The following is a 55,724-nucleotide window of genomic DNA, read 5'->3' as shown; positions in this document are numbered from 1 at the left end:
TTGATTGTAGGAGCAGGGCCGGGAGGTATCTTCACTGCATATGAATTATTGGAAAAAAGACCGGATTTACGGATTGCTGTTTTTGAAATGGGAAATGAATTAAAAAAACGCCACTGTCCTATTGACGGCGATAAAATCAAATCCTGTATTCACTGCAAAAACTGTTCTATCATGAGTGGCTTTGGCGGCGCAGGGGCATTCTCAGACGGAAAATACAATATCACCAACGATTTTGGCGGTACTTTGTATGAGTATATCGGGAAAAAGTCCGCCCTGGAATTGATGGAATATGTAGACAAGATTAATCTGGCCTTCGGCGGCGAGGGAACAAAGCTGTATACCACTGCCGGCTCCAGTCTGAAAACCAGCTGTATGCAAAATGGCCTGCATCTTTTGGACGCTTCTGTCCGACACCTGGGAACGGATATTAACTATATTGTTCTGGAGCATTTATATGATCATCTGAAAAAGAACGTGGATTTTCATTTTAACTGCTTTATCAATAAGGTGGAAAAGCTGGAACAGGGATATCGGATCTATCACGGGGATTCCTGTTATGAGGGAAAAGAATGTGTAATTTCCGCAGGACGGAGCGGCAGCAAATGGATGGAGCAGGTATGTCGTGATCTGAATATCCATACCAATTCCAACCGCGTGGATATCGGCGTGCGTGTGGAGCTTCCCGCCGGAATTTTCTCCCATCTGACAGACGAATTATATGAAAGCAAGATTGTGTACCGTACCTCCAAATACGAGGATCTGGTGCGCACCTTCTGTATGAATCCCAAGGGGGAAGTCGTAAACGAGAACACCAACGGAATTGTCACCGTAAACGGACACAGCTATGAGGATCCGGCCAAGCAGACCAATAATACCAACTTCGCGTTACTGGTCGCAAAGCATTTCTCAGAGCCCTTCAAGGATTCCAACGGATACGGAGAAAGCATCGCGAGATTAAGCAATATGCTGGGCGGCGGGGTCATTGTCCAGCGCTTCGGCGATCTGATCCGGGGCCGCAGAAGTACTCCGGAAAGAATCAGCGAATCCTTTACCGTGCCCACCTTAAACGCCGCGGCGGGAGACTTAAGCCTGGTTCTTCCGAAGCGAATCCTGGACGGTATTATCGAAATGATTTACGCGCTGGATAAGATTGCGCCCGGAACCGCCAACGACGATACCCTGCTGTATGGCGTAGAAGTAAAATTCTACAATATGGAGGTCGAGCTGGATCACAATCTTATGACCTGTCACGAAGGCTTATATATCATCGGCGACGGAAGTGGTATTACCCATTCTCTGTCCCACGCTTCCGCAAGCGGAGTCTACGTGGCCAGACAGATTGCTGCCAGATTATAAAATTCCCAATCATTCTGAGGTAGTAAATGAAAAAAAATCACGACTTAAGCGCCGCGGCGCTGCATATCCTTGCCATGACGCTGATGCTGATGGATCATCTCTGGGCTACGCTTCTTCCGTCTCAGGACTGGCTGACCTGCGCCGGAAGACTGGCCTTTCCCATCTTTGCGTTTATGGCGGTGGAAGGATATTTTCACACCCACAATTTTAAAAAATACGCCCAGCGTCTGCTGTTATTCGCGGTTCTCTCTGAGATCCCCTTTGATCTGATGTACGGCGGAACCTGGTTTTATCCGGTTCACCAGAACGTAATCTGGACATTGCTTCTGGCTCTTCTCGGCGTTCATCTGATGGAAGCCGTACGCAAAAAGCAGAAAACCTGGCTGTACCTGCTTGTGGCGGCCCTGGTCACGGTAACCTGGACGATACTTGGAACCCTGGGCATGGTTGATTACTACGGCGCAGGCATACTGACCGTATTTATTTTCTATTTTTTCCGCGGACGGAAATGGTGGTGTCTGCTGGGACAGCTCCTTGCGCTTTACTGGGTCAATGTGGAGATGCTGGGTGGTCTGATGTATCCCATTCACCTGTTTGGAAACGAATTTGAGATCTGTCAGCAGGGACTGGCGCTGTTGGCACTGATTCCCATCTGGCTGTACCGCGGACGACAGGGCTATCACAGCAAGCCCTTCCAGTATCTGTGCTATGGATTTTATCCGGTGCATATGCTGGCGCTGGCAGTGATTCTAAATTATGTAAACCGTTAAGCAAAGGGGCTGCCGCACGAATTTAAGTTTTTTTCGTGCGGCAGCCCTTTTCTTATTTCTTATTCAACAATTCATACATTACTCCCATAATCACAAGAAAAAGCAGCAAGTATAGAGGAAGTATCCGGATCGATATATGATTTGCAAGCAGACCAAAGAAGGGCGGCATCAGACAGATGCCGACATAGGCGCTTGCCATCTGGACTCCTATCATGGCCTGCGAACGTTCTGCTCCAAAATATTCCGGTGTAGAGTGGATAATACAGGGATATATAGGCGCACACCCCAAACCAACCAGGGAAAATCCAATCAGGGACGCAAGATTTCCCAGGGGCAGCAGCATTACCAGAATTCCCATCAGTATAATCCCCTCGCCCATACGGACCATCTGTTCATCCTTCCATTTCATAGCTATAAAACCGTTGATTCCACGTCCGACGGTAATCCCGATACAAAACATTCCGGCAAAGGAGGCAGCTGTTTTGGCGTCGATTCCTTTTGCAAGATTCAGATAGCTGCTTGCCCAAAGCATCGTTGTCTGCTCGACAGCGCAATAGCAGAAAAAACAAAGTATGATTGCCTTTGCCCCCGGAATCGATATAATTTCCCTGAAGGTGAGCGGTTTCCCACCCTTTGCTTCCTCTCCTGCAGGATTCTCTTCCTTCCACTTGGGGAGACTGATGATCAAAACTGCTGTAAGTACCATCTGCAGCAGCGACATAACCCGATATCCCATATTCCACGCGGCTCCGCCGGTAAGCACCGCTCCCATGATGTAGGGGCCCAGCGTCGTTCCCACTCCCCACATACAATGCAGCCAGCTCATATGCTTGCTGGCATAATGCAGCGCCACATAATTATTCAGGGAAGCGTCGACGCTTCCTGCTCCCAGTCCATAGGGAATCGCCCATAAACACAGCTGGAGAAAGCTGTGGCTGACGGAAAAGCCCCACAGCGCCAGTGCGGTAATCCCCACACTCGCCGCCGTCACCTTACCCGTTCCAAAGCGTTTGGTGAGGCGATCACTTTGCAAGCTGGACAAAATCGTTCCAAACGCAATGGTCTGGGAATGGAAATCATACCTGCATAAGACACCGGAACCTGAAACTCCGGATACATATTCGGCCATGCCGAACCCAGCAGAGCGTCCGGCAGTCCCAGGCTGATAAAAGAAAGATAAATAATACCCAACAAAAAACTCATATTTTATTTTTTCCTCCCAGTGGGGAATGATAGTACATTGTATACAACATCACACCAGCATCCCCACCGTATGTACTGCGAATGCCGCTATCCAGGCAATTACGCACTGAAGAACCACAACTGCCACAGCCCATTTTCCACCCAGCTCCCGCTTAATGGAGGCAATGGCTGCCACGCAGGGCGTATAGAGCAGGCAGAAGGTCAGAAGGCTCACAACGGCCAGCGGCGTCAGAAGGCTCATCAGCGCCTCTGTTCCGCCGAACAGAATCGACAGGGTCGATACCACGCTCTCCTTTGCCAGAAAGCCTGTAATCAGGGCCGTGGAAATCCGCCAGTCGCCAAAGCCCATGGGCTTAAAGATCGGCGCGATAACTCCTGCCACATGTGCCAGGATACTGTTCTGGGAATCTGTCACCTGGGTCAGGTGCAGATCAAAGGTCTGCAGGAACCAGATCACCAGCGTCGCCATAAAGATTACCGTAAAGGCGCGCTGCAGAAAATCCTTTGCCTTGTCCCACAAAAGATGGCCCACATTCTTCGCTCCCGGCAGACGATAATTGGGCAGCTCCATAACGAAGGGCACCGCCTCGCCGCTGAACATGGTGTGACGCAGCAGCAGCGCCATCAGAATTCCCATCACGATTCCGCCAAAATACAGGGCTATCATCACCAGAGCCGCTTTCCCCGGGAAAAAGGCCGCCGCAAAGAAGCCATAGATGGGAAGCTTTGCGGAGCAGCTCATAAAGGGCGTCAGCAGAATGGTCATTTTCCGGTCGCGCTCAGAGGGCAGGGTGCGGCTGGCCATGACGCCCGGGACTGTACAGCCAAAACCCACCAGCATGGGGACAATGCTCCGTCCGGACAGGCCGATTTTCCGGAGCAGCTTGTCCATGACAAAGGCTACCCGGGCCATATAGCCGCTGTCCTCCAGCAGGGACAGGAAAAAGAACAGCGTTACGATGATCGGCAGGAAGCTTAAGACACTGCCCACGCCGTTAAAGATACCATCAATCACAAGGGAATGGATGACATCGCTGGCTCCGCCTGCCGTCAGCCAGTGATCCACGGCAGTTCCCAGCGCCGTAATGCCCTGATCCAGCAGCCCGGATAAAAACGCGCCGATGACGCCGAAGGTCAGGTAAAAGACCAGTCCCATGATTCCCACAAAGCAGGGAATGGCTGTATATTTGCCCGTCAGAATCCGGTCAATCTGTACGCTGCGCAGGTGCTCCTTACTCTCATGAGGCTTTACTACCGTCTCATCGCAGACGCTCTCGATAAAGTCAAACCGCATATGGGCAATGGCCGCCGCCCGATCCAGGCCACGCTCGGTCTCCATCTGGGTTACGATATGCTCCAGCATCTCTTTCTCATTCTGATCCAGGTGCAGCGCTTCCAGAATCAGCTTGTCGCCCTCTGCCAGCTTGGACGCCGCGAACCGCACAGGAATCTGCGCTTCTCTGGCGTGATCTTCGATCAGATGCATGATGGCGTGCAAGCAGCGGTGTACCGCGCCGCCGTCCTCATTGGCGTCGCAATAGTCGATTTCCTGGGGACGCTCCTGATATTTGGCCACATGCAGGGCATGAGACACCAGTTCGTCGATACCCTCGTTTTTCGCGGCTGAAATGGGAACCACCGGAATACCCAGCATCTCCTCCATACGGTTAATCAGGATGGAGCCGCCATTTTCCCGCACCTCGTCCATCATGTTCAAAGCCAGTACCATGGGAATATCCAGCTCCATAAGCTGCATGGTCAGATACAGGTTCCGCTCAATATTCGTGGCGTCCACGATATTGATGATTCCTTTCGGATGCTCATTCAATACAAAGTTTCGGGTCACAATCTCCTCGCTGGAATAGGGAGACATGGAATAGATACCCGGTAAATCGGTCACCAGGGTATTTTCTTTTCCACGGATAGCGCCATCCTTCCGGTCCACAGTCACGCCCGGGAAATTGCCCACATGCTGACTGGATCCGGTAAGCTGATTAAACAGGGTGGTCTTACCGCAATTCTGGTTGCCTGCCAGCGCAAAGGTCAGCAGCGTTCCCTCCGGAAGGGGATTTTCTGTCTCTTTAAAATGATACTTTCCACCTTCGCCGAGACCCGGATGATCGATAACTTCCCATTTTACTTTGGGCTTCTGTTCTTTCGCGTCCCGGATATTTTCAATCTCGATTTTCTCCGCGTCCGCCAACCGCAGGGTCAGCTCGTAACTGTGGATCCGAAGCTCCATGGGATCGCCCATGGGGGCCAGTTTCACCATGGTTACCTCGCCCTGGGGAATCAGTCCCATATCCAGAAAATGCTGTCTCAACTCGCCTTCTCCCCCTACGGAGACGATGGTGGCGGTCTTCCCGATCGGTAATTCTCTTAATGTCATACTCTGCCTCTTTTACTTTTGTTTTATTGAGAAATATTATCATTTGTCTTCCTCTGTAAAGGTATGACAGATGGGCGTATTTGTCAAGTTATTTACAAGAAAGAATGTGCCATTGGCACATTCTCGCGCCGAGGCGCGGTTGCTTCAGCAACCATCTACCACTGCGCCGAGTGCGCATCTTTGCAAGCTCTGCTTGCCTGCGGCGGGTCGCCTAAGCGACATACTACCTCGCCGCCGCAGTGCGATAATATTTGTTATGCAATAGGTGATTCCATAGGAATTTCCTATTGCATGACAAATAAGACGCCTCCGACATTCGGAAGCGCCTTACATTTTCTGTCATTTTCTGATTTATTTTACGACTGCCTGGTCTACTACATAATCCATGATCTTATCATACAGAATACTGTTTTCGACGTCCTCTTTGCCGTACTGCTCCTCGAAGGCCTCGCCGGACTCTGCGCCATACTGGTTTGCCAGTTCCTCCAGGCCGCTCTGGTACTCCTCGTCGGATACGGTCATGTTCTCAGCCTTACCGATGGCGTCGATGGCCAGGGTGCAGCTGATCTGGAATCTGGCGTTCTCCTCCAGCTTCTCGTCGGTCATGCCGTTGTTGCTCAGAAAATCATCCAGGCTCATACCAAAATAGGACGCGTACTGCTCATACTGCTGCTTCTGGGTATCCACCAGCGACTGCACATCGCTGTCCGCGCACTCGAACTCGGAATCGTCCACAATGGCCTGCATTACATAATAAGCCTTGTCGGAATCCTTCTGTTCCTGCAGGCTGGCTTTTGTGGCCTCCACATACTCGTCTACCGTCTGATAATCCGTATTCGCCTGCACAAACTCATCGTTCCACTCTGCGTCCACCTGCTCCTCGATGGCGTTGACCGTCACCTCAAAAACCACGTCCTGACCCGCCAGATCCGGGTTCGGCGTGTAAGTCTCCGGGAAAGTCAGCGGAAGCTCAAAGCTATCGCCTACCTGTTTGCCGATCAGACCGTCCTCGAAACCGTCGATGAAGGAACCGGAGCCGATCTGCAGATCGTAGCCGCCCTCGTCAGAAGAACCGCCATCAAAGGCCTCGCCGTCCTTCTTTCCCACGAAATCAATATTCACCCAGTCGCCGTCCTCTACCGTGGTCTTGTCCAATTTCTGATAAACCGGGTTGGAAGCCAGCAGGTTATCAATCTCGCTCTGAACTTCGTCGTCGCTTACCGTCACGTCCGCCTCCGCGATCTCCACGCCCTTGTAGTTACCGAGCTTCGTGATGCTGCTGTCCGGGTACTGTCCGGAGATGCCGGAGGCCGTGCTGCCGGTGCCACTGTCGCTCGCATCTGAGCTCTTACTCTTTCCACAGCCGCCTGTCAATGCCAGTGCGCACACCAGTGCCGCCGCAATCCATTTCTTTTTCATTGTATATTCTCCTCTTATTCTTTGTCCGAATCCGAAGTCAAACTCCCCTCTGTCTATCTGAACACGGATACCGCTTTTCCTACCATATCATATTTTCTGTCCACGGGCAAGAAAAGGCTTCTTAAACCTTTCTTAAATCCTTACAAAACCGGCGAAAACAGCCTGGAAAACTGTTCCTTTATCCGCACCAGATAAGAACGCCTTCCATAAAGGTATTCTGTTACCTGAGTGCAGACCTTCAGATCCTCCCGGAAGATTTCTTCCATCCGGCGCGCCACCCGCGCGCTGTAAATGACCGCATTGACCTCAAAATTAAGCCTGAAACTCCGAATATCCATATTGGCGGTGCCGTAGCAGCTCACCAGGCCGTCCACCACCATACCCTTGGCGTGCAGGAAGCCGTTATCGTAGGTATAGCATTTGGCCCCGGCGGCCAGCAGGTCGCCGATATAGGAATAGGTGGCCCAGTACACGAAGGGATGATCGGGTTTGCAGGGAATCATCACCTGTACGTCTACGCCGGACATAGCTGCGATCCGCAGAGCGTCCAGCACCGCGCTGTCCGGGATGAAATAGGGCGTCTGGATACGGATGCTTTTCCGGGCCTTGCTGATCATTTTCAGATAGACGTTGCGGATATTCTGCCACCGGGAGTCCGGGCCGCTGGAAATGATCTGGATGGCCTCATTTCCCGGCTTCTCTTCGGGACGATAGGTAAAATAGCTGTCTCTGGCAAATAAATTCTGCTTGGTTGCATAGTTCCAGTCCAGGATAAACCGGATGTGCAGGGCCAGCACCGCGCTTCCCCGGATCCGCAGATGGGTATCCCGCCAGTAGCCGAATTTCGGATCCAGGCCCAGATATTCCCGGCCAATGTTGAAGCCGCCCACGAAAGCGGTTCTTCCGTCTATCACTACGATTTTCCGATGATTTCGGTAGTTAATACGCAGCTGCAGACTTCCGAGAAGGGCCGGGAAGAACTCGCCCACCTGGATCCCCAGAGAACGGATACGCTTCCAGTCGGAGCGCCTCATCTTCCGGCAGCCCATGCTGTCATAGAGCAGGCGGACCTCCACGCCCTCCTTCACCTTCCGCGCCAGCAGCTCCTCAAAGGGCTGCCAGAGCTCATCGTTCCGGATGATATAGTACTGAATGTGAATGAACTTCTCCGCCTGTTCCATCTCCTGATAAAGCGCCCGGAACTTCTCTTTGCCGTCCGTATAGATTTCCACGTCGTTGTCCGCCGTGTAAACTGCGTCTGCTGCCTCCAGGTTCATCAGCACTGTGTCCGAAAACTTCCGAAGCCGGGGATCGCCGGGCGCGAATTCATCCCGGAAGATGCTCTCCTCCTGCCCTCTGACCGCCGAGTACATGGCGTCCTCGATCTCCTTGGTCCGGAACATCTGTCGCTTATGAAAATCGTAGCCGATGATAAAATATAGAAAAATGCCCAGAATCGGAATAAAATACAGCACCAGCAGCCAGGCCCACACGGTTTTCGGATCCCGGCGCTCAAAAAAGACGATCACAATCGACAGTATGATATTTATAAATAGCAGATGCTCCATCCAGAAATTTGCTGTCTGAATGAGAAAATGTCCCAACCCAATCATGATTTCCATACGCGCGTCTCCTGTTTCCCTTTATCAGTCTATTCTGTCAGTCATAGGTGTTCACTATATGTTACCATTTTTCCTTGCACTTTACCATAAAAACTGCTATAATAGCACTCATGTGAAATGCCTAGGAGGAACAAGGAATTATGTCTAAGCTTACGATTATATTACTTGTAATTTTAGTAGTGCTGGTTGTAGCGCTGGTGGTTCTCTATTTTGTAGGAAAAAAAGCACAGCGCCGTCAGATCGCCCAGAAGGAGCAGATGGACGCGGTAGCACAGACCGTCAGCATGCTGATCATCGACAAGAAAAAGCTGCGGCTGTCCCAGTCAGGCCTGCCGGAGCAGGTGATTCAGCAGACCCCGAAGCTTCTTCGCCGGAACAAGATGCCCATCGTCAAAGCCAAGGTTGGTCCCAGAATCATGACCCTTGCCTGTGACGCTCAGGTATTCGAACTGCTTCCGGTCAAGAAGGAAGTCAAGGTCGTAGTCAGCGGCATCTACATCACCGAGATCAAGAGCGCCCGCGGCGGACTGGAAGTACCGGAGAAGAAGAAAAAAGGCTTCTTCAAGCGTCTCTTCAACAAGTAAATCAGTGATTAGCAAAGCAGGAGTTCCGGTTCGGAACTCCTGCTTTTTTCGTGCTTTTCTTATAGACTAAGGTTACCCGCCTCCCGGGGCCGGATATTCATTTTGATGTTGCACTCGGCTAACTGCTCTTCGTTGACCTCCAGCACATAGTCCACAGCCACGTCGATGACCTCCTCGCTCTCCTCGATCTTCACCTCTCTGGCCAGGATCCCCAGATCCAGAACCCCGAAGGGCGTCTGATAGCGGGTCAGGGTTTTCTTTCCCTCTTCAAAGACCATCCTCGTGTTGGTCAGGCCTCTTTTCAAGACCTCCAGGGAATTCTCCCCGATTTTAATCGTATTGCTGATGTGACCGTTCATGCCCTCCACGACTTCATCGTAGATCACGTAATGCTTGCCGCCGCGGTTGTAATAATCGCCAGCCGTGACGACCTCCACATTGCCGCCCTCCTCGTCTACCATGTGAAGGCCCGCGATACTCAGCAGAATCTCTTTCTTCATATCAATACTCCTCGATGGGAACCTGCTTCGCCGTCGTAATATCGATGGGCAGAATGGAATCCGCGAAAGCCCGGAATTTCTCCGCCTGATCGCTGACAAAAAATTCGTAGGGGTTTTCCTCGATCTTACTGCCTCCCAGGTTCTCGATCTGATGTTCATGTAAGAGCCGCTTCAGCTCCATAGCCGTCTCGTAGGCCGGATTCACCAGCACCACATCCGGACCCATGATGTCCGCCACCATGGAACGCAGCAGCGGGTAATGGGTGCAGCCCAGGATCAGGGTGTCCACCTTCCGATCCTTCATTTCCTGCAGGTAGCGCTCCGCCACGGTGCGGGTCACCGGATCCTTCCGCCAGCCCTCCTCCACCAGGGGCACAAACAGGGGACAGGCCTTCTCAAAAACCTTCGCCTCCGGCCGCAGGCTCTGTATGTACTGCCGGTAAATATGACTTTCCGCCGTTGCCGCCGTGCTAATCACACCGATATTGCCACCGACACTCTCTCTGGCCGCCACACGGGCTCCCGGACGCACCACGCCGATGACCGGAATATCCACCTGCTGCTGCAATGCCTCCAGGGCGTAAGCGCTGGCCGTATTGCAGGCCACCACAATGACCTTCACGCCGCGGGTCTGCAGGAATCTGGCTATCTGGCAGGAATAGCGGATGATGGTCGTACCGCTCTTACTTCCGTAGGGAACCCGGGCCGTATCGCCGAAATATACGATGCGCTCTCCGGGAATCTGGCGCATAATCTCCCGCGCCACGGTCAGGCCGCCGATTCCGGAATCGAAGACGCCGACCGGGGCCTCTCTTAAATCATTCATCTGTTTCTCCTATATAAGCCTCTGGCTCTTTATTGAAAAATGTGAGATATCGAAACCGGATCCGCACTGCCTTATCCCCAACCCCAGGCATACAATACTCCGGGTACAGGCCGCCCCACCAGGCTGTCTGCTCCACACGGACAGGCTCCGGTTCCCGCGCGTAAATACCGTACAGGCAGGTACCCGCCGCGCCCATGAGCAGCGCCAGCAGGAGCAGTACAAGCTCCCCATGTCTTCTGACATAAGTTTCGATATCTTCTCTGAATTGTTTTCTGTTTTCTCTGGTCATGGCGTCTTCCGAAAATCCTTTCTGCATTCTGATTTTCCAGAGGATGCCCTGTTTCGCTGTATCTTATACGCGATTTTTACGCTTTTTCCGCTTTCTTCTTCTCATTTTCCCGGATGGCTGCCAGAATCGCTATCTTCTGATTGTCGATGTGCTGGCCTACCATGGCGCATACAGCCTCTTTGTCGCCATTCTTGATATTCTCGTAGATGGCCTGATGCTCGCCGTCCAGCTTCTCATGGCTGTCCGTATCCTTTAAGTACTCCAGCCGGTAGCGGTACATCTGCTCCCGCAGATTGTTCAGGATGCTGATGAGGCGCTGATTGTCCGTGGCCGCGTAAATGACATCGTGGAACTTCACGTCCGCCGCCGCCAGGCTGGTGTAATCTTCGGAATCCTTGAGCTTCCGGAATTCCTCTCCGGCCTCTGCCAGATCCTGCAGAAGCTCCGGCGTAATCCGGTCACAGGCGATCTCCGCCGCCATGATCTCCAGAGTCCGGCGCACCTCCAGCACATCCTTCAGATCCTTCTCGGTGATGCTGGCCACGATGGCTCCCCGTCTCGGGATCATGACCACCAACCCCTCCAGTTCAAGCTTTCTTATGGCCTCCCGGATCGGCGTCCGGCTTACGCCCAGCCGATCGGCCAGGTGAATCTCCATCAGACGCTCGCCCGGCTCCAGCTCGCCTCTTAAAATCGCCTGCCGCAGGGTCTGAAATACCACATCCCGCAGCGGAAGATATTCGTTCATAGTTGCGCTTATTTCCTGACTCATCAGCCATTCCTCCTGTTGTTATTATACGGTGTGGTCAGAAACAGCTGCTTCGCCAGACGGCTCTTCCTGATGGCCGCCATGGCTCTGCGGGCCTGCATCCGATCCTCATAAATGCCGAACACGGTAGGGCCGCTGCCGCTCATCAGGGCCACAGCCGCTCCGTTCTCCTCCATGGTCGCTTTTAACCTGCTGATGACCGGGTAGGCCTCCGCAGTCACGGTCTCCAGCACATTGCCGTCCCGCAGGCACTCTGCCATACTCCGGAGATCCTGCTTCTTCAGGGCGTCCAGAATCCCGTCGATATCCGGGTGCTGCTCCGGCTTCAAATCATTGGCGTGCAGATTCTCGTAGACGTATTTGGTCGATACGCTGATCCCGGGCTTGGCCACCAGAATATTGCAGGGCGGCATGGGTGGCAATGGAGTCAGCTTCTCTCCGATGCCCTCGGCCAGTGCTGTGCCGCGCATGATACAATAAGGCACATCGGCGCCGATTTTCACGGCCCGCTCCATGAGCTGCTCCTGGGAAAGTCCCAGCCCGTACATGCGGTTCAGCCCGTACAGAACGGCCGCCGCGTCGGAGCTTCCTCCTGCCATGCCCGCTGCCACCGGAATGTATTTTTTCAGGTCAATGGAAAGTCCGCCCCGGATATCAAATTCCTCAAACAGCAGATTCGCAGCCTTATATACCAAATTATTTTCATTGGCGGGCAGATAATAGAGATTCGTTCTGACCCGGATTCCTTCTTTGTCCTGCTTCACCAGCGCAAGACGATCAAAAATACGCACTGTCTGCATGATCATCCTTACGTCGTGGTAGCCGTCCTCCCGTCTTCGGAGCACGTCCAGACCCAGATTAATCTTTGCCAGTGCCTTTAACTGCATCTTATCCATAGTATTGTACTTCCTGTGTTTTTTGTATACACAAGTATAACAAAGATGGGGGAAAAATGCAAGAAATCTTTCCCCCTCATTGCTTCTCATTTTCCTTTTTTATTACACTTCTTTTATCAAAATCAGCTTCTGCCCGGGGTGCACATCCTCCAGAGCGCAGCCGTTGATCTCGCAGATGCGTTTTTCGGTGCTATGATACTCCCTGGCGATGTCCCAGAGGGTGTCCCCGGGCTGCGCCACATAGAGCACGAAGGCCGGTAACGCTTTCAGACTTTCCGTATCCAGCGGCGCCTCGGTCACAGACGCCACATGGGCAGCCCGCTCCCGGGCCAGCACCAGGACGCTTAAAATCACCACGGCCTTAACTTCCAGCTCTGTGCCGCTGACCATATCCACCGCCAGCTGATCGAGGGCACTGTCCAGATACCAGACGCTGTCCTTCGTCATGCCCGGCACCTCGATGAGCTGCTCAAAGGGAAGAGCCTCCTTCCGGCAGAGGAAAGGATGGCTGTCGTCGGAGGTGATGTAGAGCACCTCCACCTGCAGCGCGCCCTGCACCAGGAGTCCCTGTTCCGCGATGCTTACCTCATCCAGCTTCACCTCGCCGCTGCTGTGACAGATCTGGAGAATCTGCATTTCCGGATGCTCCGTGGCGATGCGGCCCGCCACCCGACACCGGGAGGTACTGCTGATAAGAAGCCGCTCGTAAGGCGTCTCTTCCTTTTCCGGAAACAGCTCTTTTTTCAGGCTGTACAGGTCGGCGATGAGATCCATGCCCTCTTCCTCGTACATGCGGATATCCAGGTTCAGCACTGCGTCTATATGGAGCACCCTCAGTTCTCCGTCGTAATCGGGCTTCACCTCCAGATCCGCATTTCCCAGGGCTACTGTCAGATTCGCGGCCGCGCCCTCATGGCTTCCGCTCACGTCGATCCGGCTGCTAACGGGGATGGTCTGCTCCAGCCATCCCGTCTTCTGCTCCCCGTCCTCGCTCTCGTAGAGGATAAACACCACCAGCTCGCCCTTCATGAGAATCTCGTCCTCGCCGGGTCGAAGCTCTGTGGAGCGTAAGGACACGTCCTGCCAGATAAGTTCTTTGATATTCGGCTTATTGGCCGGGAGAATGATTTCGTCCTTGACCCGGCAGGTGTCCTTTTTCTGGACAGTCAGGGCGGCAGCCGTCCGGTGAATGGTGCGGATTTCCGCCTCCTCGCCGCCCTCCAGACCGGTGGTCATCTCTTCCTGCGCCAGTTCCTCCACAATCAGCTCCAGGGTACCCACGGCCTTGATGCCCATTTTCCGGGAATTGATGAGAACCGCGGAAAGATCCTCCAGGGTGCTGTTCAGCCGCAGACTGTCGCCGTCCCGGGCTGTCTCCACGTTCATACTCTCCTTAAAGGGAATTTTACCCCGGATACTATGTAGGCCGCCCTCCTCCAGATCGTCCAGATAGAGCACCTGGAATTGCAGTTCGCCCCGAATCAGGGCACGGCCATTTTCCGCCCGGATTTCCCCGATTTCCAGCTTTCCTTTTTCCTGAATGATCAAATTCACGTCCGGCATGGTCTCCGAAATATTATAATCGTCATCCAGTGTGATCTGACTGACGGCTTTTCCCTTCTGTCTGGTCATACGGATAGTTCTGCGGACAAGTTCCATACTCTGCCTCCTCGTTCTTTCTATTCAGTCTATGCGCGGCCTCACTGAAATACCACCGGTTTATCCAGGTACTTTGTCTGCACGGTCAGATAGGGATAGCTAACCTCCCCCTTTGCCTCCTCCGGCCCCGGGCCGATAAGGCTGGTGTCGAAATAAATGGCATTTTCTGTCAAATACAGGTCGTTCACGGCAATACTGTAGCCGCCGCTCTCCTGCTGTCCGTACCCCACGCACAGATACAGCCTGTCGTCCTCCTCGTAGGTGAGCTTGAAGCTCTCTGTCTTCTTTTCCTCTAAAATGTCGTAGAGTTCTTTCGGCAGCTCCCGGCCCGATACGATGACGTAGTCCAGATCCGAGAGCTTTTTGGTGGCGTTGGCCTGCATTTTGCAGGCGGTGAGGGGGAGGATAAGCAGCAGCGCCAGAGCTGTCGGCATTCTTCGTTTCCACTTCATGGTATTTCCATCCTTTCTCTATACTTATCTCTATCTTATCTTTATCTTATGGAAATAAATGCCCCCTTAATCCTTGTTTTTTCACGGCTTTTTTATTATAATAGCGGAAGGTGGATTTCCACCCCAAGGAGGATTATTATGCGTTTAAAAATGACTACCGCCGAGGATCCGGTCAACTACCGGTACAGCGGCGTTCTGGCTCACCCCACTTCCTTTCCCTCTCCGTACGGAATCGGTGATTTCGGAAAGGGTGCCTATGATTTTATAGATTTTCTCGCGGAAAGCGGTCAGCACCTGTGGCAGATCCTGCCCATGGTACCCATCACTTCCTTCGGAAATTCCCCCTATCAGGGATATTCCGTATTTGCGGGGGAACCGCTGCTCATCAGCCCGGAGCTGCTTTTGAAGGCCGGACTTCTGGAGCAGGCTGACCTGTCGCAGCTTCCTGATTTCAACCCGGACCGGGTAGACTATGACCGGGTACGGGAATATAAATACCCGCTCTATCAGAAGGCCTATGAGTGCTTTGCCCATTCTGAGAACAAGGAGCTTCAGAAGGACTACGATACCTTCTGCCAGGACAATGAGGACTGGCTGGCAGATTACTGCCTGTACATGGCCCTGAGGGACGAACAGGACGGTCTTTCCTGGACCAAATGGCCGGAATCCCTGCGGAATCTGGATCGACAGAACCGGATCTTCTGGGAGAAAGAGCTGAAGGATCAAATCCACTACCAGGCCTTCCTGCAGTTTATGTTTTATACCCAGTGGCATACCCTGAAGCGCTATGCCAACGATAAGGGAATCGCCATCGTAGGCGATATTCCCATCTTCGTATCCCCCGATGGCGCAGACGTCTGGGCCAACCGCCGTCTGTTCCAGGTGGATACCAAGGGCTATCCCTCTTCCGTAGCCGGAGTTCCCCCCGACTATTTCAGCGCCACCGGCCAGAAATGGGGCAATCCCCTCTATGACTGGAAGGAGCACAAAAAAAAGGGCTACCGCTGGTGGATCCGCCGGGTAAAGCACCAGCTCGACCAGGTGGATTACGTCCGCATCGACCATTTCCGGGGCTTCGAGGCCTACTGGGAGATTCCGGCAGACGCAGAGACCGCCATGACCGGCGAGTGGAAGAAGGGACCGGGTGCGGAACTGTTCCTGGCTATTCAGAAGGAGCTGGGCGACGACCTGCCCATTTTTGCGGAGGATCTGGGTCTGATTACTCCGGAGGTCACAGCGCTCCGGGATCAGTTTGGTTTCCCGGGCATGCGGATTCTCCAGTTCGCCTTTGAGGGCGGCGAGAGCAGCTTCCTGCCCCATCAGTTTGATACCCGCAACTGTATCTGCTACACCGGAACCCACGACAACGACACCACGGTGGGCTGGTACCAGCATACGAGCGATTACGCCCGTGATAAAGTACGCCGTTATATGAACACAGACGCCTCCAGCGTCAGCTGGGACTTTATCCGTATCTGTCTGGGTACCATCGCCCGGTACGCGATTTTCCCGGTACAGGATCTCCTGAAGGTGGGCAGCGACTGCCGCATGAATACACCGGGAACCGCAGAACATAACTGGGAATGGCGGTTCCGCGAGGGAAGCTTAAATTCCGGCATGGCCGGCGGACTTCGTCAGATGACGGAGCTGTTCGGACGATAGGAGGCCTTTATGATTCGATTAATACTGGTGGCCCTTGTTTTATTCGGCTTTCTGATTCTGGGAATCCCGGTGCTGCTCATCGAGTGGGTAATTGGAAAATTTAACCAGAAATGGAAGGACTACAGTTCTCTTCGCCTGGTGCAGGGCGCGTTTAAGCTAATCATGTTCATGACCGGCGTAAAGCTTACCATCATCGGCGAGGAGCATGTACCGAAGGATCGGGCCGTTCTCTATGTGGGCAACCACCGCAGCTATTTTGACGTCGTTATGACCTACGCCCGCTGCCCCCGCCTTACGGGCTATGTGGCCAAGGTGGAAATGCTTCGGTATCCGCTTTTACGGGACTGGATGAAAAACCTGTACTGTCTGTTCCTGGACCGGGATGATATCAAGGCCGGACTGAAAACGATTCTCAAGGGAATCGAATATATTAAAAACGGAATCTCCATCTGTATTTTCCCGGAGGGTACCCGCAACCATCACGACGAGCTTCTGCCCTTTAAGGAAGGAAGCATGAAGATGGCAGAAAAGACAGGCTGTCCCATCATTCCCATGGCCATCACCAATTCCGCGGAGATCTTTGAAAATCATATCCCTTTTATCCGCCGCTGCCATGTGATTCTGGAGTACGGCGAGCCGATTCTGGTTTCCGAGCTTTCCAAAGAGGAGAAAAAATTCCTGGGCGCTTATACCCAGCAGAAGATTCAGGCCATGCTGGATAAAAATAAGGCATTGCTGTAATGAAAGTGATTCCGCAATTTAGGAGGATATTATGAAAATAGTAGTTTTAGCCGGAGGAACCAGCACCGAGCGTGATGTGTCCCTGATTTCCGGAAGCAATATTTACCGCGCGCTGAAAAAGAAAGGCCACGACGTAATTCTCGTGGATCTGTACCTGGGCTACGAGGGCGGATTGCCCATCGACGAAACGATTTTTAAAGCGGATGTGGAGTGGGATAAGGATGTGACTGCCATTTCTGCCGAGCAGCCGGATCTGTCCCACCTGAAGGAGCTCCGCAAGGACGGCGGCAAGAGCCTGTTTGGCCCCAATGTACTGACGCTCTGCGACATGGCCGACATCGTGTTCCTGGGACTCCACGGAGCCAACGGCGAGGACGGCCGCGTGCAGGCTACTTTTGACCTGATGGGCATTCCCTACACCGGCACCGATTACCGGAGCAGCGCCATCGCCATGGACAAGAGTCTGTCCAAGCAGCTGTTCCGCATGGCCGGAATCCCGACCCCGAAGGGCATCACCGCGAAAAACGGCCAGCAGATTGACCCGGCGTCTGTACCCTATCCCTGCATGGTCAAAACCACCTGCGGCGGATCCAGCGTGGGAACCTACCGGGTAGAAAAGCCGGAGGATCTTCCGCAGGCCCTTGACGACGCCTACTCCTTCGGAGACGACGTTATCATTGAGCAGTTTGTGTCCGGCCGCGAGTTTTCCGTGGGCGTCGTGGACGGCAAAGCATACCCGATTATCGAAATTGCCCCGATTCACGGCTTCTATGATTACAAAAATAAATACCAGGCCGGAAGCACCATCGAGACCTGCCCGGCAGACCTGCCCAAAGAGCTGACCAAAAAGATGCAGCACTACGCAGAGATGGTATTTGAAGCCCTGGGCATGCGCTCCTACGCCCGCATGGACTTCATGCTGGATACAGAGACCCTGGAAATGTACTGTCTGGAGGCCAACACCCTGCCGGGCATGACCCCCACCAGCCTGCTGCCCCAGGAGGCTGCCGCTCTGGGTATGTCCTTTGAGGATCTGTGTGAGGAGCTTATCCGGGTTTCTCTGAAGCATAACGAGGTATAGATGATGAAGCATATGTCTTTAGCTGAAATCGCAAGCGCCTGCGGCGGCACCTATGTGGGAGATGACGGCTTAAAATCCGTCGAAGTCACAGGCGTTGTCATCGACAGCCGGAAGGTGGAGCCGGGCTTTCTCTTTGCCGCCGTTAAGGGCGAGCGTGTGGACGGCCACAGCTTTATCCCTGCCGTCTTCGCCAAGGGCGCTGCCTGTGTACTCTGTGAGGACGCGCCGGAGCATCCGGCCGGACCTTATATCCAGGTAGCTTCCACACTGAAGGCCCTAAAAGATCTTGCCGCCTATTACCGCAGTACCCTGACCATACCGGTGGTGGGAATCTCCGGCAGCGTGGGCAAGACCAGTACCAAGGAAATGATTGCCTCCATTCTGGGACAGCATTTTCACGTACTGAAAACCGAAGGCAATTTCAACAACGAAATCGGCCTGCCCCTGACCATTTTCCGTATCCGCGAGGAGCACGAGGCGGCTGTCCTGGAGATGGGAATCAGCGACTTCGGGGAGATGACCCGGCTTGCCCGCATGGCAAAGCCCACGGTCTGCGTGCTGACCAATATCGGTCTCTGCCATCTGGAGAATCTGAAAACCCGGGACGGCATTCTGAAGGCCAAAACCGAGATGTTTGAACAGGCCATGCCCGGCGCTCAGATTATTGTAAACGGCGACGACGACAAGCTGATTACCCTGAAGTCCCGGACGCCAAAGCCGACCTTCTTTGGGCTGGATTCTTCTCTGGATCTCTATGCAGAGCATGTGGAAAATCTGGGACTGGGCGGCAGTCGCTGCGACTTCGTGACAAAAGCGGGCCGTTTTACCGCGCTGATTCCGATTCCGGGCCACCACATGGTCTATAACGCGCTGGCAGGTACAGCCGTGGGTCTGGCGCTGGGACTGACGCTCCGCGAGATTCAGGCCGGAATCGAGGCGCTGAAGCCGGTCAGCGGACGCAATCATCTGATTCATACGGAGAAATGGGATATTCTGGACGACTGCTACAACGCCAACCCGGTATCCATGGCGGCTTCCCTGGACGTTCTGACCAACGCCCTGGGACGGAAGGTAGCCATTCTGGGCGATATGGGCGAGCTTGGCGAAAACGAAAAGCTGCTCCATTATAACGTGGGCTGCCATGCGGCAGACGATCAGATCGACGCCATCTTTGCCGTAGGCGAGCTTTCCCGGGAATTGGTAAAGGGCGTACAGGCAAAGGATCCGGAAGGCCGACTGATCTGCAGGCATTTTGCTGCCAAAGCGGAGCTTCTTACGGCCCTGCCGCTGCTTCTTCTGCCTGGGGATTCGATCCTGGTAAAGGCCTCCCATTTTATGGAATTTCCTGAGATTGTAGAGTGGCTGGAGCGCCACGGGAACTAAAAAAATACTTCTTACGCCAAAAGCAGGCCGGTCACTGATTGCCCGGCCTGCTTTTTATATTATTCAAATAACCGCTTATTTTAATCCTGCTACCAGTTCCTCATCAACCCTTGCGTCCGGAGTCAGTTTGTAAATAGCGATGTAAATGATAAAGGAAATTACCATTGCCACCAGACCTGCCGGAAGATCCAGAGGAAGCTGTACCTTGTACTGGAATACGAATCCGAGAATTGCTCCAATGATAAAGGAGATTACTCCTGCCCAACGGAAGTTCGGATGCTTGTTTAACAGCTCCATATTGTATTTATCTTTGTTCTTTCTTCCGATGATAAAGTAGTCAGCAAGAATCGGGGCACAGAGAGGTGGGGCCATCGAACCCAGAACATTGATAAAGTTTGCAAAGAACAGCTGATAGAACGCAAAGGTTCCCAGAATCGTTCCCACACTGCCTGCGATAATAACCAATTTTTTACGCGGCACTCTGACACCCAGAGCATTCAGAGATGGGCCTGTATATAGTGCGTTACAGTAAAGCTCGCTGTTATCGGTGGTCCACAGTGCGGTGGTCCATACCACTACGCCCAGAATTGCAACCAGCAGGTTTACGCCCAGCATCCAAAGCACATAGTTAAAATCGCCGATATGTACCGTTCCGATATATCCGACGATATTCAGAATCGGATTGGTCAGAATAAAGCAGGCTGCCGCACAGCCCCATACTGCTTTTACACTCTTATTGAAGCGGAACATATCTACGCCCATAACTGCGCCTGCAATCCAGCTTCCTACTACTGCGGTAATCGCCTGACCCATACCCAGACCATGAAGACTGCTTGCCTCGTCCAGAAAGCCACCTACGCCGCCAGCCTGTACTACAAAAATTACACCTACTACGACCGCAACAATCAGAATCAGCGGTGCAAAAACATCGGATACCTTTTCAATCGCACCCATTCCGCGTACTGCGGTATAAGTAAATACAATGCCCCAAATCAGGCAGGCAATCGTAACCTCCAGCGTAATCGGAGCTACACCCGTAAAGCCGTACTGAGACGGATCAAATACGATAATACCTGTAGGATTGCCGACAAACGCTCCCCAGATGTCTCCAATCATTCCCAAAATACTAGAAAACCATCCAAGGGTCAGCAAAGCCATAACTGCCATGGGAATAACACTTCCCTTATAGCCATAAGAAAAGCGTGATAAAAGCGACAGATTTAAACCTGTCTTCTGAGCTACGATACCAAGGGAACAGGTGATCAGATACAGGGCACCCATGCCCAGAATAACCGCAAGCATAGCCTGTGCAGGCGGCATTCCACCGGTTCCGCCGTAACCGCCCAAAGTTCCGCCGATAATCAGACCGGTTACTGCATAACCAAATCCAATCCATACCATGAACTGACTTTTTGTGGAACGACGTGCCGTAACCGGAACTGGTTCCAGCATAAATTCTCCATCATCATATTCCGACTCCTGGGGACCTTTTTTCACTTTGTTTTCATCCATAAACCTCTTTTCCTTTCTGTTTTCTTAGTTTCATTCATCCTGCTCTGTTGTTCGAAAAGAATTTCCTCTCAGACTGCATATATGTATATCAGATGTATATCACAGAAATACATTCCTCGTCAATAACTTTTAGATAATTCAGCAAAAAACAGCATTTATACCAATAAGTCCGCTTTATTTTCGTAAATATTCCTGTTAATTTCTCATTGATCCTTTTGATTATTGCACTTATAATAAACTTAAATTCATTTATCCCTGTCTGTTCCCACTGTAAGAGGAGACATTACTCTATGGCATTAACCACGCAACCCAAAAATCTTTCTACAACAGAATCTATTCTGGATCAGCTGCGAAACGACATCAACAATTTTGTCTATGACGAGCAGTTTATTACAGAAGCTGCGATATCCACACGCTTCCAGGTGAGCAGAACGCCTGCCAGAGAGGCTCTGAATACGCTCTGTCAGGAAGGGATCCTTGAGAAAATTCCACGAAAGGGTTATCTCATACGCAAGCTCTCTCTTTCTGAGCTTCAACAGCTCTGTCAGTACCGTTCCATTCTGGAATGCGGCTCAGTGGAGTACGCGATTCGTTTTGCTTCCGATTCTGATTTGGAAAAAATCTCCGAATTAGCCAATCGAACCCTTGATCCGAAGGATCCGGATTTCAATAATCAGTACCATGAGCTGAATCTGACCTTTCATCTTTCCATTGCCAGGCTTACCAGGAATACCTACCTGATATCTGCCCTGGAAAATGTGTTTAACCGATTGCGTCGGGATCTTCTCATAGACGGCCGCTCCAATCTGGAAAATTCTCTGGATATGCACATACAGCTGGCTGCGGCTATGAAACGCAGAGATCTGGAGCAGGCTCACCGGATTACAGCTGATCAGATTGATTTTGTTGAAAAACGACTTTATTTACATTAACTATGTATCCTGAAAGGAGATTTATATTATGATGAACGAATTATGGAAAATGACGGCACATCAGGTGAAAGAAGCTCACTTCACAAAAGCAATCATCTCTATCGGCTCCTGCGAGGCTCACGGACAGCATATCGCAGAGGGCTGCGATACCCTGGTAGCTTATAAGCTTTCCAAACAAATCGCAGACCAGGTAGACGGCATGATGGTGCTTCCGCCTATTACCATTGGCTACAGTGCCCATTACGACAGCTTCCCCTTCTCCCTGACCTTCAGCTATGACACCACCATTGCTGTCCTGTATGATACCATCGAGTCCGTACTGCGCAACGGCATCAACCATATCTTTATTATGAACGGCCACGATGGCAATATCGCCCCCATTGAGATTGCTTCCCGCAAGATCAAAGAGAAATATCCCGACGCGCAGATCGCTGCCCTGACCCAGTGGTGGGTTGCAGCCGGTAATCTGCTCCCGAAGGATACCTTCGAGGTATGGGACGGTCTGGGCCATGCAGGTGAGGGCGAAACCTCTATCGCTTACTACCTGTTCCCGGATTGGTGCGAACCCGAATACGCTACTTGCGTGATCCCAAATCTGCCTTCTGAAGTAGAAATCAAATGGGATTTCTCTGAGCTGACCGATACTGCCCAGACTGGCGATGCCACCAAGGGTACCGCCGAGAAGGGTAAGAAGATGAACGATGTAATCGTCGAGCACGTTGTAAAGACTTTGAAGGAATTGGATGCAACCGGCTGGAAGTACAGACCGGAAAAATAAATCTATTTATCTCAAAAAGGGGAAGCTGCTTTCGCGGCTCCCCTTTTCTCATGTACTTTTTATTTTATAAATCCGTCCTGCACGATATCCTGAATCACTTCCGTCGGAATGGTGAATTCCACGCTGCCCATGCTCATGGGAGCTACTTCTCCTTCGTCAAATACGATAACCAGCCTGCCCTCCTCGTTGATATAGAAGGTGGTGTCCGCTGTAATAGACTTGAAATCCCATTCCGGGGTGTCGCTGTCCAGCCAGTAAGTGACATTCTCATCGGCAGCCATCTGCTCCTTCATCTGCTCCCGGATATTCTCACTGATGGGATCGATGTAATTGACTCCTTCCTTGAATATACCGCTTAAATTAATCAGCTCTCCGGTCTTTTTATCAATATGGTAAATTTTTACTGTTTCTTCACCGCTGGCCATGATAACCAGCTTATCAAACCGGATAGAGAACAGACGCTCCGAATCGGTAATCACCTGATAGTCCAGATCCACCGCCTGATATCCCTGGCCATCTGCGGCCTCCACGTCTGCCTGATACTGGGCAATGATCTCGTCGGTGTATTCCTGGATGCTCTGGTTGATGGCGTCGGTGCTTTCCTGATTGACGATGCCGTCTTCATTTTTCACCTCTACCTCCGGCACCTTAACGTCGGCATACATCTGATTGGTGCTGTCCTGATATTCCCGGAAGGTAACAACCTCCGCGATAGCTCCGATAACCGGGATTTTCGCCATGGCGTGGGCGATATTGGCGCCGGAATTGGCCATGACTGTGATTGCGATGACAGCAGCTGCTACGGCTCCGCCTGCAGTCTTTACGAAGGCAATCATTTTATTCTTCTTTTTCACGGGTTTTCTCTTCTTTTCTGTAGTCGCTGTGGTTGTCTGATTTTCTGTTGCCATATCTTTCTTCGCCTCCCGGATGCCTGCCTCTACGCGGTTTCGAAGCTCTGCGGGAATGGGGATCTCATGATATTCCTGATTCATTTTTCTTAACCTTTCATCCTTCATAGAGCAATTCTCCTTCCGTCAATTCCACCCTGAGCTTTTTCAGACTTCGATAGAGTATGGTTTTCACCGTGTTTGTATTTTCCTGGAGCGTCCGGGCGATGTCCTCCAGCTTCTGATCCTCGAAAAACCGCAGTACAATCACTGCCTTTTCCCTGGGCTCCAGAATCTTCAGGGCCTCCAGGGTATCGAAATCCTGATAGGTATCTTCCTTTCCGGTCTCTCCTGCTTCCTCCAGTCCGGTTTCATTCTTTCTGCTGCGGATCAGATCCACAGCAGTATTCATGACAATGCGCCAGATCCATGTCCGGATATAGGCTTCCTGCTGCACTTTACCCGCGTTTTTGATGGCCTTGTATACACTTTCCTGTACAATGTCCAGGGCGTCTTCTTCGTTTCTTACATAAGAGTAGGCCAGCCGGTACATGGCTTCATAATTGTCCAGGATCTGGTCTTCTACTTTTTGCTGTAAGGATACTGTTTTCATCTTCTGTCCCGTTCTCCTTTCCTTCCATTCTATCTGTTAGACGGCAGAAACCTTGAAATAGTTTTAAAAAATATCATTTTATTTTCTGCTGTAAAAATTACCCTGGGGAAAAGCCTGTGTCAACCGGCATTTTCTGTCAGGGTAATTTCAAATTCTCTCTATCGCTTTTAGAAGCTGTGACCGCCTCCGGAGCTGCCGCCGGAATCGCCTCCTCCACTGTAGCCTCCTCCGCCGGAATCGCTTCCGCCGCCGGAGCCGGAGCTTTCCGATTCCGTAAACGTGTAGGTACGGATACACTGCTTGGATACCTTCAGCTTAAACCGGTTGGTATCAAAGGGAGTCATCCGCACTTTTTCTTTTTTAACGGTCATACTCCGGGCTACTCTCAGATACAGGTAGTTGAGCAGGAAGCCCAGGATAATCGCCAGGAACAGGTTGTTGATCCGCTGCATGGGCCGCCAGATGCTGCTGCCGGTGAGAAGTCTCTGGCACTGCTCAAAGGCTCCGATGGCACAATCGTCGTAGCGTTTGGCGCTGGCCAGCCGATAGATATTATCCGTAATGGAGTTGGCGTCCCGGTTGCGGATGATATGCCGGGTGGGACCGGTGCAGTACAGATAGATCTCCCTGTGATACATATCAATGGTGAACATGACCACAGGAGCCTTTTTGGAGCTGCCGTAGTATCCCGCGCAGACCTTTTCACAGACCGCTGCCGTAGTGGAAGCCTCCTTTTCCTCTGTGGTATAGAAGATGACGTTGGCGTACTCGGAGATGGGCTCCATACTGGCCAGAACCGCTTCTTTTTCATCGTCGCCCACCAGTTCTGCCTGATCCTCGTAAATGATATCGTACGGATCCGCCGCCAAAACAGTTTTATTTCCAATGAGCAGACTGCCCAGCCCAATGCCCAATACCACTGCACAGGCAATCTCCATTTTCCAAAGAAGGCTCTTTTTCTCTTTTCTTCTACTCACGGTTATGCCCTCCTTTATAAAGCTCAAACTGCGGCATGGGCCGGGAACAGCTTAAGTTGTAATCCCGGATAATTTCCAGAAGCATCAGGATATCCACGCCGAAGGCCGCCAGGATCACTGCGTAATACCACAGATCCTCCACCGGGTTTACATAAGCTGTCACGCCCAGCAGCAGTGTCGCCAACAGGCAAAGCCAGTCCACCGGCAGGGTCCGGGTCCGCTTTTTCCAGAGCTTCGTCCGCTTCGGCGTATCCTTCAGGATAAACACCAGCTGGAACACTGCGGATACCAGCGCCAGGAGCACCTTCAGGGACTTGCCGCTCTCCGTGTAGGCCGTATCACAGAAGGCCACTAAGATAAAGGTAATCAGTAAAATGCCGATGGGCGTACCAATGACAGAGGCCACTATAATCAGCGGAATCTTCCATTTTTCATTGCTCAGGCGTTTCTTCCGGCGCTTCTTCTTTACCCGGTATTCCCGGGCAACCTCTCTCTGATAAAGCCTCTTAATATTGGAATGCCACAGCAGGCACAGCACCAGGTTAAACAGGGCTGTGATTCCCAGCATGGTCTTTGCCGTAAACATCAGATCCTGAAACAGGCTGAATATCACAAATAACACAGCCGCCAGGATCAGAGATACGATTGTAAATTTTTTACTGTCCACAGGAACGTCACAGCTGATATTCGCATTTCGCCCGTCGATGGCCGCATAGGCTACACGTCCTTTGTTCCGATAGGACATGAACCAGACCGGTTTCAGCACGTCGCCCGCATAACGGGTATGCAGAACCGGTTCCCGTTTGGCTCGGGTAACGTCCATACCGGCCAGGTTAGCATTTAACTGATCCTCCAGCTTCTGTCCGGCCACAGTCTCGGCATACGGCTCATAGACCTCCGGCGGTACGTCTGCAGTGTCCGCATAGAAACCGCAGAGAAAGCCCGGCGCGAAAACCCGGCCGCTTCCCCGGTCAATCCCGTCCTGAATCCACTCGCTCTGCTCGTCCGGAAAAGAGGAAGAAGCCGCATGGGTGATATCCGTCACCTTTCCGGAAGCCTCGATATTCATATCCCATTCCTTTACCGTATAGTGCCGTCTTCCTTTTTTCTTGCCGTTATAAGTGGTAGTCTTTCCCTTCATCTGGTACGCGCCCTCCGCCTCCGCTTCATAGGAATGAGAGGGGACGTAGATTCCGCGGAATTCATGCTCCGCCTCCGGATTCTTATATTCCTCCGGCACATAGGCGCACCGATTCACAAAATCCCGGAACCGCTTCCTGCAGTCTGACTTGTCCACGGTAAATGGAAAAATCCGGAAAGGCACCTTGATCTGCTCCGTCCGCTGCTGCAGTACCGCAGACGCGCCGCAGTAGCTGCAAAAGCCCGCAATGGTATGGTCATTGGTGTAAATCTCGCCGCCGCACTGGGGGCAGCGGAAGGCCTGGATCTCGTACAAATCCTGTTCCGCGTCCTTCTCTCGCTTGATCGAATCCACAGCAAAGCTGCTGCGGCAGCTTCCGCAGCGCAGTCTTCCCAGCTTAATATCGTACAGCAGTTCACTGCCGCAATTAGGGCATCCGTACATCCTTTTTCCTCCGTATTTTTCATATTCTTCCATTCTTATCCTACTTATGAGTATAACCGTTTTTAACAGTCCCGGCAACTAAAATACCGCAAGGCATATTTTCTTTTTTCCCTTCATATATATCACCAGACTTTCTCACGCAGGTTCTATATTATGTCAACTGTTTGTACGGTTATAGAGGCTTTGAACCGGTTTCTCTGGGGACTTCCGATGATTTTGGGGTTGGCTGGGACGCACATTTTTCTGACCTGGAAGACGGGATTTGTGCAGAGGAGACTGCCGCTGGCGGTGCGGCTTTCCGTGGCGGCTGAGAACTCGGGCGCAGGGGCCGGAAAGGACGGCGGTGGGCTTTCGCCCTTTGCTTCGCTGTCTACAGCCCTGGCCTCGTCGCTGGGCGTCGGAAATATCGTCGGTATGGGGACAGCTGTGGCCCTGGGCGGGCCCGGGGCGGTGTTCTGGTGCTGGATTACCGGCTTCTTCGGGATCGCGACCACTTACGGGGAGGCGCTGCTTTCGCTTAAATTCCGGGTGCGGGGGCGTGACGAACGGCTGGTGGGCGGGCCCATGTATGTGCTGGAATATCGGCTTCACCGAAAAGTCGCCGCCATCTTCTTCGCGGTCTGCGGGGTGCTGGCTTCCTTCGGAATCGGCTGTGCCATCCAGGTACACGCCATAGCGGATATGCTGCCGCTTCCCCCCATTCTCACGGGGCTCACTGTGGGGCTTCTCACCTGCTCCGTGATCTTCGGCGGCAGCCAGGCTATTTCCCGGGTCTGTGAGAAGCTGGTACCCTTTATGACCCTGTTTTATCTCTCAGGCTGTCTTATGATTCTTGTAGCAAATCGGGCTTTCCTGCTGCCAGCCTGCCGCCTGATTCTGAAATGTGCCTTCGCGCCCCGGGCTGTCTCAGGCGGCATGGTGGGCTCCGGACTGCTGCTGGCAGCCCGCTACGGGGTAGCCCGGGGCCTTTTCACCAACGAGGCCGGGATGGGAAGCGCGCCCCTGGCCGCTGCCTCCGCCCGCTGTTCCGATCCGGTGCGGCAGGCCCTGGTGGCCTCTACGGCCACCTTCTGGGACACGGTGGTGGTCTGCCTGATCACGGGGCTGGTCATCGTAAGCCATTTCCTGGCCCGGGATCCTGGCCTTTTGACTTCTGGTGTGGCCATGTCCGGCAGCGACTTTACCTGGCGGGCCTTTTCTGCCATTCCCTGTCTTGGACAGCCGGTACTCTTATTCAGTATCGTGACCTTCGCCTATGCTACGATTCTCGGGTGGTCCTTTTACGGGGAGCGGTGCCTGGAATATCTCTTCGGAACGAAAAGCTTCTTCCTGTATCGGCTCTGCTGGGTCCTTACACTGGTGTTCGCGCCGGTGCTGCGGCTTTCGCTGATCTTTGAGGTCTCAGATCTGCTGAACGCGTTGATGGCGCTGCCGAATCTGCTGGGGCTTCTGCTGCTGGCGGATGTGATCCGGGACGAAACCAGGATCTATTTTTCCGGGAAATAAAGTGAAACACCCTACGGGTGTACCTGAATGCCCTGAGAACACGGGCAAATGTAGTGAAACACCCTACGGGTGTACCTGAATGCCCTGAGGACACGGGCGAATATAATGAAAGGGACTGCCAACTTCTGCTGTGTGCTCATCGCTCACCTCAGACCGGCAGTCCCTTTTGATTATTGTCTATACTGTTTGTCGTTTCCATATTTAATTTTCCTCAGCCTTTTTATAACACCGGCTCCTCCGCAAAGCTTTCGTAATACTCCTTAAAGAACTCGTTTACCTTTGCTAAAATCTTCTTCATAAGTCATGCTCCTTTCTTCAATTCACCCATGTTCTCAGGGCATCCAGGAATACCCGTAGGGTATTTCTGTGCTGAATACTTCCGGGATTTTTTGAATCCCTTGTTTCTTGTTGTCTTTACTATAGCACCTTGCAATTCACTTGTGAAATACATATAATAAAAGCATCTTGATACTCAAAAAGTATAATGCAGGAGGCCATCATGGAGCTGAGACACATTCGATATTTTAAGGCAGTCGCAGATGAAAAAAACTTTACCCGGGCAGCGGAGAAGCTGAATATCGCCCAGCCGCCCCTGAGCCGCCAGATTCAGGATCTGGAAAAGGAGCTGGACACGAAGCTGTTCCTTCGCAGTCCCCACAGCATCTCCCTGACCGAGGAGGGGGAGCTGTTTCTCCAGTACGCGAACCAGATTCTCGACCTGGTCAATAAATCCGCCGAGGAGGTCCGGGAAGTCCGGGAGGGCCTGCAGGGTATGCTCTACATCGCCTCCGTGGAGGGCTGCTGCCCCCATCTTTTCGCCGAATGGATCTCCTCCTTCCAGGAGAAATACCCCCATGTCCAGTACAACCTCTGGAACGGCAATTCCGACGACGTGAACGCCCGCGTGGCCAAAGGCCTCTGCGAGGTTGCCATGATTACCGCCCCCTACAATAAAGAAGGCTTTGAAGTACTTCCCGTCTGCAAGGAGCCCTGGGTGGCCCTGCTGCCCCATGAGCATCCGCTGGCGAAGCTGCCCGGCGACTCCGTAACCCCCGAACAGCTCCTGCCCTATGACCTTCTGATTCCTTCCCGGGAATCCCGGAAGCACGAGATCGACCAGTGGTTCCTGGGCACCGGGCAGAAGCCCATTATCCGGGGCCGCATCGCCCATATGGTAAATGCCTACGAGCTCAGTCTCCACGGCGTCGGCGTCTCCATTTACCCGGCTTCTATCTCTTCCCTGATCCGGGCCAATGAGCTCTGCGTCAAAAAAATCAGCCACCCGGACGCCTATGCTTCTTACGCCCTCATCTGGAGTAAGAACCATCAGCTGTCCCATGTGGCTGAAGAATTCATCATTCATGTGGAAAACAGACTTACACAGCAGTCTCCGGCCGGAGCACTCCCGTAACTTTTTTCATGCAATACAGGCAGGTTGGGAAGATATACACGCAGGCCGCTATCCAGGCCGTCTGATCCGCAAAGCAGATGGCCGTATAGCCGAAGGTTCCCACGAAGCCCAGGCTGACTACCGTCCGGGCAATCATTTCCATCACGCCGGAGAAAAAGGCGCGGCCGGAGAAGCCCAGTCCCTGGGTCACCATACGGGATACGTTCAGAATACCGAGACTCCAGTAGAAATAGCCCATACACCGCAGATATTTGGCGGAAGCATCCAGAACCTCCACGTTGTCTTTGCTCAGGAACATGGTGGAAAGGGTTCGTCCAAATAGAATCAGGATCAGACCCGCAAATACACCGTATCCCACGGCCACACCCATGCCCCGGAACATGCCCTGGCGAATCCGCCTGGCCTGACCGGCGCCCAGATTCTGGCTGCAGAATACGGAGGTCGCCGTCGCCAGCGCGTCAAAGGGGCAGAGGGCGAACTGCTTGATTTTCACTGCCGCCGTGAAGGCTGACACATAGACGCTTCCCAGACTGTTATTGGCCGACTGCATGACCATGCTGCCGATAGCGGTAATGGAAAACTGCAGACCCGTAGGCAGTCCCATCAGAAGGAGCTCCTTCATGGCTTCTCCATCCAGCTCCCGGTTCTCCCGGGACATCCGCATGAGCTTCACCCGGCGGATGATAAATCCCAGACACAGGAGGCCGCTGATGGCCTGAGAGGTCACGGTCGCAATGGCCGCTCCGGCGCAGCCCCATTTCAGGACTACGATGCAGAACAGATCCAGGAAAATATTTAAAATCGCCGAAAACGCCAGGAACAGAAACGGCGTCCTGCTGTCTCCCACTGCCCGGAGAATGCTGGACAGGTAATTATATAACAGGGTAAATGGCAGGCCGATAAAAATCACCAGCAGGTATGCGTAGGCATTGGCGAAAATGTCCTCCGGCACAGACAGGATCTGTAAAATCCAGCTGCAGAGCAGCGTACAGGCCGCCGTCACGATCACCGCGATGCCCGCGGTCAGAACGCCGCCGTTGAACACATAGCGCCGCATGGTATCCTGCCTGTCTGCGCCGAAATATTTCGCAATGGGAATTCCGAAGCCCGTGCAGGCTCCCATACAGAAGCCCAGAACCAGAAACTGCACGCTGCTGCTGGCGCCCACCGCCGCCAGGGCCTTCGCTCCCAGGGTCTGCCCTACGATGGCCGCGTCGATGATATTGTAGGTCTGCTGCAGAAGATTGCCCACCAGAAGGGGAAGGGCGAACTGCAGCATGGATTTTAAAGGATTGTCTGTGATCATAGATGTTCCGGTTGACATATTTTTACCTCTTACGAAAAAATCTCAAAAAAGATACCTTAATGGTTTACTACTTCTTCCGCTTTCTGTCAACGGTCTTTTTCCACAAAAAAGCAAAAAGACACGCGATTTTTCCACATCAGAAAACCGCGTGTCCACACTTCATCCTCTTCACTTTTCCCCCTGCACAATCCGGCATACCGCGCGGCCTTCTTTGGCGTCCAGCAGAAGTCTCGCATGGTGTTCCGATACGTCGAATACCCGTATCAGCTTTCCGAATTCCGCCTTATCCGGCCAGATCGCCCCAAACACATCCGGGAAGGTGTTCAGATAATCCGGGCGGTAGATCTTCGTCTTGCTGTTCTCATTGATGGCCCCGTAGTAGATGTCCGCTTCCACCAGCTCCTGGAACATGTGGCTGCCGTAGGACAGGGACGGGTTGTAACCGGCCTTGCTGTAGGCCACCTCGCAGATGGCGGAAAAGCAGCTCACATCAGAATATTTCACCGGCACGCCAAGCTCCGGCGAGGAGGTTCCGCAGCGGCCCGGCACCAGCAGCATCATATGCTTTCCCTGCTGGCTGAAATACTGGTTGATCATTCCGATCATATTGGCCACATCCGGCTTCTTCGCGTATGGATAATCATAATACTTCTGGGGATCCACCCAGACGATGATATCCAGCTTTTCTTCCTTGGAGCGCCACATGGAGGTTCTTCGGACGTCAAATAAGACCTCTTCCTCATGCCCTTCCGGCATTACAAACTTCTGCTCGGCCACCTGGCGTAAGGGTCTGCACTGGAACAGATTCAGGTGAATCTTCCCGTCTTCGCCCTCTTCCATGGCAAATTCGATGTCCACAGGGCGGCCATATTCGCCCTCCAGCATCTTCAGGATGCGCTGCATCATACGCATAAAATCATTGTCGTAGGCGATGCCCTGGCAGTCCGCGAACAGCACCGGACGGTATCGTCCCATTTCCTGTAAGCGCTGTTCCGCGTCCGTATCGTGACTCAGGATCAGCTTCTTCCCGCGCTCCGGTAAAAGGGGCATCAGCTCCTCCAGCCAGATGGTCCTGTGCCCGGCGCTCTTCAGATCCAGCACATCCACCTGCCGCTGGGAATATTTGTGGCGTTCGCCAGCAGTGGCATACAGGCTGCCCCGTGCGCGATCCAACGCAATCAGTCTCGGATAATCGCCGGGGGTACGCTCTACCGCCCTGGTTCCGAGCCCCGCCACGATACGCAGCATACCAGCCTCCGGATTCATCTGCTCCATCCATTTATAAGGATTGTAGGAGCAGCCCATACCGGCCGCCAGAGGAAGGTAATAGCCGCCCATGCGCATCCCTTCCACCCGTTGCACCAGCAGTGCCATGCGTTCATCTGTATGGGTCAGGCCGCGGGTTCTGCGGTATTCCACCGCGGATTCGTTCCAGACACTCTTGTATACACGGAACACCGCCGCCTTCAGTTCTTCCATTCGCTCCTCTTCTTTTCCCTGATTGGTGCAGAAGACGGATTCGTATTTTCCGGTAAATGCGTGATCGAAGCCGTCCTCCAGGGTGCTGCTGGAACGGACCACATAGGGGTCGCCTCCCAGATGACCCAGCAGTTCCCCAAACTTCCTCTTCGTCCGCTCGGAGAAATTCTCCTCCCAGAGATATTCCGCAAATACATCGGATCCGATAAACCAGGAGTGATGCGGGAGCAACAGTGACTCATATTCGGGAAGCTTCTCTCTTATCAGCTTTCTGGCAAGCAGCACGCCGCAGGCCTTTCCTCCGATGACACCGTCGCCGACCTTGTGGCGCAGGACCGTCCGGTAGTCTTCCTCGTCAAACCATTTCACAATCAGCTTTTCCATCCGCGGCTCGCGGGTCATCAGCTCATTGCAAAGCAGTCTCTTCTCCTGAAATTCCAGCGTCTGCCCGCTTTCCAGCTTTTCTCTTACTCTTATTATTTCCTTCACTCTGCTCATGCTACCCACTCCGTTCGCAGCATACGCTCCGCGATGCACAGGACTCATGCTGACGCATGAGTCCGTGCCTGCATAACCCGTGATTTCGGCATCTGCATGCCAAAACACCCCGCGGGACAGTGACTGCGGTAATCTACGGCCAGATCGCCCTTGCTTTCTTGGCCTTTACTACACGGTCCACCGCGATCAGGTATGCGCCTGTACGCAGGGGAACCTTCTTTTCCTGTGCAATATTGTATACAGCATCGAAGGAGTTGTTCATAATACGTTCCAGCTTCGCGTTGACCTCTTCCTCGGTCCAGCTTACAGACTGGATATTCTGTACCCACTCAAAATAAGATACCACCACGCCGCCGGCGTTGGACAGGATGTCCGGTACGATGACCACGCCCTTGTCGTTCAGAATCGGGTCTGCCTCTGCGGCGGTGGGGCCGTTGGCCGCCTCCACGATAAGCTTTGCCCGGATCTTGTCCGCGTTGGAACCGTTGATCTGATTCTCCAGGGCCGCCGGTACCAGCACGGTGACGGGCAGTTCCAGCAGTTCCTCATTGGTAATGCGGCTCATGCCGTCCTCTTCATAGCCGGACAGCAGGTTCCTGCGATCCTTACCCAGATAAGCCAGAATAGCCGGGATATCCAGGCCATCCTTCTTGTAGACGCCGCCGGATACGTCGCTGACCGCAACTACTTTCATGCCTTCCTGGTGGAGCAGCTTGGCGGTGATGCTTCCCACGTTGCCCATACCCTGTACGGCCACGTCGGTGCCCTTCATCTCCATGCCCAGCTTCTTCATGATATTTCTTGTGGTGAACATGACGCCGCGTCCGGTGGCTTCATTCCGTCCCAGCGCTCCGCCCAGCTCGATGGGCTTGCCGGTGACGACGCCGTGTACGCAGTGTCCCTTCAGCATACTGTAAGTATCCATCATCCAACCCATGACCGCCGCGTTCGTTCCCACATCCGGAGCCGGAATATCCTGTTCCGGTCCAATCAGGGGCATGATGGCCGCCGTAAATCTTCTGGTGATGGCCCGAAGCTCCCGCTCGGAAAGCTCATGGGGATCGCAGATCACGCCGCCCTTGCCACCGCCGTAAGGAATATTGACCACCGCGCATTTGAAGGTCATCCATGCCGCCAGAGCCTTGACCTCGTCGTTATTTACTGCCGGATGGAACCGGATACCGCCCTTGGCCGGTCCCCGGGATGTGGAATGCTGCACACGGTAGCCCTCGAATACCCGGATGCTTCCGTCGTCCATCTCCACCGGAACCGATACCTTCAGCTCGCGCTCCGGATACTTCAGCGGCTCGATATCGCTCTCGCTGTAGCCCAGGATCTGTGCCGCCTCGTCCATGACCTTCAGTACGTTTTCATATGGGTTGTATGCCATACTCTCTTCCTCCTATTTTACATTTATTTTTGCATTTTGCATTAAATTGTTTTACTTTACGCTCGTTTTTTATATATTTATTATAAAATAGAAGGAGTGGTATTATCAAATACCTATATTTATATAATTATTATAACTTGTAAACTATGCCATTCTATGCCATCCATATCGCTGTATGTCCTTATTCTCCGTATCGTTCTATACAGCATTACTTAGTTTACTTCGGATTTAAAATTCCTGCAAGCGGATTTTCGACGGATTTTCCAGCAACGCAATTAAATCCTGTTCAGAACGGACCTCATAATCCGGCTCTGCTTCCCCCGTGGCCTGACGCCCTCTGTGATTAAACCAGACGGCCTTCCAGCCCGCGCCCCTGGCTCCCAGGATGTCATGCCCGTAGGCGTCCCCTACAAAGCAAATCTCCTCAGGCTTCAGCCCCAGCTTGTCCTGAGCCGCCGCGAAAATCTCTTTATGGGGCTTTCCAATCCCCAGATCCCCGGATATCCAGATCCGTTCCATGGGAATCCACCGCTCCAGACCCAGCGCGCGTACCTTGTCCCGCTGGTGCTCCGACGGTCCGTTGGTGATGATTCCAAGAGTCGTTTTCTTCGACAGCTTTTCCAGCAGCCCTTCCATCTCCCCGGTCATACGGATGTTATGCTGATGCTTCTCATACACACTCTGAAACTGCAGCGCCGTAGCCCCGTCGATGATTTTCCCGTAATCCCGGAACGCATTTCCCAGGCGGTAAATATACATCTCCTCCATGGAAATCTCCCCGCTTAAAGAGCGGTCATAGATCCGATCGCTATACTTCCTGCTGGCCAGGAACGCCCCCTCCAGATCCATCTCCTCCCCCGGGAAAAACTCCCGAAAGGCCTCCTTAAACGGGATGGATAAGTCGTATAACGTATCGTCGATGTCAAATAAAATTGCCTTGATCCTATGCATTTTTTTCTCCTCCGCTTACTTCTGCACTGATTATACTCTATCCGCCGGTGGAGGGCAACCGGGAACAGAAGTGTGTACCTGCACAAAATACGGAGCGCCGGTCCCGTCAGGGGCGCTGCGCTCCGTATTTTATACGCTCTTATTTTGTTTTTCTTCCGACGCCGCTGTCTGCCAGCCTCCGCTTTAGCTGTCAGTCCTGCGCTTTTTCAGCAGCAGAGCCAGGGCGGTCCCCGCTCTTCAGCCTGTGAACCAGCCTTTTGTACTGCGGGCGGTCAAAATCCTTGCCGGACTGCTTGTCCATATAGATATTGCGTTTGGGGGCGGCCGCCCGCTCCATCGCCAGCCGCTGTCGTTCCTCGTTCTGGCCCATCGTTGAAACCCGGATATAGCCATAATCCATTGTATCTTCCTCCTTATAACAGCATCCTGCATCTTGCATAAACATAAAAGCCCGGCAGCTCCATTTTCAGGCGCTGCCGGGCTTGTGATTCATGCTATTTTGCAGACTGTTTTCAGGCACATTCTCGCGCCGAGGCGCGGTTGCTTCAGCAACCATCTACCACTTTTAATAGCCCCAAGTCATCAGCTTCCACTCTCCGCCATCCGAGCGGGCCAGCCACCATTCCCAGCCAGTGTATTCCGTGTCCGCATTCCAGGCTCCGCCGCCTTTCTTGGGTGAATGGAACTCGCTGGTAAAGGCAATGCATTCGGTGAAGGTTTCCTGCATGTCATCGGGCGCTCGCAGGTCATTCATCCAGGTGATATTGTCCGCATTGCATTCCTCGTCGGAGATATAGGAAATACGGTGCAGCTCGCAGCCCTTCCAGGTGGCAAATGTCGTCTCTATCAGTCTGATGGCTGCGTCCATGTCCTGGGTGGTATAAAGTCTGGAATCGCCGTAATCAATGGTTACGTCTGCCATATTTTTTCCACAGCCTGCCAAGCTCAATACGCATATGAGCCATACTGAAAATTTGCAAATCTTTTTCATGGATGTTCCCTCCCCGTCGGTTTTATTTATCCTTATTTTAACATTCTTTTTCCATCCATTTATTAATTTCCAATTAAGATTTACATAACGCACAAATAGGCGAAATATGCCGCGTAGCACAGGAGCATTACGATGCCGCAGGGCTTTCTCAATTCCCGGTTCCGGAATGTTCCCAGCCACAGCACCACGCCTGCCCCGATGGCGATTACCGTATCTGCGATAAATTTACGTTCAAAGGGTACGGGACAGATCAGAGCGGCCGTTCCGATTACAAAAAGAATATTAAAAATATTACTGCCGACGATATTGCCGATGGCGATTCCGGCATTTCCACGTCTCGCTGCCGTCACAGACGTCACCAGCTCCGGAAGAGACGTTCCCAGGGCGACAATGGTTAGACCGATAAACCGCTCGCTCATTCCGAAGTAACGGGCAATGGCAGAGGCTCCGCTGACTGCGAAATCGCTGCCCTTCACAACCAGAATTCCGCCAAGCACCATCAAAAGCAGGCATTTCCATACGGGAAAGTCCTTCACTGTTCCCTCTTCCCCGGCATTCTCTTTTCTGGCCATCACGAAAAGATAGCCCAGATATGCCAGAAAAAAGATCCAGAAAATCACGCCCTCCATAAAGATAATCCGGCCTCCTGTCATTCCGAATCCCAGCAGGAGCGTCGTAACCGCAAGCATGAAGGGAATCTCATAATGAAGCGTAGAACGCTGGATCGTCACATTGGTGATTACCGCCGTGATTCCCAGTATAATCAGAATGTTTAAAATATTACTGCCGACCACATTTCCCACCGTGATACCTGCGTTTTGCTGCATGGCCGCCGTGACGCTCACCGCCGCCTCCGGCATACTGGTTCCCATGGCCACAATCGTAAGCCCAATCACCAGCTGCGGAATTCCCAGCTTTTTCGCGATACACGCCGCTCCTTCCACGAACCAGTCCGCTCCCTTCACCAGGAACAAAAAACCTGCCAGTAAAATCATAACCTGCCACAACATCATTCGTACCTCTCTTTCTTTGGTTTCTGTCACAGCAGGAGAAATGGATAAAAAAAGAGACTCCTACTGCAGCTACAGTAAAAGTCTCGCTATTCCATCACTTTCCGAGTTATCTGTTATAACTGTCCTGACGAAGAAGTGAACCGAACTCTGTCGGCAAGCTACTCCCTTTTATCGACTCTATTCTAGCAAAAAGTACCCAAAAGCGCAATCCCTTTTTTAGATACCGGCAACTGAATCGACGGGCAGGGATCCGCAAAATCAGGTTGTTTGCTCCATTCGGCGTCATGGCCATCTCTGCGCCAAGCTGGAAAAAGCCCATTCCAACGATCAGCATGACAGCCCCCGTAAGGAACATCCCTACGCTGCCCAGCTCCATGGGGATCAGAAAAATACTGATCATCAGAACAATTCCGGTAATAGGAAGAACAGCAGAAAGTGATTCCCTGATTTTTAACCAGATTATACCATACAGCATAGCTTTATGTAAACCAAAAGCAGACAACTTAAATCTAAAAAGATTATAAAAACGCACCCCCTGAACAGGGGGTGCGAAAGTCTAGCCTTCTGTAACTATATTTCTGAGTTTTTCCAAATCATCCGCATCCGGATGGGAGAGAGCCCGGTCAAAATTTTCGATCAGCGCGTCAACGTTGGCCGGATGCTCCGGCTGCTCTTTCATTTTCTCATAGCGTTCCCGTACAGACAGCGGCATTTTGCCCTGACACATATACTCGCCAATCACTCGGTTGCTGGCGTCAATCGACTTTCTCACATTCGCAAGGATATTCTGATAATACGCCTCGCTCCCGCCAAAACCCGCTGTTCCGAACAGGAAAATCTTTTTGTTCCTCAATTTTCCCAGAAGTTCTAAGGTGTTTTGATCCGCGTTTCCTTTGTCCGTCCAGAAGCCCACATAGATCACTTCCGAGAGCAGCTCTTCCGCCTTACCCACACCGAAATACTCACAGTCCTCCTTCGGCAGCGCCTCATGAATCGTATCGGCAAGCAGCTTTGTATTGCCTGTCAGGCTGCTGAATACAATCGAATAATTCTCTTTTTTCATTCCTTTTTCATCCTCTTTTCTTTACTTCCGGTCTGTATGGTAACCATTTTCTCTGCCTTACGAATCTACATTTTAACTACTCCACTCCATTACATATTCTTTTTCGCCGGTGAATTCATCCAGTTGTTCACGCTGAACCGTGAACCCTTCTCTTTGGTAGAAAGACATTGCCCTGACATTTTTCTGATATACGTTTAACTGTAATCTGCCTTTTTTATCCTTGATATAATCCAACAACGCTTTGCCTATCCCATGGGACTGCATTTTGCCGGAAACAAAAATACCTTCTATGTATTCCTCTTGTACACCTACAAAGCCTTGAATTATTTTATTCTCTTCATACACATAAACCTCTGCCTGTGGCAGCATTTTCTTCACGGCTTCATAATTACCGGTCCAGTATGGTTCAGGAATAAAATTATGTGCTTCCAGCTTCGTCTTTAACCATAGGTCAGCAACCTTATTTATATCTCCATTCTGCAGCTTTCTAATCACATCGATTATTCTCCATCAGATCTGATTCTGGTACAATTCGACATAAAATTCAACCGTTCGCCCGGCTCATAGAATATATTCCATCTGCCGTTCCTTTGTTTTCATGCCCATCTTTTCATAAAAACGCTCTGCCGAAGTATTTCCTGCCCAGACGTTCAAAGTTACTTCATAGCAACCCAGTTTTTTTGCCTGCTGCTTCACATATTCAAACAGGCCTTCCCCAATGTGCTGCCCCCGTGCCTGCCTGTCAACACAAAGGTCATCGATAAACAGTGATTTAAAGGGCACCATATTGTTGGAAAAGGGCTGCTCCTTAAGTTGGCAGAAAGCATAGCCTATACACAAATCATCCTCATTTACGGCAACGTAGATAGGGGTATCCTCCTGCTTCAATAGCTCTTCCAGCTCGCAGGAGGTATATTTGGTGGTGCCGGATATAAAAATATCCGGACGGATCTCTGCATGGATCTGTAATACCTGTCCCAGCAACGTAAGAATTCTTGGAATATCCTTTTTCTCTGCCTTACGAATTTTCATTTTAACTCTTTCCCTCCATTACTGAGAATTTATCAATTTCAATTTCATCCTATCGAATGAAATGTGTAGCTACCTGTTCCTCTTTTTCCGGCAGACCAAACATTTCTTTACCCAACGCAATACTCTTCATCAGAAACGCCATATTCCTTGCGAGTACACGCATGGTCTGTTTTCCCTCTTCATCCATCTCTGCCTCTCCCTGCGCCAGCCCATGGATAGAATTCCAGTATTGACTGGATGCAATCGGCATATTCGATATGGTAAAGTATTTATTCAATTCATCAAATGTTGCAGAACATCCGCCACGTCTCGCACATACAACGCTTGCTCCGACCTTCATAGTCTTGTCAAAATGTGAACTGTAAAACAGCCTGTCCAGAACTGCAATCAATGTTGCATTTGCCGAAGCATAGTACACCGGGCTGGCAATCACAAGTCCATCTGCCGCTTTGAATGCAGACGCCAGTTCATTGACAACATCATCAAAAACACATTTACCCAATTCACTGCATCGTCCGCAGGCAATGCATCCTCTGACATCCATATGACCGACACGGATACATTCTGTTTCTACCCCTTCTGTTTCAAATACCTTTCGCATTTCTTCAAGCGCTATGGAAGTGTTTCCATCTTTTCGTGGACTTCCATTAATCATTAAAACTTTCATTTTTGACCTCTTTTCTTCCTATGCATTTTACAATTCCCAGTATAACAACTGGAAGTTATCGATTTCTTTGTGCGCTGTATCTAACGGACAGCACAATGCTTACTGATGCGGTAATGACCTTTGCAAATACGGTGCTCCACCAAATCATGATTTGACCGCCAAACACCGGCGGCAGCATCAGCATCAACACCAGCATGATGATGGGTTCGATAAATGTCAGAACATAGGACAGCACACTTTTTTCGGTTGCGTAGAAAGCCGCCGTGGAAACTCGTGTGATGGCGTCAAACGGAACCGACACAAGGAAGATCGGCATGACCTTTATGACCCCTGCGTTTACCTCGGCAGATGAACCGAACAGTAGTCCAATCTTTCCACGGAGCAGGTAAATCAGAATCGCACTGATTACCGCCAAAACCAGGGAAAATTCATACGCCAGCGTTTTGGTTTGTTTGAGCGATTTTTCTTCGCCTGCTCCGCAGAACTGACTCATGAGCGGCTGGCTACCATCACCGACACCCTGCAAAAGAAGATAAACAATGCAGATGATATAGGAGATACAGGCATAGGTGGCGATAGCCTCCTGTCCGCCATAAGAAACCGAAAATCGGTTGATGATCACAAGAGAGATATTTGGGGCAAAGGTCAAGCCAAATGGAGCAAGTCCGATTTTTAATATCTGAAATGCCGTTTTCGGGGTATCAACAGGTGCGATTTTCAGAGTGAGGTTCTTTTTGATGGCGCAATACACGAGTGCAACCGCCATGGTAACTCCCTGCCCAATAATGGTCGCCAATGCCGCACCGTACATGCCCCGTCTAAGAACCCACACAAAAGTATAGTCAAGAGCAACATTGGTAGCAAAGCCGCAGATCATAGCGATCATTGCCCACAAAGAACCGCCGTAATTACGCATAAACGGAACCAGTCCGGTGCCGAACACCTGTAAAATCGCTCCAAGGGCAATTACCTTGATATACTCTTTTCCCAGAGTAAGCAACTCGCCCGATGCACCAAGGTCAGAAAGGATTTTCTCTGAAGTGAAGAAAACGGTGACAGTCAGGACAGCGCTGAAAAGAAGCATCAGCCATGTTGCACCGGCAACGAACTCCCGTGCTTTTTTCTCATTTCCTGCTGCTTTCAGAATGGAGTATTTGACTGAACCACCCATTCCGATTCCTGTCCCTACGGATTGCAGGACCGCCGTGATGGGATATGCAATGTTGATTGCGGAAAGTCCGGCATCCCCGATTGAGTTGCCTACAAAGAAACCGTCAACGATGGCATACACCCCGGAAAGCGCAAAAGATAACACGGACGGAATCACATACTGAAAGAAAGTCCGCTTGTTATTCATTGCCCAGACCTCCGCTCAGCTCTCTTTCAAAGAGAAGATTGAACAGGTCAAGAATTTCACACATGGCTTGGAGCCGTTCGTTCCCGATTGTTCTATAAACCTTCTCCTCGGCTTTTCGTAAAGGCGCAATCATTCTGTGGGCGTATACCTGTCCGCTTTCAGTCAAGACGATCCGCTTCTCACGTTTATCGCCCTCGCTGGCCTCCAACAGTAAATAGCCCTTCTTTTGAAGTGCGCTCACGACCGTATGAACCGTCTGTTTTTGCATACCGAAATTCTCTGCGATCTGCTTTTGCGTCAGTTCTCCCATGGATTCCAGCGCATACAGCACCATCATTTTCGGGTATCCGACGCCAAGTACCGAAGCTGCTTTTGTATATAGAGCAGTGCTTTTCGCCCACGCAACGTTAAAATGATTGTTTTCCATAAGTCCCCCACTTACAAATAGTATTTGTAAATATTATTATCGTATATTGTAAGGACTATTGTCAAGGGCGTATGGAGCAACAAATTCCAGTTGATATTTCACTTATTTTAGGAAATTTAATAACTGTTATAGTTGATTATCAAATTCCTCACAAACCCTTGAAAATACTAAGTTTGTAGCAAGTGAACTTTCCCTTACTCTTTCCCTTGTATTATATTCTCTCATTGGTTTTCATGAACCTTAATATGGGAAAAATTAAGGGAAAGAAAAATTCGTACATAGTATAACATATAACAATAACGACATGGTGAACTGAATGAAATGTTTTCGATATTTAACTCTGTAAATGATTATTAAAAAATGGAGATAAGATACAATGAGAACAATTTATGCAGAATACAACATAAACCACGATAGTATTGATGTTTACACAAGTGCCGGATATATGATTCGCATTAATTGTTGGGAAGCTGAAAAAAATTTAAAAACCACATATGGATCAGAATGTGCGCTTACTTCATTGGCTGTGGATGAGCCTTTGGAATATGCAAGATTATATCTTGATGGCAATTTACAGATGTGGGTGGATGCAGAAGATTCACTTGAATTATAGGCAATTTAAACAAAAGTTTATATCTGATTTTCGATTATCCATATGAACACTTTACTTTCAAGCATTTTGAGAAATATAGAAAAACGCTAATTTTACCACTAATAAATGAGCCTTGATATGACACTAAAAACAATATGGGAGATAGCACAATATCTGTGTATCTCCCGTTTTTCATTTTTGTAATATAATTACTTCACTCTAATTTTTATATTTTCTTATTTTTCAATAATCATAGGACTTATTTCTAAATCTGCCATAGACTGCTTTGTTTGGTATGGCTTTCGGGATATGATTACACACATCATAGTGTGGATAGTAATAGAGCATAAAACATGTAGAGTAAGGTTGCTACAACTCATATTGCCATATATAATAACTAATGACATCGAAAATTAAAGAAATTGATTAGAAATAGATTTTTGTTTGATAATCTTAAATCAGATATTCACAATGGAGGCATATTTATGGCGCAGAGTATTTTAATTGTAGACGATGAAAAAGAAATTGTATCAATGCTGTATTGCTATTTCAGCAAACTTGGATATACGGTATATACTGCAACAGCAGGAAATGCTGCATTAAAAGAAGTAGAAAAAAAACCTGACATTATTTTGTTAGATGTCAATATGCCAGATATAGATGGATTTACTGTTTGCGAAAGGATACGGGATTATGTTTCATGCCCTATAATTTTTTTAACAGCACGCATTGAAGATAGTGATAAAATAAAAGGATTTTCTATTGGCGCAGACGACTATGTAATAAAACCATTTTCTGTTGATGAATTAGAAGCTCGCATTGCAGCACATCTTCGCAGAGAAAAAAGACACAATATATCTTCAAAGGTGCAATTTGATGAAGATATGGTTATAGATTATTCCTCACGTATTGTGTTTTATCATAATAAGGATATGGCTTTTACCAAAAAGGAATTTGATATAATATCTTTCCTTTTGCAAAACAAAGGAATTGTTTTTGACCGGGAAACTATTTATGAAAAAGTTTGGGGATTAGACGGCATTGGTGATAATACAGTTGTTACAGAACATATCAGACGTATTAGGGCAAAATTTTTATCTTTAGGCGATAGACCTTACATTGAAACTGTTTGGGGGTGCGGATATAGATGGAAAAATTAAAGAGAAGCAGATTGTTCAATCGGTTAAATAGCATGAGTATTAGAATGACCTTTGTTCTTTATGCTTTGTTTTCGTTGTTGATTGGAATAATTATTTGTATACTTTTAATTTCAATGGTTGACAGATACAGAATAAATTTAAACTATAAGTATGAAAATCTGTCAACGAGGTATGATATACCGGAAAATGGCTCATTTACCGCCACTTATAGTAATGACCAAACAAAATACACAATATTTGACACGAAAGGAAACGAGATATGCAAGTTCAATGTTGATTATCAAAAAGAACGCCCAGTACACGAATATGTCTATCCGAACCATGTTTCATATATCGAAGTTTTACCTAATTTTACAAACCGGGATAGGCTTATTGACAGTGCTTTAGGTTCATTAAATATTGCAATTATTCCTATCGTATTATCTATTAGTATGATATGTTGTGTAACATTTTTTTATAAAAAAAAATTATCGAAACCTATTAAGCTATTAACTAATGCGTATCATAAAATTGAAGCAAATGACTTAGATTTTACGTTATCATATCCATTAAATGATGAAATGGGGAAACTTTGTCATGCCTTTGAAAAAATGAAAGACTGTTTGTCGAAAAATAATGAAACTATGTTTCGACAATTTGCTGAACAGCGCCGTCTAAATGCTGCTTTTTCGCATGACTTACGCACTCCTTTGACTTTACTAAAGGGTCATGCTACTATGCTGCTTTCCTTTATTCCCAAAGGCTTAGTATCACAACAAGAAATATTAGATGAAATATCAGTAATGTCAAAAAATATTTCACGTCTTGAAAAATATGTAAATGCTATGACGAACTTATACAGGTTAGAGGATATTGATATTCCACGACAACAGATTACATTTCATTCACTTATTGATAATTTTAATAACACAGCAGAAGCACTTTGTTATGACAAACATTTTTCAATTACTACAAGCGGTAATAATATAACCTTGTTTATCAATTTAGATACAGTCATGCAGATTTATGAAAACTTACTCTCTAATAGTATTAGATACGCAAAAAGTGATATTGCTATTAGCGTAGTAATAGAGAATGATAATTTAGTTATATCTGTTTCAGACGATGGTTGCGGGTTTAAAAATATTGATATTGAAAAGGCGACATTACCATTTTATAAATCATCGAAAGATATAGCTACTGAACATTTGGGGTTAGGGCTGAATATTAGTAAGATTTTAAGTGAAAGACATGGCGGAAATATCCAAATTGCTAATAATAAAGCAGGGGGAGCATGTGTTACAGTGAAAATAAATTGCAATGAAAGTTGATTGAAAATAGACATTTTATTGCTATTATAAATTTAAAAGAAAGGAGATAAGGACAAATGAAAAAAATAATATGTATGTTTCTAACCTTATTGTTATTGGTGTGTATTGTTGGGTGTAGTCAAGCAAAGGACAGTGATAATCATGTAGTACAAGATTATTCCGAAGAATATGAGGTTTCTCCTTATGGAAGTGAAGAAGCGCTTGACACTTTGGGCGATTTGAAGATTTCAATGAGTACAGAAAAGGATTTAGACTTAAAGCACCTTTCATTTCTAATAGAAAATACTTCTGATAAAGAATACCAATATTCACCAGATTATTTTGAAATAGAAGCTGAACAATCCGGCACTTGGTATCAACTTAAACAGCTTGATGACCCCTCAAAGAGCAATGAAAAGGATTGCTTTATTAAGCCTAACGAACGATTAACATTAGAAATTGATGTTAAAAGTTTTTATGGAGAATTGCCTGCTGGACACTATCGTTTGATTAAACAATTTGCGTTCTTTGAAAGTGAAAGAGATTGGGATTACGATACATATAATTTATCTTGCGAATTTACGATAAGGTAAAAATTCTCTACTTCATAAGCATGAAAAAAAACCGCTTATGAAGTAGAAAGTTCTCATGCCATTTTAACGGCGGTTTTGAAATAACAATCAAAACCGCCGTTTTCTTTTGTAAAAATGAGAATACGGAGGGTGTGTTAAAGTCGCCCTTTTTCAAGGATACGGTGGTATCAAGGAGGTATTGCCATGTCCTTTTTTATGTACCATGTGGAGCATATTTATGTCTAGGAAGAAATACAGTAAAGCATTCAAACTAAGGCTTTTAAAAAAGCATAATGAAACAGGCATATCCTACTAGAAATTGGAAAAGGATAATATAATAGCAGGGGACGATGTGTGTTTTTATCCCATGCTTTTATACGTTTTTTATCATATTTTGATCAATATAGCTTGGTATTTAACTGATTTTTCAAATAACATCTAAGTCCAACATATACTCCTTGCGAAAGTACAAAAAGCAATAGAAGATTTACTGACAGTGTTTTTTTGATGGATTCTCCAAAATAAATGATGACAGCAGCACTTGTCAGTATCATCAGTAGAGTAATAAAATCCCAACAGTTTTTCTTATATAATTCTATAACCTTTATTTCTATCAGTATCACCAGTATCCCTGTTCCTGCTACGCATATTCCGACAACCAATATCAGCAATAACCAATATATGATTCCGGCTATAAACGCATTTGGAATTTTGGTACTAATCTGTGCCGCAGAATGTCCGGCAGCAATCGTCCGTCCGATAAAAGTTTGTATGAATGACGCTGCATCATGGAAGAATGATTTACAATCGGAAAGGAACACATCTGACTGTACTGCCTGAAAAAGAGTGGTTGTCAGCGAATACCATGCAAGAAGGAACAAGGTTGTTTGGAATATTACCGTTTTTGCTTTATACTGTCCTGCAAGTCGCTCTTTTTGTGTTTCGTATTTCGCTTTTTCATTCTGATAGGCTGTCCGGTCACAGGCTTCACATTTTTCATAGAGCACCGGCTTTTCTACCGGTATCTCTACGATTTTCTGATGTGTCCGGGCATAATCCCGTTGTTGTGTTAAGCATCGTATTTTATCTTGACATTCCCCTATCGTGACGTTTGCGCTTCGCAGCTTCTCTTTCTCGATCTGCAATGCTCTGTCTGCCAGCTTCAAGTCGTTCTTTAATGCTTGAATATTCCCGGCTCTGTTCTCTTTGTTTAATTTCTCGTTCAAGGTCAGAGATTCGCTGAGCTGCGTCTTCAGTTCCACGATAAGCTGGTCTTTCTGTTCCAGTTCTTCTTGTATCTCCTCGGTCAAGAGCAGAAGTTCTTCCAACTGTTCGGCGTTCTTTGATTCTCTGGATTCGTTCATCTATATCACGTCCTTTCCTTATTTGCTGTTCCAGTTCAGCAATTCGGTGTTCTGTTTCAGCAATAAACTGTTTTCGCTGTTCAGATTCTGTGCCAATTTCTGCCATTGCTGATTTTCGTTTTCCAAAAGTTCTATCTTCGTTTTCTGTTCTTCCATCTTGGAAAGCAGTTCCTCGGTATTTGGCAAAATGTTGAGCAGCTCGGATAACTCGCTGTTTAATTTTTGCAATTTCTGATTCTGTTCCTGCATAAGAGAGAGTTGGGTGTCCCGGTTCTGCATTTCCAGAATCATTTCTGTCATTAAGGTCTGCTGTTCTTCGATTTGCCCAATCATGGACTCCATTAAGGGTATAATTTCCCGGCTTTCTTCTAATGTCATTTAATCGCTCCTTCCATAATGATAATGCACCCGATACTTTTCCAAAGGTGTCCAGTATCTTTTGCAATAACGTGTTTTGTTGTTTTATGATTTGATTTTCCGCTACTTTCCACGAACCTTTTATTTCCTGCCCGACAAGAAACTTTTGTTCAATCTTTCTTGCGTCAGCACCTTCATGGATGGTAGGAATCTGGAGTTTTCCCTGTTTTTCATAAGAACGGTGATCGACCTGATTATGCAAAGAAAGATGTTCATTACACACCTTTGCCCACTCACTCCGCCATAGTTCACAATTTTTTGGATTGTTCCATCCAGTAGCATCGGTCAGCACCCGTTTCCATTGCAGGCGGTTTCTTGCACCAATCTTCTGAATTCCGTTTTCGTCTAATACAGGGATACGGATTCCATGATGGTCAGGGTTTTTCTTATCCTGCCACCAGTTCGGATGGGATTCATCAATCACGATATTTCCGTTTTTATCTCTGACAAAATCCCAATCCTTGACTTCTTTCTTTCCCCAAGAATGATCCGGGTTAAAAGGACGCATAGTCAGAAGCAGATGGACATGGGGGTTGCCATCCCCTTTATCGTGGATACTCCAATCAGCGCACATTCCTCTATCTACAAAAGTTTTTTGGATATAGTCAGTTGTATATTGAATTTGTTCCTGTCTGTTCCATTCTTTGGGAAGGGCAAATTCAAATGACCTGCCAAATTGGGCATCCGCACTTTTTTCAATCTTCAATACCTCATTCCATAACCTCTGTTTCTGAAATGTGATTTTAAATTTTTCTAAAGCAGCTTCTTTATCTGCTGACTTTTTGTATCGGACAGATTTCTGAAAGCGTTTTATATTTTCCTCTGGTACTATCTGCCATTCAGGAGGTGCGTTTTCGCACATCATCAGACTGGTGTAGACCACTTCTTTTTTAGAAGTGTAATAACTGATTCGCCCGGTTTCCTTATTTTTCATCACATCCCCATTGAGATATGCGGAAGCGGAGATAACAGATTTCCCTTTACTACGTCCGACTATTTTGACTGTGTAATGAAAAATCGCCATGTCTGGATGCCTCCTTTCTGCACATCCGGCATAGATTTCCGGCAACATTGCTTTCGGTTTTAGGAAAAGCAGCATTGCCGGAACGCCCTCTGCGTAAGAGTGCCCTGCGCATAGCAGCCTGCATGGAATGCGCCCCTCTGGCGAAGAGTGCCTCCTGCGGCATGAGCAGGTCTGGCTGAAAGCCCCGCCGACGGAACGAGCCCGGCAAGCGTGAGCGCAGACCGGTTGCCACTTGTGGCAAACTTATTGGGACGACCTCTGGTTGTCCATAAGTGCGCCCTTCATAAAAAAGCAATGAAGGGAATGAAAACCTCATCCCCTCCGCCATTACACTTCCTCCATATCGGTATTTGTTTCTTTCTGCATTGCCTTTGAGAAAAATTTCCCGTTGGCTTCCTGCTTTTTCAGAAAACCAATCAGCTTTGGGATGTCTTCTTCCTCAATAGGCGAACCAAGAACGGATTCCACCGCACCGCCAACCTGACAGAGCCTATGGGTTCGTTTTTTACTTTCTTCGGCTTTCTTTCGCTTCAGAAGTTCTTTCTTCTGTGCTGCATATCTTTTCGCCTTTTCAAGGCTTTCCTGCTCTTTCTTTTCCATTTCAAGCATTCGTTCTTCATAACTTTTTGTTGATTTTGCCATTATTACATTCTCCTTTCTCTTGCAAACATAAGTTCTTGGTTGCGTATCAGAAGAAGCACATGGTATAATCTTCTTGCGTGTAGGTATATCATGGCTTCGGTCTGATAGAACCTTTGGCGGTTTCTTTGGAAGCCGCCTTTTTAATTTGCCGCAGTTCTTGTTACGGCTTTTACATTTCCTCTATCCCTCAAATCACGACCTTCATTCGCTTCCATAAACATTTCCAGAATATCGGTTTTAATCAGGACTTTGCGACCAACCTTTAATACTGGAAGTTTCTTCCATTCTACAAGCTGTCTTAAGGTGTTTCTGCCGATTCCCGTATAGTCAGCAGCTTCTTCGATGGATAATGCAATTTTTCTTTGCGTCATATAATCACCTCCTTATAAATTGCATTATGCAATTCTTGTGATGTAAGTATATCCTTTTCATATCTTTTTGTCAAGCGTTACGAAATATTAAAAGCAAATATTATATTGCATATTGCAATTTTGGAAAAACAATGCTATAATTCATACATACCGAAAAAGGAGGCAGTCAGCATGAAAGATAAAGAACTACGCAAGCTGATAGGCAGCAGAGTAAAACAGCGCCGTCTGGAATTGAATCTGACACAGCCTTATGTCGCAGAAAAGATGGGGGTTACCGCTTCTACAATCCTGCGTTATGAGAATGGTTCGATTGACAATACGAAAAAAATGGTGCTGGAAGGTCTTTCGGAAGCACTCCATGTATCTGTGGAATGGCTCAAAGGGGAAACAGATGAATATGAAACCGACATTACGGATAAGAGAGAGTTACAGATTCGTGATGCGATGGGAGATATTCTGGAACAGTTACCGCTTGCCCTTACCAAAGAAGAAGATGCTTTTTCAAAAGATTTATTACTGCTGATGTTAAAACAATATGGTCTGTTTTTGGATTCCTTTCAGTTCGCCTGCAAAAACTTCAAGGGGAATGCTGGTCAGACGGATATTGCCAAAACAATAGGGTTTGAATCGAATGATGAATATAATGAGATTATGTTCTTAAGGGAAATCACTCCTACCATCAATGCTTTTAATGAGATGGCAGACGTTGTAAGGCTCTATTCCAAGAAACCAAAAACAGCAGAACAAAGGCTTGCAAATCTTTTATCAGAAGTCTTATACGAAGATTCCGAATCGGTATAGTAAGACAACCGGAGTTATGATATACTTACACGCACGAAGCATTTCATCAGTTCCGATTGTCTAATATCGAAAGGAGACATACGATTATGGCAAAAGGATCTGTAAGAAAAAAAGGAAAGAAATGGTACTACCGCTTCTATGTAGAGGACGCAAGCGGCAATCTTGTTCAGAAAGAATGCGTTGGAACAGAAAGCAAAAGTGAAACTGAAAAGCTGCTCCGTCAGGCAATGGATGATTATGAGAAAAAGAAATTTGTTGCCAAAGCGGAAAATCTCACAGTCGGACAACTTCTGGATGTGTGGGCAGAGGAGGAATTAAAAACAGGTACGCTCAGCAATGGTACTGTGGAGAATTACCTCGGAACAATCCGAAATATTAAGAAACATCCGCTGGCAGAACGGAAATTAAAAAATGTAACCTCTGAGCATTTGCAATCTTTCTTTGATTTGCTTTCCTTCGGGGGAGTTCATCCCGATGGAAAAGAGAGAAAGGGTTACAGCAAAGATTACATCCATTCTTTTTCCGCAGTCATGCAGCAGTCTTTCCGCTTTGCAGTATTTCCAAAACAGTATATTACGTTCAATCCCATGCAGTATATTAAACTGCGGTATCAGACGGACGAAGTTGATTTGTTTTCGGATGAGGACATGGACGGAAATATCCAACCAATTTCACGAGAAGATTATGAAAGACTGCTTGCGTATCTTCAAAAAAAGAACCCAGCCGCAATACTTCCAATCCAGATAGCCTATTATGCCGGGCTTCGTATTGGAGAAGCCTGTGGTTTGGCATGGCAGGACGTAAATCTGGAAGAACAATGCCTTACCATAAGACGCAGCATCCGATATGATGGCTCAAAGCGCAAATATATCATCGGACCAACCAAGCGGAAAAAAGTGAGGATTGTTGATTTTGGAGATACGCTGGTAGAGATTTTCCGCAATGCCCGGAAAGAGCAGTTAAAAAATCGAATGCAGTACGGAGAACTTTATCACACGAACTACTACAAAGAGGTCAAAGAGAAAAACAGAGTGTACTACGAATATTACTGCTTAGACAGAACAGAGGAAGTCCCGGCAGATTATAAAGAAATTTCTTTCGTCTGCTTAAGACCGGATGGTTGTCTGGAACTTCCGACTACTTTGGGGACGGTATGCAGAAAGGTGGCAAAAACATTAGAGGGATTTGAAGGCTTTCATTTCCACCAGTTACGTCACACCTATACAAGCAACCTTTTGGCAAATGGAGCTGCTCCAAAAGATGTGCAGGAATTATTAGGACACTCAGATGTAAGTACCACAATGAATGTCTATGCTCACTCCACAAGAGATGCGAAACGAAAATCGGTTCGGCTTCTTGATAAAGTGGTAGGCAATGATTAAAAAAAATTCCCTTATTTCCCTTGTGATTATCTCATAAGGGCAAAAATAAGGGAAACTACATATCATTTCACTAATGGACAGGCAGGAAAGCCTATAAAATGGGGAAAGTTAGAGGAATAATTATATAAATTCCAGTTTGTCGTGCTAAAAATTCAACTGAATAATCCCAGCAAAAACCGCTGCTACATGGAAGCCAACAAACCATGCAACAGCGGTTTTTCTTTATCGTTTTTTCCTCTGGCTGATAGGCGTTCCCATTTTCTTTGATTTTTTGAGAATCCGAATCAGCCAGCGAAATTCTTCATCTGACAGATTTTTATAGTTGATACCAAGCTGCTTACAGTAAAGGACAACCAGCTTTTCATCACGGCTGCCCTTGAAATTTTCAACCGCTTCCAGATTTTCTTTCAGTTCATCGGCAACGGTGGTCTGGGGTGCACTCTCGCTGTCCTTTTTGTGAGCTTCCCGAATATCCCGGATAATCAGGTTGAGGTCATCCAGAACCATGTGGCTGAAATATTCATCATCGCTGATATGGGCGGCTTGCAACACTTTCAAATGGGGGTCATCTTCGCCGGGGCGATACCGTTCAATGATTTCATGCCGGACGGTATCGACAAGGGCGTTGAGGTTCTGAATCTGCATGGTGGCAATCCCATCCACATAAATCTCAATGTCCGCAAGAAACTTGATAAAATCTTTATGTGTGGCAAGCTCACAGAGCAGGCGGTTGTTAATCCGACCGCTTTTCAAAAGTGCCACCATCTCATCATTCAAATGCAGCTCTGTTAGTGGCGTGTTGATCTGCTCTCGGTTCTCTGTCCGGCACAGCAGATAATCAACGGAAACCCCATAGAAGTCTGCCAGCGTGATAAGGTTGCCATGATTGATTTCCTTAAAATCCTCTTTTTCATAACTTCCGAGAGCAGATTTGGAAATACCCGTCAGCTTTGATAGTTCTTCCAGATTTAAGCCTTTGTCCTTGCGGAGTTCCCAAAGGCGTTCCTGTATGCTTGTTGCTCCTTTCATGGGCGCACACTCCTTTCCGGCGGTTTCATTGCTGTCGCTTAACTGGATTATATCACACTTTCCGCAATCGTGGAAATTTCCGCTTTTTATCCTTAATTCCTACTTTGTGGACATACGGCACAGGGCACAAAAATGTTCTATGATACAGGTAGTTCATCGATGGATTATTCCAATCGAATGACCAGCCTGTGTGGGATATGCTTCCCCGGCGATGTAGCGCCATGACTTTTGGCAGGGATGTGGAGGAACCCTGACCGAAACGAGCGTACCAACGGGAGCGATACGCCGCTGTGAGATTCAGGGGAGGAACGACACCGGGGAGAACTGGCGAACTGACACCGAAATGATACCGAAACACGACAATTTAATAGGGGGATAGTCTACCCTATCGCTGATACTTCGGGAGATTTTAAGCGGCTCTATGGCTGTAATTTTGCCGAAAATCGCCCCGAAACCATACACTAAAACGGGAGGAAACGCAATATGCCGAGAATGAGCAAAAAGAGGAAGCAGGAGCTTTCTTTTTACCTCAATGACCGGGGGCGTGTCACTTACAACGAATTATGCCGGAAATGCCAGCATGAGTGCAGGCAGAGCTTCCGGGCGGTTGTGATTGACTGCCCCCGTTATTTATCCAAACGAGCAAAGAAAAAGGAGGAACACACCGAATGAATTTTGAATTTATGACGATAGACACACCACTGCCGCCCTGTATGCCATTTCCCAGAGCATTGACAGGATTTCCAGTCAGCAGCACCGCAAAGGTCATGTACTGCCGGATGTTGGACGCTATGCTCTCCAAAGGGCAGGAGGACGAGAACGGAATCCTGTTTGTCTGCTTCCCTGTCACAGACATTGCCGCAGTCCTGTCCCGCAGCTCTATGACGGTCAAGCGTTCTTTGAATGAACTGGAAACAGCCGGACTTATCATGCGGGTGCGTCAGGGCGTTGGAGAACCAAACAGGATTTATGTGCTGATACCGAGAAAGGAGGACGCTGCCCTTGCCTGATACCTCAAAGCTGGAAAAGCTCAACCGGGAGTTGGAAAAGAGTGAAAAGAAACTGCGGAAAGCCCTCAATGATGAAAAGGCATTGCAGCACCAGCTAAAGCAGCTTACCCGAAAGGAACGAACGCACCGGCTCTGTACTCGTGGCGGTATGCTGGAAAGTTTTCTGCAAGAGCCGGAACGCCTGACAGATGATGATGTTATGCTGTTGTTGAAACTCATTTTTCACAGGCAGGACACGCAGGAACTATTGAAGAAACTGCTGGAACGGGAGAAGCCGGAAACCCCTTAGTTTACTAAGGGCGCAATTATACACCACCCAAAGGTTGGTGCATTGCGTTCTCCGAAGGCTCCTCGCCGGAGGGCTGTGATTTTCCGCAGTCAAGGTCTGCTCCAAATCATACAGGGGACGCTACGCTTCCCCTGCGCTGGCTGCCGCCAGCTACCCTTTTGTGGACTTGCCATCTGGGGACACCTTGCGCTGTAAGCTGTTCCCAGCCGACAAGTTTCATAAAATATGCTATCTTTTCGATAATCGATGAAGTATAATAAAGTCAGAAATAAATCAGGAATTTGAGGTCAAGGCTTAAACGGGAGGTTTATATGAAAAAATACCAATGTCCTTGCTGCGGATATTTTACCTATAATGTTCCGGCAAATGAAGATTGTGGGTATATCTGTCCCGTTTGTTTTTGGGAGAATGACCCGTTCATTGCTTCTGATAACGAACCAAGTGACTCTAATCATGGAATAACGCTAAAAGAAGCGAAATCCAATTTCTCAAAATTTGGTGCTTGTGAAAAAGAAATGTTATGTTATGTCCGACCACCAAGAGATGATGAAAAAGAAATTTCATAGTAGTGTGTAAAGGAGAATCAAATGAAGCATAAAAAGTTTTTGTTAATTGCACTGATATGTTTAATCGGTATAGGTATTAGCTTTCTTTTGTTTTCTGCTCATAGACCATTCAAAGATTTAGAGGCAGCAGATATTACTTCGGCAAGTGTTCGGTTATCGCCACCTGATACAACAATTCAGATAGTAGAAACAGAGGAATTAGTATCATATCTCAATGAGGTAGTTATTTACAATAAGGACAACTCATATACAGAATATGCCGGACAAGCAGTTATTTTCACTCTGTCTTTGGCAGATGGTTCTCAAGTGGAGATTATAGCATACAATCCATTTATTATAATTGACGGTATTGGTTATAAATGCAAATATGAACCTTGTGAAGCTCTTAATCATTATGCTAATGAGCTAATGACAAGAGAACCATAATTTTTAAGTGTACCATCTACCCATCGGGTCAACTTGTCCCGAACTTTTACAACTAAATATCCGCCGCCCTCACAGCGGCACACCGAGCAGGAAATCTGAAAAAGGTCTCCTGCTTTTTTTCTGCCAAAATGAGGTGGTAAAACGCCACCCCATCCACCAATTACCGAAAGGAGGGACACGAAATGCCCTGCCCACACAACGAAATCACGATTGTTCAGCGCAGCCAGCGACAGTCTGCGGTTGCCGCCGCTGCTTACCAAAGCGGCGAAAAGCTGTTCTGTGAATACGACCAGCAAGTGAAGCACTACCCGGAAAAGCGTGGTATTGTCCACAATGAAATTCTGCTCCCGGCAAACGCCCCACGGTCGTATGCAGACCGCAATACCTTATGGAACGCCGCCGAAGCGGTGGAAAAGCAATGGAACTCCCAGCTTGCAAGGCGGTGGGTGCTTACCATCCCAAGAGAGATACCACCCGACCAGTATGCTGTCCTTGTCCGGGAATTTTGTGAGCAGCAGTTTGTTTCCAAAGGCATGATTGCTGATTTTGCAATCCATGACCCCCATCCGCCGGGACACAATCCCCACGCCCATGTCATGCTCACTATGAGGGCAATGGACGAACATGGAAAATGGCTTCCCAAGAGCCGCAAGGTTTATGACCTTGACGAAAACGGGGAACGGATAAAACTTCCGTCCGGCAGATGGAAAAGCCACAAGGAGGATACGGTGGATTGGAACGACCAGAAGTATTGCGAAATCTGGCGGCATGAATGGGAGGTCATCCAGAACCGCTATCTGGAAGCCAATGACCG

The 55,724-nt window shown here is 49.0% G+C and carries 57 protein-coding genes and 1 pseudogene; 23 read left to right on the top strand and 35 right to left on the bottom strand.

All coding sequences use genetic code 11. The features are described from left to right. Together OCV63_RS13680 and OCV63_RS13675 are read left to right on the top strand one after the other, a co-directional pair. Window positions 1–1,356, top strand: a 1,356-nt coding sequence (locus tag OCV63_RS13680; RefSeq protein WP_262670879.1) for an NAD(P)/FAD-dependent oxidoreductase, incomplete at its 5' end; no start/stop codon positions are given. 26 nt (window positions 1,357–1,382) lie between these two features. Further along, complete coding sequence (locus OCV63_RS13675; protein WP_158364736.1) at window positions 1,383–2,126, top strand: TraX family protein; 744 nt, start codon at window positions 1,383–1,385, stop codon at window positions 2,124–2,126. Window positions 2,127–2,178: 52 nt separating this feature from the next. Here the strand turns inward: OCV63_RS13675 and OCV63_RS13670 are convergent. The 4 genes and pseudogenes from OCV63_RS13670 to cls all read right to left on the bottom strand — a co-directional run bounded on the left by OCV63_RS13670 (window position 2,179) and on the right by cls (window position 8,750). Further along, window positions 2,179–3,329, bottom strand: a pseudogene (locus tag OCV63_RS13670) (MFS transporter). A 49-nt stretch (window positions 3,330–3,378) separates the two neighbouring features. Next, window positions 3,379–5,718: a ferrous iron transport protein B gene (gene feoB, locus OCV63_RS13665; RefSeq protein ID WP_158364734.1), complete on the bottom strand. Its 2,340-nt coding sequence runs from the start codon at window positions 5,716–5,718 to the stop codon at window positions 3,379–3,381. A gap of 351 nt (window positions 5,719–6,069) precedes the next feature. Next, complete coding sequence (gene tig / locus OCV63_RS13660; protein WP_158364732.1) at window positions 6,070–7,137, bottom strand: trigger factor; 1,068 nt, start codon at window positions 7,135–7,137, stop codon at window positions 6,070–6,072. A 140-nt stretch (window positions 7,138–7,277) separates the two neighbouring features. Then, the gene (cls, locus tag OCV63_RS13655; protein ID WP_158364749.1) at window positions 7,278–8,750 is read right to left on the bottom strand and encodes a cardiolipin synthase; all 1,473 of its coding nucleotides are present in this window, start codon (window positions 8,748–8,750) and stop codon (window positions 7,278–7,280) included. 149 nt (window positions 8,751–8,899) lie between these two features. Between cls and OCV63_RS13650 the strand changes: the two genes are divergently transcribed. After that, the gene (locus OCV63_RS13650) at window positions 8,900–9,343 is read left to right on the top strand and encodes a hypothetical protein (RefSeq protein WP_158364730.1); all 444 of its coding nucleotides are present in this window, start codon (window positions 8,900–8,902) and stop codon (window positions 9,341–9,343) included. A gap of 59 nt (window positions 9,344–9,402) precedes the next feature. On the opposite strand, the gene OCV63_RS13645 is transcribed toward OCV63_RS13650, so the two are convergent. The 7 genes from OCV63_RS13645 to OCV63_RS13615 all read right to left on the bottom strand — a co-directional run bounded on the left by OCV63_RS13645 (window position 9,403) and on the right by OCV63_RS13615 (window position 14,734). After that, entirely contained in the window at window positions 9,403–9,843 is a 441-nt protein-coding gene (locus tag OCV63_RS13645; protein ID WP_158364728.1) for a YwiB family protein, read from the bottom strand. A 1-nt stretch (window position 9,844) separates the two neighbouring features. After that, window positions 9,845–10,669 carry a glutamate racemase gene (gene murI, locus OCV63_RS13640; RefSeq protein WP_158364726.1) on the bottom strand — a complete coding sequence of 275 codons (825 nt, stop codon included), beginning with the start codon at window positions 10,667–10,669 and terminating at the stop codon, window positions 9,845–9,847. Next, a complete protein-coding gene (locus OCV63_RS13635) occupies window positions 10,662–10,985 on the bottom strand; it encodes a hypothetical protein (protein WP_158364724.1) in 324 nt (107 codons plus the stop codon). Before OCV63_RS13635 ends, murI begins: the two co-directional genes overlap by 8 nt. Window positions 10,986–11,034: 49 nt before the next feature. Continuing rightward, on the bottom strand, window positions 11,035–11,730 hold the full coding sequence (locus OCV63_RS13630) for a GntR family transcriptional regulator (protein WP_158364722.1): 696 nt from the start codon (window positions 11,728–11,730) through the stop codon (window positions 11,035–11,037). Beyond that, entirely contained in the window at window positions 11,730–12,623 is an 894-nt protein-coding gene (gene ispE, locus OCV63_RS13625) for a 4-(cytidine 5'-diphospho)-2-C-methyl-D-erythritol kinase (RefSeq protein ID WP_262670878.1), read from the bottom strand. The genes OCV63_RS13630 and ispE overlap by 1 nt, the downstream gene beginning before the upstream one ends. Before the next feature lie 102 nt (window positions 12,624–12,725). Beyond that, window positions 12,726–14,282 (bottom strand): DUF3794 and LysM peptidoglycan-binding domain-containing protein, encoded by a 1,557-nt coding sequence (locus OCV63_RS13620; protein ID WP_158364720.1) that lies wholly within the window; start codon window positions 14,280–14,282, stop codon window positions 12,726–12,728. A 41-nt stretch (window positions 14,283–14,323) separates the two neighbouring features. Then, complete coding sequence (locus tag OCV63_RS13615) at window positions 14,324–14,734, bottom strand: protease complex subunit PrcB family protein (protein WP_158364718.1); 411 nt, start codon at window positions 14,732–14,734, stop codon at window positions 14,324–14,326. Between the two features lie 138 nt (window positions 14,735–14,872). On the opposite strand from OCV63_RS13615, the gene malQ reads away from it, so the two are divergent. Genes malQ through OCV63_RS13595 form a run of 4 tightly spaced genes read left to right on the top strand, consistent with a single transcriptional unit; the run spans window position 14,873 to window position 19,601 of the window. Then, window positions 14,873–16,396 carry a 4-alpha-glucanotransferase gene (gene malQ, locus OCV63_RS13610; protein ID WP_262670877.1) on the top strand — a complete coding sequence of 508 codons (1,524 nt, stop codon included), beginning with the start codon at window positions 14,873–14,875 and terminating at the stop codon, window positions 16,394–16,396. Window positions 16,397–16,405: 9 nt separating this feature from the next. After that, the gene (locus tag OCV63_RS13605) at window positions 16,406–17,137 is read left to right on the top strand and encodes a lysophospholipid acyltransferase family protein (RefSeq protein ID WP_158364716.1); all 732 of its coding nucleotides are present in this window, start codon (window positions 16,406–16,408) and stop codon (window positions 17,135–17,137) included. Window positions 17,138–17,168: 31 nt separating this feature from the next. Then, window positions 17,169–18,218, top strand: a complete 1,050-nt coding sequence (locus tag OCV63_RS13600) for a D-alanine--D-alanine ligase family protein (RefSeq protein WP_158364714.1) — start codon at window positions 17,169–17,171, stop codon at window positions 18,216–18,218. A 3-nt stretch (window positions 18,219–18,221) separates the two neighbouring features. Then, the gene (locus OCV63_RS13595; protein ID WP_158364743.1) at window positions 18,222–19,601 is read left to right on the top strand and encodes a UDP-N-acetylmuramoyl-tripeptide--D-alanyl-D-alanine ligase; all 1,380 of its coding nucleotides are present in this window, start codon (window positions 18,222–18,224) and stop codon (window positions 19,599–19,601) included. Between the two features lie 75 nt (window positions 19,602–19,676). Here the strand turns inward: OCV63_RS13595 and OCV63_RS13590 are convergent, their stop codons facing one another. Next, complete coding sequence (locus OCV63_RS13590; protein WP_158364712.1) at window positions 19,677–21,113, bottom strand: purine-cytosine permease family protein; 1,437 nt, start codon at window positions 21,111–21,113, stop codon at window positions 19,677–19,679. 290 nt (window positions 21,114–21,403) lie between these two features. Here OCV63_RS13590 and OCV63_RS13585 point away from each other — a divergent pair, with 290 nt between their 5' ends. Together OCV63_RS13585 and OCV63_RS13580 are read left to right on the top strand one after the other, a co-directional pair. Beyond that, complete coding sequence (locus OCV63_RS13585) at window positions 21,404–22,045, top strand: GntR family transcriptional regulator (RefSeq protein ID WP_158364710.1); 642 nt, start codon at window positions 21,404–21,406, stop codon at window positions 22,043–22,045. A gap of 28 nt (window positions 22,046–22,073) precedes the next feature. Next, on the top strand, window positions 22,074–22,823 hold the full coding sequence (locus OCV63_RS13580) for a creatininase family protein (RefSeq protein WP_158364708.1): 750 nt from the start codon (window positions 22,074–22,076) through the stop codon (window positions 22,821–22,823). 59 nt (window positions 22,824–22,882) lie between these two features. Here OCV63_RS13580 and rsiV read toward each other — a convergent pair whose 3' ends face one another. From rsiV to OCV63_RS13560, 4 genes are all read right to left on the bottom strand, one after another. Then, entirely contained in the window at window positions 22,883–23,839 is a 957-nt protein-coding gene (rsiV, locus tag OCV63_RS13575; RefSeq protein WP_158364706.1) for an anti-sigma-V factor RsiV, read from the bottom strand. Then, on the bottom strand, window positions 23,829–24,323 hold the full coding sequence (locus OCV63_RS13570) for a sigma-70 family RNA polymerase sigma factor (RefSeq protein ID WP_158364704.1): 495 nt from the start codon (window positions 24,321–24,323) through the stop codon (window positions 23,829–23,831). Before OCV63_RS13570 ends, rsiV begins: the two co-directional genes overlap by 11 nt. Before the next feature lie 167 nt (window positions 24,324–24,490). Beyond that, window positions 24,491–25,300 (bottom strand): hypothetical protein, encoded by an 810-nt coding sequence (locus OCV63_RS13565; RefSeq protein WP_158364702.1) that lies wholly within the window; start codon window positions 25,298–25,300, stop codon window positions 24,491–24,493. Then, the gene (locus OCV63_RS13560; protein ID WP_158364700.1) at window positions 25,293–26,918 is read right to left on the bottom strand and encodes a TFIIB-type zinc ribbon-containing protein; all 1,626 of its coding nucleotides are present in this window, start codon (window positions 26,916–26,918) and stop codon (window positions 25,293–25,295) included. The genes OCV63_RS13565 and OCV63_RS13560 overlap by 8 nt, the downstream gene beginning before the upstream one ends. Before the next feature lie 120 nt (window positions 26,919–27,038). On the opposite strand from OCV63_RS13560, the gene OCV63_RS13555 reads away from it, so the two are divergent. Both OCV63_RS13555 and OCV63_RS13550 read left to right on the top strand, forming a co-directional pair. Beyond that, window positions 27,039–28,391, top strand: coding sequence for an alanine/glycine:cation symporter family protein (locus tag OCV63_RS13555; RefSeq protein ID WP_158364698.1), 1,353 nt, complete (start codon window positions 27,039–27,041; stop codon window positions 28,389–28,391). Window positions 28,392–28,890: 499 nt separating this feature from the next. Beyond that, entirely contained in the window at window positions 28,891–29,802 is a 912-nt protein-coding gene (locus OCV63_RS13550; protein ID WP_262670876.1) for a LysR family transcriptional regulator, read from the top strand. Here the strand turns inward: OCV63_RS13550 and OCV63_RS13545 are convergent. The 14 genes from OCV63_RS13545 to OCV63_RS13480 form a co-directional block, all read right to left on the bottom strand. After that, entirely contained in the window at window positions 29,768–31,126 is a 1,359-nt protein-coding gene (locus OCV63_RS13545; protein WP_262670875.1) for an MATE family efflux transporter, read from the bottom strand. The genes OCV63_RS13550 and OCV63_RS13545 overlap by 35 nt on opposite strands. Before the next feature lie 150 nt (window positions 31,127–31,276). Next, complete coding sequence (locus tag OCV63_RS13540; RefSeq protein WP_158364694.1) at window positions 31,277–33,085, bottom strand: PEP/pyruvate-binding domain-containing protein; 1,809 nt, start codon at window positions 33,083–33,085, stop codon at window positions 31,277–31,279. Between the two features lie 133 nt (window positions 33,086–33,218). Next, window positions 33,219–34,475 (bottom strand): Glu/Leu/Phe/Val family dehydrogenase, encoded by a 1,257-nt coding sequence (locus OCV63_RS13535; protein WP_158364692.1) that lies wholly within the window; start codon window positions 34,473–34,475, stop codon window positions 33,219–33,221. A 228-nt stretch (window positions 34,476–34,703) separates the two neighbouring features. Continuing rightward, window positions 34,704–35,426 (bottom strand): HAD family hydrolase, encoded by a 723-nt coding sequence (locus OCV63_RS13530; protein ID WP_158364690.1) that lies wholly within the window; start codon window positions 35,424–35,426, stop codon window positions 34,704–34,706. A gap of 190 nt (window positions 35,427–35,616) precedes the next feature. Beyond that, complete coding sequence (locus OCV63_RS13525) at window positions 35,617–35,826, bottom strand: recombinase family protein (RefSeq protein WP_158364739.1); 210 nt, start codon at window positions 35,824–35,826, stop codon at window positions 35,617–35,619. 165 nt (window positions 35,827–35,991) lie between these two features. Further along, window positions 35,992–36,417 (bottom strand): hypothetical protein, encoded by a 426-nt coding sequence (locus OCV63_RS13520; RefSeq protein WP_158364688.1) that lies wholly within the window; start codon window positions 36,415–36,417, stop codon window positions 35,992–35,994. Window positions 36,418–36,497: 80 nt separating this feature from the next. Continuing rightward, window positions 36,498–37,430, bottom strand: coding sequence for a calcium/sodium antiporter (locus tag OCV63_RS13515; RefSeq protein ID WP_158364686.1), 933 nt, complete (start codon window positions 37,428–37,430; stop codon window positions 36,498–36,500). A gap of 106 nt (window positions 37,431–37,536) precedes the next feature. Next, window positions 37,537–37,905 carry a DUF1538 family protein gene (locus OCV63_RS13510; RefSeq protein WP_158364684.1) on the bottom strand — a complete coding sequence of 123 codons (369 nt, stop codon included), beginning with the start codon at window positions 37,903–37,905 and terminating at the stop codon, window positions 37,537–37,539. Window positions 37,906–37,986: 81 nt separating this feature from the next. After that, window positions 37,987–38,493, bottom strand: a complete 507-nt coding sequence (bilS, locus tag OCV63_RS13505; protein ID WP_158364682.1) for a flavodoxin family protein BilS — start codon at window positions 38,491–38,493, stop codon at window positions 37,987–37,989. A gap of 72 nt (window positions 38,494–38,565) precedes the next feature. Further along, a complete protein-coding gene (locus OCV63_RS13500; RefSeq protein ID WP_158364680.1) occupies window positions 38,566–38,988 on the bottom strand; it encodes an N-acetyltransferase in 423 nt (140 codons plus the stop codon). 66 nt (window positions 38,989–39,054) lie between these two features. Next, the gene (locus OCV63_RS13495) at window positions 39,055–39,525 is read right to left on the bottom strand and encodes a GNAT family N-acetyltransferase (RefSeq protein ID WP_158364678.1); all 471 of its coding nucleotides are present in this window, start codon (window positions 39,523–39,525) and stop codon (window positions 39,055–39,057) included. A gap of 49 nt (window positions 39,526–39,574) precedes the next feature. Further along, a complete protein-coding gene (locus OCV63_RS13490; protein WP_158364676.1) occupies window positions 39,575–40,192 on the bottom strand; it encodes a flavodoxin family protein in 618 nt (205 codons plus the stop codon). A gap of 55 nt (window positions 40,193–40,247) precedes the next feature. Further along, window positions 40,248–41,549, bottom strand: coding sequence for an MATE family efflux transporter (locus OCV63_RS13485; RefSeq protein WP_158364674.1), 1,302 nt, complete (start codon window positions 41,547–41,549; stop codon window positions 40,248–40,250). Beyond that, on the bottom strand, window positions 41,542–41,976 hold the full coding sequence (locus OCV63_RS13480) for a MarR family winged helix-turn-helix transcriptional regulator (RefSeq protein WP_158364672.1): 435 nt from the start codon (window positions 41,974–41,976) through the stop codon (window positions 41,542–41,544). The genes OCV63_RS13485 and OCV63_RS13480 overlap by 8 nt, the downstream gene beginning before the upstream one ends. Before the next feature lie 376 nt (window positions 41,977–42,352). Between OCV63_RS13480 and OCV63_RS13475 the strand changes: the two genes are divergently transcribed. From OCV63_RS13475 to OCV63_RS13460, 4 genes are all read left to right on the top strand, one after another. Continuing rightward, complete coding sequence (locus OCV63_RS13475) at window positions 42,353–42,589, top strand: DUF6061 family protein (RefSeq protein WP_158364670.1); 237 nt, start codon at window positions 42,353–42,355, stop codon at window positions 42,587–42,589. A 464-nt stretch (window positions 42,590–43,053) separates the two neighbouring features. Continuing rightward, the gene (locus OCV63_RS13470; RefSeq protein ID WP_158364668.1) at window positions 43,054–43,728 is read left to right on the top strand and encodes a response regulator transcription factor; all 675 of its coding nucleotides are present in this window, start codon (window positions 43,054–43,056) and stop codon (window positions 43,726–43,728) included. Further along, window positions 43,716–45,038, top strand: coding sequence for a HAMP domain-containing sensor histidine kinase (locus OCV63_RS13465; RefSeq protein WP_055156874.1), 1,323 nt, complete (start codon window positions 43,716–43,718; stop codon window positions 45,036–45,038). The genes OCV63_RS13470 and OCV63_RS13465 overlap by 13 nt, the downstream gene beginning before the upstream one ends. Window positions 45,039–45,094: 56 nt before the next feature. After that, the gene (locus OCV63_RS13460) at window positions 45,095–45,610 is read left to right on the top strand and encodes an immunoglobulin-like domain-containing protein (RefSeq protein ID WP_008400157.1); all 516 of its coding nucleotides are present in this window, start codon (window positions 45,095–45,097) and stop codon (window positions 45,608–45,610) included. Window positions 45,611–45,987: 377 nt separating this feature from the next. On the opposite strand, the gene OCV63_RS13455 is transcribed toward OCV63_RS13460, so the two are convergent. The 4 genes from OCV63_RS13455 to OCV63_RS13440 all read right to left on the bottom strand — a co-directional run bounded on the left by OCV63_RS13455 (window position 45,988) and on the right by OCV63_RS13440 (window position 49,407). Beyond that, entirely contained in the window at window positions 45,988–46,734 is a 747-nt protein-coding gene (locus OCV63_RS13455; protein WP_158364737.1) for a DUF6040 family protein, read from the bottom strand. Continuing rightward, window positions 46,673–48,394 carry a MobA/MobL family protein gene (locus tag OCV63_RS13450; RefSeq protein WP_158364666.1) on the bottom strand — a complete coding sequence of 574 codons (1,722 nt, stop codon included), beginning with the start codon at window positions 48,392–48,394 and terminating at the stop codon, window positions 46,673–46,675. The genes OCV63_RS13455 and OCV63_RS13450 overlap by 62 nt, the downstream gene beginning before the upstream one ends. A 327-nt stretch (window positions 48,395–48,721) precedes the next feature. Then, complete coding sequence (locus OCV63_RS13445; protein WP_005337289.1) at window positions 48,722–49,036, bottom strand: hypothetical protein; 315 nt, start codon at window positions 49,034–49,036, stop codon at window positions 48,722–48,724. Between the two features lie 140 nt (window positions 49,037–49,176). After that, a complete protein-coding gene (locus OCV63_RS13440) occupies window positions 49,177–49,407 on the bottom strand; it encodes a helix-turn-helix domain-containing protein (RefSeq protein WP_004843519.1) in 231 nt (76 codons plus the stop codon). A gap of 171 nt (window positions 49,408–49,578) precedes the next feature. Between OCV63_RS13440 and OCV63_RS13435 the strand changes: the two genes are divergently transcribed. Continuing rightward, on the top strand, window positions 49,579–50,208 hold the full coding sequence (locus OCV63_RS13435; RefSeq protein ID WP_008402208.1) for a helix-turn-helix domain-containing protein: 630 nt from the start codon (window positions 49,579–49,581) through the stop codon (window positions 50,206–50,208). 86 nt (window positions 50,209–50,294) lie between these two features. Next, window positions 50,295–51,590, top strand: a complete 1,296-nt coding sequence (locus OCV63_RS13430; RefSeq protein WP_008400148.1) for a tyrosine-type recombinase/integrase — start codon at window positions 50,295–50,297, stop codon at window positions 51,588–51,590. 222 nt (window positions 51,591–51,812) lie between these two features. Here OCV63_RS13430 and OCV63_RS13425 read toward each other — a convergent pair whose 3' ends face one another. Next, window positions 51,813–52,619 carry a helix-turn-helix domain-containing protein gene (locus OCV63_RS13425; RefSeq protein ID WP_009296084.1) on the bottom strand — a complete coding sequence of 269 codons (807 nt, stop codon included), beginning with the start codon at window positions 52,617–52,619 and terminating at the stop codon, window positions 51,813–51,815. Between the two features lie 483 nt (window positions 52,620–53,102). Between OCV63_RS13425 and OCV63_RS13420 the strand changes: the two genes are divergently transcribed. From OCV63_RS13420 to mobQ, 6 genes are all read left to right on the top strand, one after another. After that, window positions 53,103–53,291, top strand: coding sequence for a hypothetical protein (locus tag OCV63_RS13420; protein WP_118593902.1), 189 nt, complete (start codon window positions 53,103–53,105; stop codon window positions 53,289–53,291). Continuing rightward, window positions 53,288–53,629, top strand: a complete 342-nt coding sequence (locus tag OCV63_RS13415; protein ID WP_118593901.1) for a DeoR family transcriptional regulator — start codon at window positions 53,288–53,290, stop codon at window positions 53,627–53,629. Before OCV63_RS13420 ends, OCV63_RS13415 begins: the two co-directional genes overlap by 4 nt. Then, the gene (locus OCV63_RS13410; protein WP_118440873.1) at window positions 53,622–53,918 is read left to right on the top strand and encodes a DUF3847 domain-containing protein; all 297 of its coding nucleotides are present in this window, start codon (window positions 53,622–53,624) and stop codon (window positions 53,916–53,918) included. The genes OCV63_RS13415 and OCV63_RS13410 overlap by 8 nt, the downstream gene beginning before the upstream one ends. A gap of 311 nt (window positions 53,919–54,229) precedes the next feature. Continuing rightward, window positions 54,230–54,484, top strand: a complete 255-nt coding sequence (locus tag OCV63_RS13405) for a CPCC family cysteine-rich protein (RefSeq protein ID WP_006575072.1) — start codon at window positions 54,230–54,232, stop codon at window positions 54,482–54,484. A gap of 21 nt (window positions 54,485–54,505) precedes the next feature. Beyond that, entirely contained in the window at window positions 54,506–54,910 is a 405-nt protein-coding gene (locus tag OCV63_RS13400; protein WP_002594806.1) for a hypothetical protein, read from the top strand. Between the two features lie 182 nt (window positions 54,911–55,092). Then, window positions 55,093–55,724 (top strand): MobQ family relaxase (gene mobQ, locus OCV63_RS13395; RefSeq protein ID WP_158364664.1); only part of this gene is annotated, 632 nt, incomplete at its 3' end.

It is taken from the genome of Laedolimicola ammoniilytica, from assembly GCF_025567165.1.
Classification (GTDB): Bacteria; Bacillota; Clostridia; order Lachnospirales; family Lachnospiraceae; genus Laedolimicola; species Laedolimicola ammoniilytica.
The sequence above is the reverse complement of the archived record's forward strand: the minus strand, read 5'-3'. Positions and strand labels throughout refer to the sequence as shown.

What these genes read in the sequence shown, in the direction of transcription:
- OCV63_RS13675 (WP_158364736.1), top strand. Translation starts at nt 1,383, where the DNA reads ATGAAAAAAAATCACGACTTAAGCGCCGCGGCGCTGCATATCCTTGCC.
- feoB (WP_158364734.1), bottom strand. Translation starts at nt 5,718, where the DNA reads ATGACATTAAGAGAATTACCGATCGGGAAGACCGCCACCATCGTCTCC.
- tig (WP_158364732.1), bottom strand. Translation starts at nt 7,137, where the DNA reads ATGAAAAAGAAATGGATTGCGGCGGCACTGGTGTGCGCACTGGCATTG.
- cls (WP_158364749.1), bottom strand. Translation starts at nt 8,750, where the DNA reads ATGATTGGGTTGGGACATTTTCTCATTCAGACAGCAAATTTCTGGATG.
- OCV63_RS13650 (WP_158364730.1), top strand. Translation starts at nt 8,900, where the DNA reads ATGTCTAAGCTTACGATTATATTACTTGTAATTTTAGTAGTGCTGGTT.
- OCV63_RS13645 (WP_158364728.1), bottom strand. Translation starts at nt 9,843, where the DNA reads ATGAAGAAAGAGATTCTGCTGAGTATCGCGGGCCTTCACATGGTAGAC.
- murI (WP_158364726.1), bottom strand. Translation starts at nt 10,669, where the DNA reads ATGAATGATTTAAGAGAGGCCCCGGTCGGCGTCTTCGATTCCGGAATC.
- OCV63_RS13635 (WP_158364724.1), bottom strand. Translation starts at nt 10,985, where the DNA reads ATGCAGAAAGGATTTTCGGAAGACGCCATGACCAGAGAAAACAGAAAA.
- OCV63_RS13630 (WP_158364722.1), bottom strand. Translation starts at nt 11,730, where the DNA reads ATGAGTCAGGAAATAAGCGCAACTATGAACGAATATCTTCCGCTGCGG.
- ispE (WP_262670878.1), bottom strand. Translation starts at nt 12,623, where the DNA reads ATGGATAAGATGCAGTTAAAGGCACTGGCAAAGATTAATCTGGGTCTG.
- OCV63_RS13620 (WP_158364720.1), bottom strand. Translation starts at nt 14,282, where the DNA reads ATGGAACTTGTCCGCAGAACTATCCGTATGACCAGACAGAAGGGAAAA.
- OCV63_RS13615 (WP_158364718.1), bottom strand. Translation starts at nt 14,734, where the DNA reads ATGAAGTGGAAACGAAGAATGCCGACAGCTCTGGCGCTGCTGCTTATC.
- malQ (WP_262670877.1), top strand. Translation starts at nt 14,873, where the DNA reads ATGCGTTTAAAAATGACTACCGCCGAGGATCCGGTCAACTACCGGTAC.
- OCV63_RS13605 (WP_158364716.1), top strand. Translation starts at nt 16,406, where the DNA reads ATGATTCGATTAATACTGGTGGCCCTTGTTTTATTCGGCTTTCTGATT.
- OCV63_RS13600 (WP_158364714.1), top strand. Translation starts at nt 17,169, where the DNA reads ATGAAAATAGTAGTTTTAGCCGGAGGAACCAGCACCGAGCGTGATGTG.
- OCV63_RS13595 (WP_158364743.1), top strand. Translation starts at nt 18,222, where the DNA reads ATGAAGCATATGTCTTTAGCTGAAATCGCAAGCGCCTGCGGCGGCACC.
- OCV63_RS13590 (WP_158364712.1), bottom strand. Translation starts at nt 21,113, where the DNA reads ATGGATGAAAACAAAGTGAAAAAAGGTCCCCAGGAGTCGGAATATGAT.
- OCV63_RS13585 (WP_158364710.1), top strand. Translation starts at nt 21,404, where the DNA reads ATGGCATTAACCACGCAACCCAAAAATCTTTCTACAACAGAATCTATT.
- OCV63_RS13580 (WP_158364708.1), top strand. Translation starts at nt 22,074, where the DNA reads ATGATGAACGAATTATGGAAAATGACGGCACATCAGGTGAAAGAAGCT.
- rsiV (WP_158364706.1), bottom strand. Translation starts at nt 23,839, where the DNA reads ATGAAGGATGAAAGGTTAAGAAAAATGAATCAGGAATATCATGAGATC.
- OCV63_RS13570 (WP_158364704.1), bottom strand. Translation starts at nt 24,323, where the DNA reads ATGAAAACAGTATCCTTACAGCAAAAAGTAGAAGACCAGATCCTGGAC.
- OCV63_RS13560 (WP_158364700.1), bottom strand. Translation starts at nt 26,918, where the DNA reads ATGGAAGAATATGAAAAATACGGAGGAAAAAGGATGTACGGATGCCCT.
- OCV63_RS13555 (WP_158364698.1), top strand. Translation starts at nt 27,039, where the DNA reads ATGTCAACTGTTTGTACGGTTATAGAGGCTTTGAACCGGTTTCTCTGG.
- OCV63_RS13550 (WP_262670876.1), top strand. Translation starts at nt 28,891, where the DNA reads ATGGAGCTGAGACACATTCGATATTTTAAGGCAGTCGCAGATGAAAAA.
- OCV63_RS13545 (WP_262670875.1), bottom strand. Translation starts at nt 31,126, where the DNA reads ATGTCAACCGGAACATCTATGATCACAGACAATCCTTTAAAATCCATG.
- OCV63_RS13540 (WP_158364694.1), bottom strand. Translation starts at nt 33,085, where the DNA reads ATGAGCAGAGTGAAGGAAATAATAAGAGTAAGAGAAAAGCTGGAAAGC.
- OCV63_RS13535 (WP_158364692.1), bottom strand. Translation starts at nt 34,475, where the DNA reads ATGGCATACAACCCATATGAAAACGTACTGAAGGTCATGGACGAGGCG.
- OCV63_RS13530 (WP_158364690.1), bottom strand. Translation starts at nt 35,426, where the DNA reads ATGCATAGGATCAAGGCAATTTTATTTGACATCGACGATACGTTATAC.
- OCV63_RS13525 (WP_158364739.1), bottom strand. Translation starts at nt 35,826, where the DNA reads ATGGATTATGGCTATATCCGGGTTTCAACGATGGGCCAGAACGAGGAA.
- OCV63_RS13520 (WP_158364688.1), bottom strand. Translation starts at nt 36,417, where the DNA reads ATGAAAAAGATTTGCAAATTTTCAGTATGGCTCATATGCGTATTGAGC.
- OCV63_RS13515 (WP_158364686.1), bottom strand. Translation starts at nt 37,430, where the DNA reads ATGATGTTGTGGCAGGTTATGATTTTACTGGCAGGTTTTTTGTTCCTG.
- OCV63_RS13510 (WP_158364684.1), bottom strand. Translation starts at nt 37,905, where the DNA reads ATGCTGTATGGTATAATCTGGTTAAAAATCAGGGAATCACTTTCTGCT.
- bilS (WP_158364682.1), bottom strand. Translation starts at nt 38,493, where the DNA reads ATGAAAAAAGAGAATTATTCGATTGTATTCAGCAGCCTGACAGGCAAT.
- OCV63_RS13495 (WP_158364678.1), bottom strand. Translation starts at nt 39,525, where the DNA reads ATGAAAATTCGTAAGGCAGAGAAAAAGGATATTCCAAGAATTCTTACG.
- OCV63_RS13490 (WP_158364676.1), bottom strand. Translation starts at nt 40,192, where the DNA reads ATGAAAGTTTTAATGATTAATGGAAGTCCACGAAAAGATGGAAACACT.
- OCV63_RS13485 (WP_158364674.1), bottom strand. Translation starts at nt 41,549, where the DNA reads ATGAATAACAAGCGGACTTTCTTTCAGTATGTGATTCCGTCCGTGTTA.
- OCV63_RS13480 (WP_158364672.1), bottom strand. Translation starts at nt 41,976, where the DNA reads ATGGAAAACAATCATTTTAACGTTGCGTGGGCGAAAAGCACTGCTCTA.
- OCV63_RS13475 (WP_158364670.1), top strand. Translation starts at nt 42,353, where the DNA reads ATGAGAACAATTTATGCAGAATACAACATAAACCACGATAGTATTGAT.
- OCV63_RS13470 (WP_158364668.1), top strand. Translation starts at nt 43,054, where the DNA reads ATGGCGCAGAGTATTTTAATTGTAGACGATGAAAAAGAAATTGTATCA.
- OCV63_RS13465 (WP_055156874.1), top strand. Translation starts at nt 43,716, where the DNA reads ATGGAAAAATTAAAGAGAAGCAGATTGTTCAATCGGTTAAATAGCATG.
- OCV63_RS13460 (WP_008400157.1), top strand. Translation starts at nt 45,095, where the DNA reads ATGAAAAAAATAATATGTATGTTTCTAACCTTATTGTTATTGGTGTGT.
- OCV63_RS13450 (WP_158364666.1), bottom strand. Translation starts at nt 48,394, where the DNA reads ATGGCGATTTTTCATTACACAGTCAAAATAGTCGGACGTAGTAAAGGG.
- OCV63_RS13445 (WP_005337289.1), bottom strand. Translation starts at nt 49,036, where the DNA reads ATGGCAAAATCAACAAAAAGTTATGAAGAACGAATGCTTGAAATGGAA.
- OCV63_RS13440 (WP_004843519.1), bottom strand. Translation starts at nt 49,407, where the DNA reads ATGACGCAAAGAAAAATTGCATTATCCATCGAAGAAGCTGCTGACTAT.
- OCV63_RS13435 (WP_008402208.1), top strand. Translation starts at nt 49,579, where the DNA reads ATGAAAGATAAAGAACTACGCAAGCTGATAGGCAGCAGAGTAAAACAG.
- OCV63_RS13430 (WP_008400148.1), top strand. Translation starts at nt 50,295, where the DNA reads ATGGCAAAAGGATCTGTAAGAAAAAAAGGAAAGAAATGGTACTACCGC.
- OCV63_RS13425 (WP_009296084.1), bottom strand. Translation starts at nt 52,619, where the DNA reads ATGAAAGGAGCAACAAGCATACAGGAACGCCTTTGGGAACTCCGCAAG.
- OCV63_RS13420 (WP_118593902.1), top strand. Translation starts at nt 53,103, where the DNA reads ATGCCGAGAATGAGCAAAAAGAGGAAGCAGGAGCTTTCTTTTTACCTC.
- OCV63_RS13415 (WP_118593901.1), top strand. Translation starts at nt 53,288, where the DNA reads ATGAATTTTGAATTTATGACGATAGACACACCACTGCCGCCCTGTATG.
- OCV63_RS13405 (WP_006575072.1), top strand. Translation starts at nt 54,230, where the DNA reads ATGAAAAAATACCAATGTCCTTGCTGCGGATATTTTACCTATAATGTT.
- OCV63_RS13400 (WP_002594806.1), top strand. Translation starts at nt 54,506, where the DNA reads ATGAAGCATAAAAAGTTTTTGTTAATTGCACTGATATGTTTAATCGGT.